This window comes from Bacillus sp. sid0103 (genome assembly GCF_019219025.1).
The window spans coordinates 57,672-112,848 of the sequence record NZ_JAHUWN010000023.1 but is presented as its reverse complement, the minus strand read 5'-3'; the positions used below and the strand labels follow the sequence as shown (position 1 = coordinate 112,848).

At 38.5% G+C, this 55,177-nt stretch carries 63 protein-coding genes (1 of these 63 running past the window's edge); 9 read left to right on the top strand and 54 right to left on the bottom strand.

What is annotated here, in order from left to right; genetic code table 11:
• Nucleotides 1-223: 223 nt before the first annotated feature.
• On the bottom strand, nucleotides 224-928 hold the full coding sequence (gene deoD / locus KW850_RS23030) for a purine-nucleoside phosphorylase (protein WP_218350093.1): 705 nt from the start codon (nucleotides 926-928) through the stop codon (nucleotides 224-226).
• Between the two features lie 154 nt (nucleotides 929-1,082).
• Between deoD and KW850_RS33495 the strand changes: the two genes are divergently transcribed.
• A complete protein-coding gene (locus KW850_RS33495) occupies nucleotides 1,083-1,211 on the top strand; it encodes a hypothetical protein (protein WP_088088665.1) in 129 nt (42 codons plus the stop codon).
• A gap of 66 nt (nucleotides 1,212-1,277) precedes the next feature.
• Here the strand turns inward: KW850_RS33495 and KW850_RS23025 are convergent, their stop codons facing one another.
• The 4 genes from KW850_RS23025 to KW850_RS23010 form a co-directional block, all read right to left on the bottom strand.
• Entirely contained in the window at nucleotides 1,278-1,586 is a 309-nt protein-coding gene (locus KW850_RS23025) for a YodL domain-containing protein (RefSeq protein WP_305730545.1), read from the bottom strand.
• Between the two features lie 296 nt (nucleotides 1,587-1,882).
• Nucleotides 1,883-2,653 (bottom strand): sporulation protein, encoded by a 771-nt coding sequence (locus tag KW850_RS23020; RefSeq protein WP_218350091.1) that lies wholly within the window; start codon nucleotides 2,651-2,653, stop codon nucleotides 1,883-1,885.
• An 11-nt stretch (nucleotides 2,654-2,664) separates the two neighbouring features.
• Nucleotides 2,665-3,462: a serine/threonine protein kinase gene (locus KW850_RS23015; RefSeq protein ID WP_218350090.1), complete on the bottom strand. Its 798-nt coding sequence runs from the start codon at nucleotides 3,460-3,462 to the stop codon at nucleotides 2,665-2,667.
• 373 nt (nucleotides 3,463-3,835) lie between these two features.
• Complete coding sequence (locus tag KW850_RS23010; RefSeq protein ID WP_066256754.1) at nucleotides 3,836-4,009, bottom strand: YozD family protein; 174 nt, start codon at nucleotides 4,007-4,009, stop codon at nucleotides 3,836-3,838.
• Between the two features lie 195 nt (nucleotides 4,010-4,204).
• Here KW850_RS23010 and KW850_RS23005 point away from each other — a divergent pair, with 195 nt between their 5' ends.
• Nucleotides 4,205-4,372, top strand: a complete 168-nt coding sequence (locus KW850_RS23005) for a hypothetical protein (protein ID WP_218350089.1) — start codon at nucleotides 4,205-4,207, stop codon at nucleotides 4,370-4,372.
• Here the strand turns inward: KW850_RS23005 and KW850_RS23000 are convergent, their stop codons facing one another.
• The 11 genes from KW850_RS23000 to KW850_RS22950 all read right to left on the bottom strand — a co-directional run bounded on the left by KW850_RS23000 (nucleotide 4,373) and on the right by KW850_RS22950 (nucleotide 15,293).
• Complete coding sequence (locus tag KW850_RS23000) at nucleotides 4,373-5,068, bottom strand: hypothetical protein (protein ID WP_218350088.1); 696 nt, start codon at nucleotides 5,066-5,068, stop codon at nucleotides 4,373-4,375. It lies immediately after the preceding gene.
• A 130-nt stretch (nucleotides 5,069-5,198) separates the two neighbouring features.
• Entirely contained in the window at nucleotides 5,199-5,420 is a 222-nt protein-coding gene (locus tag KW850_RS22995) for a YozE family protein (RefSeq protein ID WP_218350100.1), read from the bottom strand.
• 132 nt (nucleotides 5,421-5,552) lie between these two features.
• Complete coding sequence (locus tag KW850_RS22990) at nucleotides 5,553-5,837, bottom strand: YokU family protein (RefSeq protein ID WP_218350087.1); 285 nt, start codon at nucleotides 5,835-5,837, stop codon at nucleotides 5,553-5,555.
• Nucleotides 5,838-5,848: 11 nt separating this feature from the next.
• The gene (gene kamA / locus KW850_RS22985) at nucleotides 5,849-7,288 is read right to left on the bottom strand and encodes a lysine 2,3-aminomutase (protein WP_218350086.1); all 1,440 of its coding nucleotides are present in this window, start codon (nucleotides 7,286-7,288) and stop codon (nucleotides 5,849-5,851) included.
• Between the two features lie 127 nt (nucleotides 7,289-7,415).
• Nucleotides 7,416-8,804 carry a sigma-54 interaction domain-containing protein gene (locus tag KW850_RS22980; RefSeq protein WP_218350085.1) on the bottom strand — a complete coding sequence of 463 codons (1,389 nt, stop codon included), beginning with the start codon at nucleotides 8,802-8,804 and terminating at the stop codon, nucleotides 7,416-7,418.
• Nucleotides 8,805-8,866: 62 nt separating this feature from the next.
• The gene (gene ablB, locus KW850_RS22975) at nucleotides 8,867-9,721 is read right to left on the bottom strand and encodes a putative beta-lysine N-acetyltransferase (RefSeq protein WP_218350084.1); all 855 of its coding nucleotides are present in this window, start codon (nucleotides 9,719-9,721) and stop codon (nucleotides 8,867-8,869) included.
• A gap of 72 nt (nucleotides 9,722-9,793) precedes the next feature.
• Complete coding sequence (locus tag KW850_RS22970) at nucleotides 9,794-11,218, bottom strand: aldehyde dehydrogenase family protein (RefSeq protein ID WP_308128839.1); 1,425 nt, start codon at nucleotides 11,216-11,218, stop codon at nucleotides 9,794-9,796.
• 77 nt (nucleotides 11,219-11,295) lie between these two features.
• Nucleotides 11,296-12,549, bottom strand: coding sequence for a peptidase (locus tag KW850_RS22965; protein ID WP_218350098.1), 1,254 nt, complete (start codon nucleotides 12,547-12,549; stop codon nucleotides 11,296-11,298).
• Between the two features lie 43 nt (nucleotides 12,550-12,592).
• A complete protein-coding gene (locus KW850_RS22960) occupies nucleotides 12,593-13,258 on the bottom strand; it encodes a 3-oxoacid CoA-transferase subunit B (RefSeq protein WP_218350083.1) in 666 nt (221 codons plus the stop codon).
• Entirely contained in the window at nucleotides 13,243-13,935 is a 693-nt protein-coding gene (locus KW850_RS22955) for a CoA transferase subunit A (RefSeq protein ID WP_218350082.1), read from the bottom strand. The genes KW850_RS22960 and KW850_RS22955 overlap by 16 nt, the downstream gene beginning before the upstream one ends.
• Nucleotides 13,936-13,958: 23 nt before the next feature.
• Complete coding sequence (locus tag KW850_RS22950) at nucleotides 13,959-15,293, bottom strand: aspartate aminotransferase family protein (protein WP_218350081.1); 1,335 nt, start codon at nucleotides 15,291-15,293, stop codon at nucleotides 13,959-13,961.
• Between the two features lie 181 nt (nucleotides 15,294-15,474).
• Between KW850_RS22950 and KW850_RS22945 the strand changes: the two genes are divergently transcribed.
• Nucleotides 15,475-16,836 (top strand): TrkH family potassium uptake protein, encoded by a 1,362-nt coding sequence (locus tag KW850_RS22945; protein ID WP_218350080.1) that lies wholly within the window; start codon nucleotides 15,475-15,477, stop codon nucleotides 16,834-16,836.
• 156 nt (nucleotides 16,837-16,992) lie between these two features.
• Here the strand turns inward: KW850_RS22945 and KW850_RS22940 are convergent, their stop codons facing one another.
• Both KW850_RS22940 and KW850_RS34325 read right to left on the bottom strand, forming a co-directional pair.
• The gene (locus tag KW850_RS22940; RefSeq protein ID WP_218350079.1) at nucleotides 16,993-18,456 is read right to left on the bottom strand and encodes an NAD(P)/FAD-dependent oxidoreductase; all 1,464 of its coding nucleotides are present in this window, start codon (nucleotides 18,454-18,456) and stop codon (nucleotides 16,993-16,995) included.
• A 191-nt stretch (nucleotides 18,457-18,647) separates the two neighbouring features.
• On the bottom strand, nucleotides 18,648-18,722 hold the full coding sequence (locus KW850_RS34325; RefSeq protein WP_142332963.1) for a YjcZ family sporulation protein: 75 nt from the start codon (nucleotides 18,720-18,722) through the stop codon (nucleotides 18,648-18,650).
• Between the two features lie 194 nt (nucleotides 18,723-18,916).
• Between KW850_RS34325 and KW850_RS22930 the strand changes: the two genes are divergently transcribed.
• The gene (locus tag KW850_RS22930) at nucleotides 18,917-19,507 is read left to right on the top strand and encodes a DUF502 domain-containing protein (protein ID WP_218350078.1); all 591 of its coding nucleotides are present in this window, start codon (nucleotides 18,917-18,919) and stop codon (nucleotides 19,505-19,507) included.
• A 22-nt stretch (nucleotides 19,508-19,529) separates the two neighbouring features.
• Here the strand turns inward: KW850_RS22930 and msrB are convergent, their stop codons facing one another.
• From msrB to rsgA, 3 genes are all read right to left on the bottom strand, one after another.
• Nucleotides 19,530-19,970: a peptide-methionine (R)-S-oxide reductase MsrB gene (gene msrB / locus KW850_RS22925; RefSeq protein WP_218350077.1), complete on the bottom strand. Its 441-nt coding sequence runs from the start codon at nucleotides 19,968-19,970 to the stop codon at nucleotides 19,530-19,532.
• On the bottom strand, nucleotides 19,967-20,452 hold the full coding sequence (gene msrA / locus KW850_RS22920; protein ID WP_374226382.1) for a peptide-methionine (S)-S-oxide reductase MsrA: 486 nt from the start codon (nucleotides 20,450-20,452) through the stop codon (nucleotides 19,967-19,969). Before msrA ends, msrB begins: the two co-directional genes overlap by 4 nt.
• A gap of 184 nt (nucleotides 20,453-20,636) precedes the next feature.
• Complete coding sequence (rsgA, locus tag KW850_RS22915; protein WP_218350075.1) at nucleotides 20,637-21,704, bottom strand: ribosome small subunit-dependent GTPase A; 1,068 nt, start codon at nucleotides 21,702-21,704, stop codon at nucleotides 20,637-20,639.
• A gap of 342 nt (nucleotides 21,705-22,046) precedes the next feature.
• Between rsgA and KW850_RS22910 the strand changes: the two genes are divergently transcribed.
• Nucleotides 22,047-22,793, top strand: a complete 747-nt coding sequence (locus KW850_RS22910; protein WP_218350074.1) for a DUF4397 domain-containing protein — start codon at nucleotides 22,047-22,049, stop codon at nucleotides 22,791-22,793.
• A 31-nt stretch (nucleotides 22,794-22,824) separates the two neighbouring features.
• Here KW850_RS22910 and KW850_RS22905 read toward each other — a convergent pair whose 3' ends face one another.
• The 6 genes from KW850_RS22905 to KW850_RS22880 form a co-directional block, all read right to left on the bottom strand.
• Nucleotides 22,825-23,403, bottom strand: a complete 579-nt coding sequence (locus KW850_RS22905; RefSeq protein WP_218350073.1) for a YpmS family protein — start codon at nucleotides 23,401-23,403, stop codon at nucleotides 22,825-22,827.
• On the bottom strand, nucleotides 23,404-24,228 hold the full coding sequence (locus KW850_RS22900) for an SGNH/GDSL hydrolase family protein (RefSeq protein WP_218350072.1): 825 nt from the start codon (nucleotides 24,226-24,228) through the stop codon (nucleotides 23,404-23,406).
• A 111-nt stretch (nucleotides 24,229-24,339) separates the two neighbouring features.
• Nucleotides 24,340-24,918: an SCO family protein gene (locus KW850_RS22895; protein ID WP_218350071.1), complete on the bottom strand. Its 579-nt coding sequence runs from the start codon at nucleotides 24,916-24,918 to the stop codon at nucleotides 24,340-24,342.
• 80 nt (nucleotides 24,919-24,998) lie between these two features.
• Nucleotides 24,999-26,165, bottom strand: coding sequence for a Ger(x)C family spore germination protein (locus tag KW850_RS22890; protein ID WP_218350070.1), 1,167 nt, complete (start codon nucleotides 26,163-26,165; stop codon nucleotides 24,999-25,001).
• Nucleotides 26,149-27,273, bottom strand: coding sequence for a GerAB/ArcD/ProY family transporter (locus KW850_RS22885; RefSeq protein ID WP_218350069.1), 1,125 nt, complete (start codon nucleotides 27,271-27,273; stop codon nucleotides 26,149-26,151). Before KW850_RS22885 ends, KW850_RS22890 begins: the two co-directional genes overlap by 17 nt.
• Nucleotides 27,274-27,284: 11 nt before the next feature.
• Nucleotides 27,285-28,802 carry a spore germination protein gene (locus tag KW850_RS22880; protein WP_218350068.1) on the bottom strand — a complete coding sequence of 506 codons (1,518 nt, stop codon included), beginning with the start codon at nucleotides 28,800-28,802 and terminating at the stop codon, nucleotides 27,285-27,287.
• 380 nt (nucleotides 28,803-29,182) lie between these two features.
• On the opposite strand from KW850_RS22880, the gene KW850_RS22875 reads away from it, so the two are divergent.
• Nucleotides 29,183-30,073: an MBL fold metallo-hydrolase gene (locus KW850_RS22875; RefSeq protein ID WP_218350067.1), complete on the top strand. Its 891-nt coding sequence runs from the start codon at nucleotides 29,183-29,185 to the stop codon at nucleotides 30,071-30,073.
• Between the two features lie 31 nt (nucleotides 30,074-30,104).
• Here KW850_RS22875 and KW850_RS22870 read toward each other — a convergent pair whose 3' ends face one another.
• The 6 genes from KW850_RS22870 to KW850_RS22845 all read right to left on the bottom strand — a co-directional run bounded on the left by KW850_RS22870 (nucleotide 30,105) and on the right by KW850_RS22845 (nucleotide 34,627).
• Complete coding sequence (locus tag KW850_RS22870) at nucleotides 30,105-30,947, bottom strand: DegV family protein (protein WP_218350066.1); 843 nt, start codon at nucleotides 30,945-30,947, stop codon at nucleotides 30,105-30,107.
• A 138-nt stretch (nucleotides 30,948-31,085) separates the two neighbouring features.
• Nucleotides 31,086-31,337 (bottom strand): DUF2535 family protein, encoded by a 252-nt coding sequence (locus KW850_RS22865; protein ID WP_218350065.1) that lies wholly within the window; start codon nucleotides 31,335-31,337, stop codon nucleotides 31,086-31,088.
• Nucleotides 31,338-31,817: 480 nt separating this feature from the next.
• Complete coding sequence (locus tag KW850_RS22860; RefSeq protein WP_218350064.1) at nucleotides 31,818-32,423, bottom strand: LPXTG cell wall anchor domain-containing protein; 606 nt, start codon at nucleotides 32,421-32,423, stop codon at nucleotides 31,818-31,820.
• A 60-nt stretch (nucleotides 32,424-32,483) separates the two neighbouring features.
• Nucleotides 32,484-33,056, bottom strand: coding sequence for a signal peptidase I SipW (gene sipW, locus KW850_RS22855; RefSeq protein WP_218350063.1), 573 nt, complete (start codon nucleotides 33,054-33,056; stop codon nucleotides 32,484-32,486).
• Complete coding sequence (gene tapA / locus KW850_RS22850; RefSeq protein ID WP_218350062.1) at nucleotides 33,037-33,846, bottom strand: amyloid fiber anchoring/assembly protein TapA; 810 nt, start codon at nucleotides 33,844-33,846, stop codon at nucleotides 33,037-33,039. Before tapA ends, sipW begins: the two co-directional genes overlap by 20 nt.
• A 148-nt stretch (nucleotides 33,847-33,994) precedes the next feature.
• Nucleotides 33,995-34,627, bottom strand: a complete 633-nt coding sequence (locus KW850_RS22845) for a CalY family protein (protein WP_218350061.1) — start codon at nucleotides 34,625-34,627, stop codon at nucleotides 33,995-33,997.
• Between the two features lie 279 nt (nucleotides 34,628-34,906).
• Here KW850_RS22845 and KW850_RS22840 point away from each other — a divergent pair, with 279 nt between their 5' ends.
• Nucleotides 34,907-35,254, top strand: coding sequence for a helix-turn-helix domain-containing protein (locus KW850_RS22840; RefSeq protein WP_218350060.1), 348 nt, complete (start codon nucleotides 34,907-34,909; stop codon nucleotides 35,252-35,254).
• A gap of 147 nt (nucleotides 35,255-35,401) precedes the next feature.
• Here KW850_RS22840 and tatC read toward each other — a convergent pair whose 3' ends face one another.
• Together tatC and KW850_RS22830 are read right to left on the bottom strand one after the other, a co-directional pair.
• On the bottom strand, nucleotides 35,402-36,142 hold the full coding sequence (tatC, locus tag KW850_RS22835; RefSeq protein ID WP_218350059.1) for a twin-arginine translocase subunit TatC: 741 nt from the start codon (nucleotides 36,140-36,142) through the stop codon (nucleotides 35,402-35,404).
• A 180-nt stretch (nucleotides 36,143-36,322) separates the two neighbouring features.
• Nucleotides 36,323-36,517, bottom strand: a complete 195-nt coding sequence (locus KW850_RS22830) for a twin-arginine translocase TatA/TatE family subunit (protein ID WP_218350058.1) — start codon at nucleotides 36,515-36,517, stop codon at nucleotides 36,323-36,325.
• A 329-nt stretch (nucleotides 36,518-36,846) separates the two neighbouring features.
• Between KW850_RS22830 and KW850_RS22825 the strand changes: the two genes are divergently transcribed.
• Nucleotides 36,847-37,086, top strand: coding sequence for a hypothetical protein (locus KW850_RS22825; protein WP_218350057.1), 240 nt, complete (start codon nucleotides 36,847-36,849; stop codon nucleotides 37,084-37,086).
• Nucleotides 37,087-37,165: 79 nt separating this feature from the next.
• Here the strand turns inward: KW850_RS22825 and KW850_RS22820 are convergent, their stop codons facing one another.
• The 7 genes from KW850_RS22820 to KW850_RS22790 form a co-directional block, all read right to left on the bottom strand.
• Nucleotides 37,166-37,660, bottom strand: a complete 495-nt coding sequence (locus KW850_RS22820) for a dihydrofolate reductase (protein ID WP_218350056.1) — start codon at nucleotides 37,658-37,660, stop codon at nucleotides 37,166-37,168.
• Nucleotides 37,657-38,451 carry a thymidylate synthase gene (locus KW850_RS22815; protein ID WP_218350055.1) on the bottom strand — a complete coding sequence of 265 codons (795 nt, stop codon included), beginning with the start codon at nucleotides 38,449-38,451 and terminating at the stop codon, nucleotides 37,657-37,659. The genes KW850_RS22820 and KW850_RS22815 overlap by 4 nt, the downstream gene beginning before the upstream one ends.
• Nucleotides 38,452-38,507: 56 nt before the next feature.
• Nucleotides 38,508-39,215 (bottom strand): anthrax toxin lethal factor-related metalloendopeptidase, encoded by a 708-nt coding sequence (locus tag KW850_RS22810; RefSeq protein WP_218350054.1) that lies wholly within the window; start codon nucleotides 39,213-39,215, stop codon nucleotides 38,508-38,510.
• A 132-nt stretch (nucleotides 39,216-39,347) separates the two neighbouring features.
• Nucleotides 39,348-39,926 carry a TerD family protein gene (locus tag KW850_RS22805; RefSeq protein ID WP_218350053.1) on the bottom strand — a complete coding sequence of 193 codons (579 nt, stop codon included), beginning with the start codon at nucleotides 39,924-39,926 and terminating at the stop codon, nucleotides 39,348-39,350.
• 33 nt (nucleotides 39,927-39,959) lie between these two features.
• Nucleotides 39,960-40,571 (bottom strand): TerD family protein, encoded by a 612-nt coding sequence (locus KW850_RS22800; RefSeq protein WP_218350052.1) that lies wholly within the window; start codon nucleotides 40,569-40,571, stop codon nucleotides 39,960-39,962.
• Between the two features lie 48 nt (nucleotides 40,572-40,619).
• Entirely contained in the window at nucleotides 40,620-41,714 is a 1,095-nt protein-coding gene (locus tag KW850_RS22795; protein ID WP_218350097.1) for a toxic anion resistance protein, read from the bottom strand.
• Nucleotides 41,715-41,726: 12 nt separating this feature from the next.
• Nucleotides 41,727-43,364, bottom strand: a complete 1,638-nt coding sequence (locus tag KW850_RS22790) for a YceG family protein (RefSeq protein ID WP_218350051.1) — start codon at nucleotides 43,362-43,364, stop codon at nucleotides 41,727-41,729.
• Between the two features lie 219 nt (nucleotides 43,365-43,583).
• On the opposite strand from KW850_RS22790, the gene KW850_RS22785 reads away from it, so the two are divergent.
• Nucleotides 43,584-43,829 (top strand): hypothetical protein, encoded by a 246-nt coding sequence (locus tag KW850_RS22785; protein WP_218350050.1) that lies wholly within the window; start codon nucleotides 43,584-43,586, stop codon nucleotides 43,827-43,829.
• Here the strand turns inward: KW850_RS22785 and KW850_RS22780 are convergent.
• The 12 genes from KW850_RS22780 to KW850_RS22725 all read right to left on the bottom strand — a co-directional run.
• The gene (locus tag KW850_RS22780; protein WP_218350049.1) at nucleotides 43,826-44,626 is read right to left on the bottom strand and encodes an HAD family hydrolase; all 801 of its coding nucleotides are present in this window, start codon (nucleotides 44,624-44,626) and stop codon (nucleotides 43,826-43,828) included. The genes KW850_RS22785 and KW850_RS22780 overlap by 4 nt on opposite strands.
• Complete coding sequence (locus KW850_RS22775) at nucleotides 44,623-45,744, bottom strand: cysteine protease StiP family protein (RefSeq protein ID WP_218350048.1); 1,122 nt, start codon at nucleotides 45,742-45,744, stop codon at nucleotides 44,623-44,625. Before KW850_RS22775 ends, KW850_RS22780 begins: the two co-directional genes overlap by 4 nt.
• Before the next feature lies 1 nt (nucleotide 45,745).
• Nucleotides 45,746-47,101, bottom strand: coding sequence for a phosphoribosyltransferase family protein (locus KW850_RS22770; protein WP_218350047.1), 1,356 nt, complete (start codon nucleotides 47,099-47,101; stop codon nucleotides 45,746-45,748).
• The gene (locus KW850_RS22765; protein ID WP_218350046.1) at nucleotides 47,052-48,239 is read right to left on the bottom strand and encodes an HpcH/HpaI aldolase/citrate lyase family protein; all 1,188 of its coding nucleotides are present in this window, start codon (nucleotides 48,237-48,239) and stop codon (nucleotides 47,052-47,054) included. The genes KW850_RS22770 and KW850_RS22765 overlap by 50 nt, the downstream gene beginning before the upstream one ends.
• 73 nt (nucleotides 48,240-48,312) lie before the next feature.
• Nucleotides 48,313-49,101: a TerC family protein gene (locus KW850_RS22760; RefSeq protein ID WP_218350045.1), complete on the bottom strand. Its 789-nt coding sequence runs from the start codon at nucleotides 49,099-49,101 to the stop codon at nucleotides 48,313-48,315.
• A 205-nt stretch (nucleotides 49,102-49,306) separates the two neighbouring features.
• Nucleotides 49,307-49,888, bottom strand: a complete 582-nt coding sequence (locus KW850_RS22755) for a TerD family protein (RefSeq protein ID WP_218350044.1) — start codon at nucleotides 49,886-49,888, stop codon at nucleotides 49,307-49,309.
• Between the two features lie 101 nt (nucleotides 49,889-49,989).
• Entirely contained in the window at nucleotides 49,990-50,583 is a 594-nt protein-coding gene (locus KW850_RS22750; RefSeq protein WP_218350043.1) for a YpjP family protein, read from the bottom strand.
• 144 nt (nucleotides 50,584-50,727) lie between these two features.
• Nucleotides 50,728-51,162, bottom strand: coding sequence for a BrxA/BrxB family bacilliredoxin (locus tag KW850_RS22745; RefSeq protein WP_218350042.1), 435 nt, complete (start codon nucleotides 51,160-51,162; stop codon nucleotides 50,728-50,730).
• A 61-nt stretch (nucleotides 51,163-51,223) separates the two neighbouring features.
• Nucleotides 51,224-52,357 carry a conserved virulence factor C family protein gene (locus KW850_RS22740; RefSeq protein WP_218350041.1) on the bottom strand — a complete coding sequence of 378 codons (1,134 nt, stop codon included), beginning with the start codon at nucleotides 52,355-52,357 and terminating at the stop codon, nucleotides 51,224-51,226.
• Nucleotides 52,358-52,467: 110 nt separating this feature from the next.
• Nucleotides 52,468-54,357: an ABC-F family ATP-binding cassette domain-containing protein gene (locus KW850_RS22735; RefSeq protein ID WP_218350040.1), complete on the bottom strand. Its 1,890-nt coding sequence runs from the start codon at nucleotides 54,355-54,357 to the stop codon at nucleotides 52,468-52,470.
• The gene (locus tag KW850_RS22730) at nucleotides 54,354-55,001 is read right to left on the bottom strand and encodes an HD domain-containing protein (RefSeq protein ID WP_218350039.1); all 648 of its coding nucleotides are present in this window, start codon (nucleotides 54,999-55,001) and stop codon (nucleotides 54,354-54,356) included. Before KW850_RS22730 ends, KW850_RS22735 begins: the two co-directional genes overlap by 4 nt.
• 75 nt (nucleotides 55,002-55,076) lie before the next feature.
• A protein-coding gene (locus KW850_RS22725; RefSeq protein WP_218350038.1) for a PIN domain-containing protein crosses the window boundary here: on the bottom strand, nucleotides 55,077-55,177 show its 3' portion. The gene runs 55 nt beyond the window's last position; the window shows 101 of its 156 coding nt (coding positions 56-156); its start codon lies off the right edge, out of view — the gene reads right to left on this strand; it ends in the stop codon at nucleotides 55,077-55,079.

Sequence of the window (55,177 nt, the reverse complement as noted above, 5' to 3'; positions counted from 1 at the left end):
TTTAAAAGAAAAAAATAGTTAGGGAAAATAGAAATAGGCAACTTCTTGCAAAAATCATACAAGAAGTTGCCTATTTTTTTTAGATAACACATAAATCATAAAAAAAGGAATGTTTTTCAGTGCCCTCGTTCAATACAGAGATCATCTTCTTAAATCTGCCTAGACTTTTTTTAAAATGTCCTTTACAAAGGGTACACTTTAGTGTGGAAGAGGCCTTTATTGTTTACTCTTTTATAGCTGCTTCTAACGCTACTTCAATCATATCGTTAAAAGTTAATTGTCTTTCTTCTGCAGTTGTTTCTTCACCTGTTAAGATGTGATCACTAACAGTTAGCACAGAAAGTGCTTTGCGATCAAATTTAGCAGCTAGAGTATAAAGTGCTGTAGTCTCCATTTCAATCGCGAGAATTTGGTACTTTGCCCATTTTTCCAACTCTGCATTATCATTATAAAACGAATCTGCTGTAAAAATATTTCCTACTTTCAGGTTAAGCCCTTTTGCCACCCCTGCATCATAAGCCTTACGGAGTAAATCAAAGTTTGCTGTAGGAGCAAAGTCCACATGACCAAAGGTAAGACGATTCATATTTGAGTCAGTAGAGCTGGTCATTGCTAAAATGACATCACGAACCTTTACATCTTTTTGAATAGCTCCACATGTCCCAACTCGAATTAGATTTTGGACATTATAACTTTGCATTAGTTCATTTATGTAAATAGAGATTGAAGGAACACCCATTCCAGTTCCCTGAACAGAAATTCGTTTTCCTTTATAGGTTCCTGTATAACCGAACATATTACGGACTTCGTTGTAACATTTAGCATCCTCTAAAAATGTTTCTGCAATATATTTTGCCCGCAGCGGGTCTCCTGGTAATAATACTGTCTCTGCTATTTCGTTTTCCTTCGCACCAATATGTACACTCATATAAAAATCCTCCAATCATATACTCCGCACAGTAATGTAAACTGTATCAATGACAATATATCATAAACATTTTCCAATGAGAAACTCTGCAACAAATTAGACATGATTTTTTTTATTTGTGGGAAGCTATTTTTAGATTGGAGGGAGATCATTCATGGGTAAAAAACATCGAAGCCGTACCAATTCGCCAAAGAAAAATAATCATATCCCTGCTGAGGCCATTGTAGCAGAACACGAAGCACATGCAAAAGAGCACAATGCAACTGGCGGACGAAAACACTAGAAAAGCAGAAGTGCCCGTCTAGCAGCGTAAAAATAACCTAAGGAATGATCCTTAGGTTTTTTAGAGTTAGAAGAGAATTATTCTGTTTATAGGAAACCATCCACCAGCTTTTAATTGGTAATAATGCTGGCCGCCGCGGCCTTCATCAATTAAAACAATATCCCCTGTTGTGAGAAATCTCCCTTTATAGTTTACAGGTATTCTATCGGTAACATTAAAGCGGCTGAAGGCTTCCTCTAAGCACTGTTTACGGCTGGATGCTGGAATCGTCGTTCGGTAAACCTCTTTATGGCCTTTACGTTCACGGTACTTTGGAGTTTGAAAGATCGTCACATCATATTGCATTCTAGCTCTTTTAGTTAATACATTGATCATCAAATGAACCTCCAATTATTAGAATTATATGCATATTCTAATAATTAGCGATGTCCGCTGTCGATTCCTTCTTAGAAATCCTTCTTTTTTTGTCGAATCGCATTTTTTTTATCCGGACAAGAATTTTCTTGTGAGAATTTAGCGAATTAAGTTTATGATTTGGTTCTTTAAACTTGGCTGTTGATTTCCTCTCCAGGCGCTTCGCTCTAATCATCTTTGCTATAAAATCAACAGTGACCTTTACACCGGCAATGATTAAAAAAAATAGGACCATTTTGGCCCTATTTTCAAGATTTTTACGAATATCGTTGAATAACACTTTGAATTTTTTGTTGTAAATAAGGAATATCTGCATTTGATACTGACAAGCGGACATTGGTTTCATCTGTCCCGAGAGCTTCCGAGAATAAGCCAGATAACCCTTTTGCCCTCCGGTCTACTTGGAACATGATATCGAGGTTTCCGTTCCCGGACGGAAAGAAGACAACTTCTAATTCATCTAATTTACCTCGAAATAATCCAGAGGTTGGAACAAATTCAAATTCTTGAACAAATGGCAGCCTTCCTCGTAATCGTCTAGGTGCTTCTTCACAATCGGCCTCACGAATTCTAAAGCCTAACTGATCAATAGCAGTAAACACAGCAGCCATTAAGGGGTTCGGAACAACTTTAAGATAATCTTTGTCACTTGGGTCGACACCACCTTTGATTTCAAGACCCGTTGTTACCCAAATTTTTGATCTTCCAATTGAAAGTGGGGTATCAAACGGAAGTTGAAAGGAAAAAGGAATGTCTTTTTTTTCATTGGCACGAATGACAAAAGGAGTCGTCAATCTGAACCTGTCAATTGCGGCAGTGACGGTATACTTTCGATCGTCAGATTCTCTTAAATAGGTGGTATTTAAGGTAAGGTAAATCTCATCAACCTGCTGCTCCACCTTACCGCCCGTAATTTCAACTACACCGTTCACTGTTTCACCTGGCATGTAAGTATCCTTTTCAAGCTTCGTGTCCACAGATGCAGACCCTATTCCTACACTGGCAAATACTTTGTTAAAAAAAGACATCGTTCTTCCTCCTAGATTAAGTATGAATTTATTATTTCAGCTCTTATTTGGGCACAATTCTCATATGGTGGGTCGATTTGCAAGAGCCTTCTAATTATGTGTTTAGCATGGTTCGAAATGTTGAGTTCATCTTCCCAGCTTTTTTCATGGCCTTCTTTTGTAACTGTAAAATTAGAGTACAGTAAAAACAAAAGGAAATGCCCAAGGCCGTAAAAATCGGCTTGGAAATTCACCTCTTTACGCAAATGCTTTTCTCTTGTTGACAAAACTACCTTGTCTAAATTGAAATGTCTTCCTAACCCTAAATCAATCAGCCTAATATTTGAACCATCTGTTATGACATTGGGAATCCGAATATCTCGATGAACGATTTTAAGGTTGTGCAAATATTCTAGTGGTGTTAGTAATTTAATTACAATTTGGAATGCTTCTTTTTCTGGGATTTTTCTTCCTTCTGAAAAAATAAGCTGTTCGAAATTCATGCCTTCAATAAATTCCATGGTGTAAAAGGGAATGTTTTTATAGTTCCCCCCGTCAAAATATATTGGAAAGCCTGGATGATCAATCGAATCTAACAGTTCTTTTTCTAATTCAAAGTTTCTTCGCCCAGATTGCGTCAACCGTTTATGGAGACGCAAGGCTTTTAAAACCTTTTTCTGTTTACATTCCAAATCATTTACTAAATAACTATGACCATAACTTCCTGCTCCGAGATGAGATATCACCTGGTAACGCTCAGCAATCAGTTCATCTTTTGGAAAGGGTTTTTCAAATACATTTGACAAGAGTAATGCAAATTTTTTCATCATAAAGAAAACACCTGGCTTCGTCTAACTGCTAAAAAAACTACTACTTTTGTATTTCTTTTTATAATAATGATGTCCTAGGTTATTGTGCTTATAATGATTCCTTTTCTTCCAGGCATCACTTGATGAACTATATTTGTGATAGGATTTGCTTCCGAAAATCAATTTAAGGATTTTTTTTAACAACTTAATCCCCTCCTCTGCTTCGTAACTAATTATACGTATACCAAAAATAAAGGTTTCATGATTTCCAAAATTTATTTAAAGATTAAATCTCTCTGCACAAAACAAAAAGCGAGCATTGAATGCTCGTCTTTCGTATTAATCTATGATAAAGGAAAAGATTTATTTTCCTCTTCTTGACTAATTAGCTTTTTTATTCATCCTCTTCTTCTTCGTCGATAATACTTTTTTCAATTAAATATTCGAAGGTTATGTCTGCAATTTCTTCCAATTCTTCTTCACTAGGAACGTATCCCCTTTTCACAAGCTCATGAAAGAAAAATTCGGCAATCTCCTCAGTATCAATAAATACTTCAATTTCTCTCATAGCATCGCCCCCTTTTTAGAGAATGTATGATGTACATGGCTTTTTCATGCTATTAACTTTGAGAAGTAATCACAATATCGATTGAATGTAAACAAATAGCTACTTTGAACTTGGATATTTTAATAAAGAAAGGAAGTCTTTTTGAGATTGGACAAGCATAGGATGAAAACATAAGACTTTCCAAGGGGTGATACGATGTCAAATTTACAAGTAAAATTAGAGGCATGGATAGATGATGTTAATCGTGAGGATGGTTTCACCCTCCAATTATTTGCGAAGTTTTTAGATGGAATGTTTTTTCTTATTAAATGGGCAGGTATCCCGTTTGTTGTTTATTTATTATTTGAAATTTCAAAGTGGTAATTAGACATGGCTTTTGCCATCGTTACTGACAAGACTTTCTAATTTCCGGAGAATCACACGCATAACTTGATAATATTCCTGATCCTGAAACATTTCATATAAAATTCGGTAATCATTAAAAATGTCCAATAAATGATCAATTAATTCCTTTTTTTCTTTTTTTCGTTCGATTTCTTCAAATTCTGCTTTTCTGATCATGTTCTGAACTTTTGGATTATCGACTACCTTTTCTTGCTTATTTACTAAGTATAGGAGACCTAGTTTTTGAATGAATGTATCAGCATTTTCAGCATCGGCTACAAGTGTCAATTCTTCTTCGCCTGCTTCAAGCCATTCACCATCACTAACCCTTGATAGCTCATAAATGACATCTTCCCAGGCATCTTCCTTATAACGCCAAATTTCTGTCCGGAAGCCTACGACTTTAAACAAGTCTGCGCCATAACCGCTTACTTGAACTAGATCACCGAAGAAAAAATTATATTCGATGTCAATTTGTTCTTTCTCCATCACAACGCCATCAAATTCTGAGAGTAATTGTAAGGCGGATTCAATGAATAATCCGTCACTTTTATTTACTTCATATACATACTTCCCGTCTAACCACTTTACATCTGTTACCTTGCCAACTGTTCCATAAATGGTAATCACGACCGTATCACCGATCTTATACTTCGGTTTTTTTCTATTTGCCATTTCCTCCCATCCTCTCAATTAATAAGTCGTGAATTTTGATTACAATAGTATATGCACCGATTGAATAAAAGCGCATGGGATTTGTAAAATGAAAAAATCGCCTCATTTATGAGGCGATTCCATATTCTTATTATTTACGTTCGGTTAACTGATATATCTGCCATGCTTCATCAAAGATGGACATGGATTCCAAATAATGACCGTTCAGTTCTAGATAAGAGCTGATTTCATCGTAGTCCTCCGAAACTTTAGGAAAACTATGATCTAAATAGGCATTGTTTGCAAAGTCACCAATAGCATCCTTAGGAGCAGGATGTCTATATTTCATCAAAAAATGGTAAAATGATTTAATCATATAAGAACGCCTTTCTCATCCCAGATTCACTCGTAAATATTCTTTAGAAATACTATAACGGATTAGATGGTAAGCGTCCAGCGTTTCGAAAGAAGGGCAAAAGCAGCTTAAATTTAAGCTGCTTTTTTATTACGATGTAAAATCAAAATAATTTTTCTTTAGTAATCTTGGAATGACCATTAATTCTTCGTAACTTACTGCTTTTCCAAGTTGTTTACAATCAATTAAATACAACTGATTTTCTATCTCTTTTACGATTGGTTCACTTTGATAAATCATCATACAATCAGGGCAGGAATAGGTTGGAGTTTCTGTTATTTCAATCGCTCGTGTCCCATCTGGCAATTCCCAAAACACAGAATCGGTCATTCTCACCACATTTGTACGATTACACCACTCACATTCAGTTTTCAATTACAGCCCTCCTAGTCCTTCATCGTTTTGGCTGATGTGTCTTTATTTGAAGGTTTCTTGACTTCCAATTCTTTCTGTGTCAATGCTTTAAATTTCTTATCTTTTAGTTCATCCCGCTTGCCGCGCTTATCCTTTAACGTGGTATGGGCAGGGTCTTGGTTGTAATCTTTACGACGATTTAGCCTTGATAACCCTTCTGGAACGAGGTTAAAGTGGTGGTCATTCATAATCCCTGCGATGCCTGTAAGTGAACGCTTCTCATCCATGTCAGGGTAGAGCTCTTGGAAATACTTTTCTGCCCTTCCAGGGACATAGTTCTCCGGTTCAGGGTAGGAGGTAATCACCCCTTCAAAGTTCCGGAGGACCACTTTCTCCGGACTTTGGGAAATCAGATAATTCGGCTGAAGGGCAATTTTACCTCCTCCCCCAGGCGCGTCAACGACAAAGGTTGGTACTGCATATCCCGAAGTATGTCCGCGAAGACCTTCAATTATTTCCAGTCCTTTTGACACAGGAGCACGGAAATGACCAATGCCTTCTGATAAATCACATTGATAAATGTAATAAGGACGGACGCGAATTTTGACTAGATCATGCATGAGTTTTTTCATGATTGGCACACTGTCGTTGATCCCTGCTAAGATAACAGACTGATTACCAACCGGGACACCGGCATTAGCAAGCATTTCGCACGCCTTTTTTGAATCCTCCGTAATTTCGATGGATGTATTAAAATGGGTATTTAGCCAGATTGGATGGTATTTTTTCAAGATATTACAGAGGTTTTCGGTAATTCGTTGCGGAAACACAACAGGCGCACGTGTTCCGATTCGGATAATTTCAACATGGTCAATTTCTCGCAGGTTTTTAAGGATGTATTCCAAGATATTATCATTAATCAGCAGGCCATCCCCCCCTGAAATTAAGACATCACGCACTTGCGGGTTATTTCTGATGTAGGAAATGGCCGCATCTAGCTGCTTCTTAGGAACACCCATGCCAATTTGACCAGAGAAACGTCTCCTTGTACAGTAGCGGCAATACATCGAACATTGATTGGTTACTAAAAAGAGAACCCGGTCCGGATAGCGATGTGTTAACCCTGGTACTGGTGAATCCTCATCTTCATATAATGGATCTTCCAAGTCATATTTCGTTTTATAAATTTCCTTTGAGATCGGTACTGATTGCATTCTGATTGGACAGCGCGGGTCATCAGGATTCATTAAGGAGGCATAATAGGGTGTGATATTTAAGGGAATTGTTTTTGTTGAAATTCTTACACCTTCTTCTTCATCCGGTGTTAAATTAATGACCTTTTTTAAATCGTCTAACGTTCGAATGGTGTTGGTGAGCTGCCAAAGCCAATCGTTCCACTGCTCTTCTGTTACATCTTTCCACAACTCTATATCTTTCCAATGCCTATTAGGTTTATATAAAAATTGTTTCATTGTATGTTCCTCCCATCTCGCTTCACTAAAACAATATGCAAGATTTGTGCCAATGTCATAAAAGGCGTGGAACTTACTCTATTTGTTTTTTGAACAAAAAAAAATGCCGAAAACTCGGCAGTTTAGTCTACGATTTTTTTAGTTTGTATTGTAAGGTTTGTCTAGGAATCTCTAATAGCTTTGCGGCTTGGTTAATGTTCCCTTCAGATAATTCAAGCGCATTCCTAATAAGTTCCTTCTCTAATTTTCCGATATTTTTCCTTAAAGAGAGATTTTCTACTTCACCCTTATTGCTTGTAGCTGTGAATGGAAGATGTTTTAACAAACTAGGTAAATCTTCATATCTTAACTGCTTTGCTTCACAAATATTCATCATATATTCAATCGAATGTTTTAATTCCCGCACATTCCCTGGCCATTGATAATTCATAAAAAAGAGCTCAAGCTTTTTCTCCAATCCGTTAATGTTTTTTTGAAGTTTTTGGTTAAATTCCTCGATAAAATGTTCTGATAAAAAAAGAATATCTTCTGTTCGATTTCTTAACGGTATAAGTGAGAAGGTAAATACATTCAAGCGGTAGTAAAGGTCTGCACGGAGGGTTTGCTCTTGAAGGGCTTTGCTTGGGGAAACATTCATGGCGGCGATCACCCGTACATTGACAGAAATGCTTTGTGAACTTCCGACCCTTCGTATCATCCCATCCTCCAAAACTCTTAATAGTTTGGCTTGGAGTACAATCGGCATCGTATGTAATTCATCAAGAAAAAGCGTACCGCCATCTGCCAGTTCAAATAACCCTTTCCGGTCAACAGCACCTGTATAACTTCCTTTTGCCGTGCCAAAAAGGATACTTTCTAAAAGTGTTTCTGGAATGGCCGCACAGTTTTGAGCAATAAAGGCCGCATCTGAGCGATGGGATTCATGATGCACACCTTGAACAAATAATTCTTTCCCTGTACCTGACTCTCCGTAGACGAGAATGGGAGCATCTGATTTTGCAAGTTTCTTAGCTTCGTCTTTCAAATTTTGAAATGCTGGATTCACGGTCAATAGTTCGTTAAATGTATAGGTAACTTGCTTCACTGCCTTTTTCTTATTGCCTTTATTTAACCCTTTTTGTAAATCTAATAGTCGTTCCGCAAGCAGTTTCATTCGTGAATAATCTTTGGCAATTTCAACTGCGCCAATGATTTTATCCTCGAGAAAGATTGGCAGGGTCGTGTTCATAGTATCAATTCTTGTCCCATGTAAATTCATATAAACCTGTGTTTGGTTGTAAATTGGCTTTCCAGATTTGATTACTTTTAGCAGAGTACTTGACTCTTCGGTGAGGGAAGGAAATGCGTCAAGTAAATGCTTTCCCTGCACTTCTTTAATATCCATGCCATCGTGAATGGCCGCAACTTCATTATAAAAAATCGTTACTCCCTCTGTATTTACCACATGAATCCCTTCATCAATGCCCTTAAGAATGGCGGTTAGAACTTCTTGCGTTAAAGCGGTTAACAAAACCATTCTATCACCACCCTTCTGCTATCCATCATAGTGCCAAGAAATTGGCACAATAAGCCGAAATTTTAGCAGTTTGCCAGATTTTTTACCCACATATTCATATTTTCAAGCTTGTCATAGATATAGCAATTATTCATAAACCTTCCCCGGTACGAATAGCCTAACTGAAAAAGAACTGCATTCATCCCAAAAGATAAAGACCTGGCAATGGAATAGGCACAAAAAATTCCATTTCTTTTTAATTCCCCTTCCAGTTCTTGGAGAATCATTTTCATGAGCCCGTACTTCCGATGTTCTGTTAAAGTTGCACAATCCGTCAATTCTGCATTTTTATAGAAAGAATTGACTTCGGCAGAAGCAACACTAACTATTTTTCCTGCGTAAAAGTAAGCGTAATAAATGGTCCCATCCTTGATCGTTTTTTTTATATATTCAGGATCATGCAATGGAGTTGGATAAATTTGAAACACCTGCCGGTACAATGCTGAAAGTTCTACGGCACAACTCTCATCAGCCTTCCGTAATCCATATTCTTTTGGCGGCAATGCTTTTTGCAGGGTAGTGTCTAATTGATAAATCGTGTGGATCATCCCGTCCTCCGTGATCCAATGGTCATTTTTTTTGCGCTCTGGTGTGTAAAACTTTGAAAAAAAATGGGCATCTGAACCAAGGAAATAACGGTCAACTAAGGCTTCTGGCTGGAGACCTTTTTCCAAGAAGGTGAAATAATCTTCACTGCGGACTTTAACTATTAATTTTTCAGCTTTGTGGACGATGACGAGTTCTTCAACTTTCTCGATTAGCGATGTTGTATTGCCACGATAATCATCCACACGAATCCGTTTGTTGAATGGATCTAGATAAATTTCGAGGAAAAAGCTGTCCTCCTCTAGAATAATAGTGGAAGCGGTTTGATTCATCGAATTCACCCCATTATGATGATTTCTCTAGCAATCTGAAGAATGTCTGGTCTAAGATAAGCCAGACATTCTTCATAAGTCCATCTTAAAACTAATTAACTTAAGCTCTGTCATTTCCTCCACCGCATATTTAACTCCTTCACGGCCCATCCCGCTAAGTTTTACACCGCCATAGGGCATTTGATCGACACGGAAGGTGGGGATTTCATTAATCATGACCCCGCCCACTTCGAGTCTTTTGGCCGCCTGCAGTCCATGGTGAATATCATTTGTAAAAATTCCTGCTTGAAGACCATATTTTGAATCATTTACAAGCTCGATCGCTTCTTCCATCGTTTTGTAACGGTTAATATGAACCACTGGCGCAAAAATTTCCTCACATGAAACCTTCTCTGTTGGAGGGACATCCACGAGAACAGTGGGTTGAAAAATACCATTGGACGAGTGTCCGCCAAATTTCAGGTTTGCTCCCCGTGCGACCGCTTCATCTACCCATTCCTTCGTTCGCCCGACATCTCCCCTTGTGATCATGGCAGAGATGTCAGTTGTTTCATCTAAAGGATTGCCTGCCTTTAGCTTTTTCACTTCGTTGATAAATTGGTCGATAAAAGTATCAGCTATCGTCTCATGGACAAATACACGCTGAATACTGATGCAAACCTGCCCTTGGTAGGAAAATGCCCCGGTGACGATTCTAGGAATGACTTTATCCAAGTTTATCCCTTCGTCGACGATGACCGCAGAGTTCGAACCTAATTCAAGTGTTACTCTTTTTAGACCCGAATTTCCACGAATATATTTGCCCACCCCAGGACTACCTGTAAAGGTAATCATTTTAATTCTTTCATCCTCCATTAACAGTTCTCCAATACGGCTGCCGCTTCCTGTGATCACATTGAGTGCACCAGCCGGCAAACCGGCCCTGTGAAAAAACTCAGCAATTTTGTAAGCGGATAATGGCGTTTGACTAGCAGGTTTTAACACCAGGGTATTACCCGCAGCAAGCGCAGGTCCCACCTTATGGGCAACAAGATTCAACGGGAAATTAAAGGGCGTAATCGCCGCAATCACACCCAGCGGTTCTCTAACGGTAAAGGCAAGACGGCCTTCACCGCCTGGCGCTGCATCCATGGGAACCGTTTCCCCATGAATTCTTCTGGCTTCATGTGATGCAAACTTGTAAGTCATAATAGTCCGCTCTACCTCAGCCCGGGCAGCCTTTAATGGTTTAGCAGCCTCCTTTGAAATCAACCTAGCACATTCTTCTTTCTCTTCCGCCAGATACCCTGCTACTTTTTCTAAAATTTCAGCTCTTTGGTATGCAGGCATTGATGCCATTTTAGACGAAGCTTGATGAGCTGCCGTTACGGCATCATGGACATCGTCTTGTTCAGCATTAGCAATCTCGGCAAGTACTTCTAAATTATATGGATTTTTCAATTCAAAATAAGTAGATGGGGCACGGTATTCACCGCCAATCCACAATGGTTGCTTCACAATAAGTCCTCCAATCCCAATCCTTTTACCTCAATTATAGCAATTTTTGGATAATAGAATAGGGGAATTTCTGTAGCTCATTCAGCCACTTCACACCATTTTAATAGAGTCAACGCAATAATCTCACTGGCGGCAAACATATCCTCGAGGACTATATGCTCATTGGCATCATGTGCGGTTTCTGTTATTCCAGGTCCGAAGACAACGACGGGTGTATTTCCAATCGTGGAAAGGATGCCGCCATCTGTCCCCCATGGGCTTGCCTCGATGATGGGGCAATCACCCTTGACTTCGATAAAACTCTTCGTCAGTTCTGTAATCAAAGGATGGTCATTTTCAAGACTTCCTGGCAGCCACCTTCCGCCAAACCATTCTAACTTTAATGAATTTTCATGGAGCCACTCGTCTTGTTCACTTAAATCACTCAAACACTTTTCCATTTCCATCTGTGCTGATCCAATCGTTTCTTCCGGAGAAACACCCATTCTTCCTTCGATAACTGCGGTGTCAGGCACCGAAGAAGGCCATTCGCCACTTGAAAGTTTGCCGATATTAATTGGGATTGGGATGGGGATTTTTTCAAAGAGAGGATCTGTTATTCTGGCATTTCTATCTTTCTCTAATTGTTGTAATCTTTGAATAACCAAGAGTGCTTTTTCGATTGCGCTGACTCCTTTGTACCGTGTCCCACCGTGTGCTGCCTTGCCTTTGACGGTAATTCTGAACCACATTGATCCCTGTTGTTTCGGGAATATTTTCAAATTTGTCGGTTCTGGAATAATTGCCCCATCTGCATGATAACCTCTAAGTACTGCCGCAAGTGTGCCAGCTCCGCCGCTTTCTTCTTCGATCACACTTTGAAAAATGACATCCCCTTTTAGTTTTATACCGCTAGCAATTAATGACTCTATCGCCATTAACATAGCCGCGTTCCCACCCTTCATATCTGTAGCGCCACGCCCATAAAGTTTGCCACATTCAATGGTTCCGCTATATGGGTCATGTGTCCAACTCGATTCATCCCCCACTGGGACCACATCGATATGACCATTTAATATCATCGATTTGCCTCCACCAGTCCCTTTTAACACAGCTACCAAATTAGGATTCCCTTCGAAACTCTGACGATCACAACAGTAAGCGGGGTGGGTTTTTAAGCCCTCACCGCCGATTTCCCATATATCAAGGGTTAAGCCTAATTGTCTGCATTTCTCAATGACAATCGCTTGTGTACTACTTTCATTTCCCCGGGTACTATTTTCCCGAACCAGGATTTGTAACAGTCTTGCTCCACGGGCTCGATTCTCTTTTATCCACTGTTTTATGCGCATTTCATAGTTGGCCAAACGATTCACTCCTTTCAGAATGAGTCTGCTAGTATGGAATCATACGAACAGTTTCTCGTATTTTGAAATCGCAGCCTGTTTTATTAACAACTTTTTCTAAACTGTAGGGTGCAAACAACTCTGTTAATAAAAGCCCTTCTTCCGTTACCATGAAGACAGCCAATTCAGTGATAATTAAGTCGACGCAGGCCGATGAAGTTAATGGCAATGTGCAGAAATTTACAATTTTGGGATTCCCTTGTTTATCACAATGATTCATAACCACAATGACCTTTTTAGCTTTTTGCGCAAGTTCCATTGCCCCGCCCATTCCTGGAACCTTTTTCCCCGGGACGATCCAGTTAGCCAGGTCTCCCATTTTACTAACCTGCAGCGAACCTAAAATCGTAACATTCACTTTTCCACGTCGAATCATCCCAAATGAAATCGCACTATCACAATAGGACCCGCCCTTATTCAGCGTGACTGGAAATCCCCCTGCATTACATAAATTTTCATCTTCTTCACCCTTACTCGGGCTTGATCCCATGCCGGTAATCCCGTTTTCCGCATGAAACATCACTCTTGTCTCACTTGATAGATGGTTCGGAACAAGCGATGGGATTCCAATTCCAAGGTTGACAACCATTCCCGAATGAATTTCCTCTGCGGCACGTTTGGCCATTCGATTTCTAATGTCTACTCCCATGCCCATTTCCAATTGACCCCTTTCGATAAAATAACATAATCCACAAACACTCCAGGAGTAATGATGGCATCGGGGTCAAGACTACCGAGCGGGACAATTTCTTCAACTTCCGCAATCGTAATATCCCCTGCCATAGCAACGAGCGGATTCGTATTGCGGGCACTCTTGTCATAAATTAAATTCCCATACTCATCTGCCTTTTTAGCATAAACAATCGAAACCTCAGCCGTTAGGGCGGTTTCAAGTAAATACCTCTTATCCGCCAGCGAAATATACGGTTTGTCTTTTACAACCAATTCATTATCCATGCCGATATCAGACAGTATTGCTGGAAGGCCGACACCGCCGGCACGGATTCTTTCCGCTAATATTCCCTGCGGTGAAAACTCTACCTCTAGATTCCCCTCGTGCATCAACTGTCCTGCAATTGGATTGGAACCGATGTGAGAGGCAATGACCTTCGATGCTCTTTGTTGACTTACTAATTTCCCGATCCCAATATGTGGGAAACCAGTATCATTTCCAATTAAAGTAATGTCACGAACTCCTTTTTCCAGAATGCCGTCAATTAAGTCAGGAGGGGAGCCGACCCCGCCAAATCCGCCAAACATCAATGTCATTCCATCATGAAAATACTTCATTACAGCCTCTAATGTGGTCACTTTTCTAAAAGCATTTTCCACTTACCTAACCCCCTTCCCATCATTCATTGTGTTAGTCCCGAGAAGTCTTGAAATGTTTCTTTCAGTAACTGGACCAGTTCATCCATTTCTTTTTTGGTAATAGTTAATGGCGGCGAAATAATAACCGAGTCACCATTTATCCCATCAAGGCCTGCACTTGCCGGATAAACGAGCAGCCCTTTTCCCTTGGCAATGTCTACCATTTTTTGTGTGACATGCGCGTTTCGCTTGAATGGTGATTTGGTGGAAACATCCTGGACAAACTCTATTCCAAGCAATAACCCTTTACCGCGGACGTCACCAATAAATGAGAAGTCCGCTTTTAATTTTTCAAGTTGGTCACGTAAATAGATTCCTTTATTTTCAACCTCTTGGATGATATTGTTTTCTTCTAAATATTGCAGGACCGCTAAAGCAGCCGCACATGCTTGTGGATTGGCACTCAAGGTATGACCGCTCATGACAGATTTTGTTCCTGCCAATATCGGTTCGATGACTTTGTCACTGGCGATAGCCGCTGCAATCGGTGCATATCCTGCACCCATCCCTTTACCTAATGCAACAATATCAGGGGTAACACCCCATTGTTCAAAAGCCAGCATTGTGCCAGTCCGGCCACAGCCAGTCATAACTTCATCTGCGATAAAAAGGATGTCATGCTCCTCACAAATTTTCTTTAAAACCTTGTAATAATCTCGTGGTGGGGCAATTGCTCCTCCTGCCGCTCCAATGACTGGTTCCGCAATAAAAGCGGCGATTTGATTGGGACCAATTCGTTTGATTGCAGTTTCTAACTCTTGGGCACATAAGTAATTACAGCTTGATGACTCGAGGTTATATGGACATCGGTAGCAATAGGGGGGATTAATGACTGGAAAATCCTCTAAGAGTGGGACAAATCTTGCTCTCCTTCCAGGATGCCCTGACATGGAAAGTGCTCCTAGGGTAATTCCGTGGTAGCTTACCCAGCGTGATAACACCTTGGACTTTGTCTGTACCCCTTTTTCCTGCCAATATTGAATCGCCATTTTCATCGCGGTTTCCGTTGCTTCAGAACCGCTGTTAACGAAGAAACACCAATTTAGATCCCCAGGTAGCAGCTTTGCTACCTTTCTCGCTAAATTTTCGGCTGCATCGCTCGTAAATTGGGAGCGATAGACAAACGAAACCTTTTTCGCTTGTTCATTCATTGCTTCAATGATCTCAGGGACACCATGACCAATATTGGCAGTAACTGCCCCCGAAGCAGCGTCTAGATACTTTTTTCCATCCATATCAAATAAATAAACTCCTTGGCCGTAGTCAATGACGGGGTAGTTTTCATCGAGCATGGGCTTAATGAGAGAAGAATGATCCAAAGGGATTCACTTCCTTTTTAAATTAGGCAGGCCTTATAGAAATTGTATGAATGGTTTTAATGTTTCTTTCGTGTTATTTATAAAGAAAAGTGGAAGCCATGTGGGTTAAAAGAAAGCTATCTTTTACATTTCATAATGATTCATATAAAATTACTTTTAGAATACAGAAGGAATGGATCCGATGAGCGCAATCAAAAAAATACAGTTAAAAACAAAAGAGTTTTCAACCATCCAATTAATCGTAATTTTTTATTTTTCTGCTTTGGTTATCTCTACACTGTTATTAAAAATCCCGATGGCCCACCGTGAGAATGTTTCGCTAAGCTTTATCGAAGCCATGTTCACCTCAGCTAGCGCCATAAGCGTTACTGGGTTAAGTGTGATTTCCATTAAAGATACATTTAACAACTTTGGAATCTTTCTCTTATGCTTAATTCTCCAATTGGGTGGATTAGGGGTCATGTCGTTAAGTACATTTCTTTGGATAATGCTTGGAAAAAAAGTAGGCTTAAAAGAAAGACAATTGATAATGATTGATCAAAATCAATCGAATTTGTCTGGATTAGTCCAATTGGCAAAACGAATATTAATTATTTTTATCTCGTTTGAATTTGTGGGTGGAATCATTTTAGGAATTCGCTTTTTGAACTATTATGAAGGTACATTATCTGCATTTAAACATGGATTTTTTGCATCAATCAGTGCCACGACCAATGCGGGATTTGATCTGACAGATGAGTCACTCAGTCCATTTAGCGGAGACTATTTTGTTCAAACCATTATTATTTTGTTAATGATTGTGGGGGCGATTGGTTTTCCAGTGATGGTGGAGGTTTATGAATTTTTATTAAACCTAAATAGCCGGAAGAAATTTCATTTCACCTTATTTACTAAGTTAACTACATTAACGTTTGTCCTTCTCACCGTTCTCGGTGCCTTATTCATTTATATTTTTGATAGTCAACACTTTTTTACCAATAAGAGTTGGCATGAATCCTTTTTCTATTCGTTATTTAATTCGGTTACAACAAAAAGTGCTGGTTTAGCAACAATGGATATCAATGACTTTACACCAAGCAACCAACTGTTCCTATCCATTTTAATGTTCATCGGCGGGTCTCCTAGCAGTGCAAGTGGCGGTATTCGGACAACAACATTTGCCATCATTTTATTATCCATCTTTTTTTATGCTCAAGGAAAAAGCTCGATCAAAATCTTTAGACGCGAATTGCAAAGTGAGGATGTTCTGAAATCATTTATAGTGATCACGACTGGTGCGTTATTATGTTTGTTTTCTATTTTAGTATTATCGATTACCGAAAAAGGCACTGTTCTTGAAGTAATCTTCGAGGTTTCATCTGCTTTCGGGACAAATGGATTGTCATTGGGGTTAACACCACGACTTTCTACGTTTGGACAAATTCTTATCATTATTCTTATGTTTATTGGGAGAGTTGGCATTGTCACCTGTTTACTCATTTTACGAGGTAAAGGCAGTAAGGAAAAGATTAAATATCCAAAGGAAAAAGTACCGATTGGGTAATAGTTAGAGGAATGGAGGGGCTGATTCCCCTCCTATATTTTATTAAAATGCTCTCTTAAACTAGTCTGTTGATTTCCGCTCCAATCAACATTGTGGCATATCTATAATGAGCTTTTTACATAGCTTACAAAAAAATAACCCACAAAAATATGTGGGTTAGACTAGAACGGTTTCTTGTTTTTGTTCAGTTGTTTTTTGAATAATGTCTCGCGCAATCCAGACACCGCATGCACTTGCTTGTGCAAGCCCACGTGTAATCCCTGCTCCATCGCCGCCAACATAAAGTCCGCTGATTTCCGTCTCGAATCGGTCATTTAAGCGTGGGCGCGCCGAATAGAACTTCGCCTCCACACCGTAGAACAAGGTATGTTCTGAAGCAAGACCCGGGGACACTTTGTTTAAGGCTTCAGTCATTTCTATTAAACTTTTTAACGTATTATATGGAAGAACCAATCCAAGATCACCTGGAACCGCTTCTTTTAATGTTGGCTCAAGGAATCCTTCTTTAATCCTTTTTGCTGTCGATCTTCTGCCTTTTAAAATATCTCCATATTTTTGAACAATGAGACCGCCGTTCGATAAGCTATTGGCAAGGCGGGAAATTTCATGTGCATACTCATTCGGTTTATCAAACGGATCGGAAAAGGTATGCGAAACAAGTAAGGCAAAATTCGTATTCGGACTGCCAAGCTTTGGATCCTTATAAGCATGACCATTGGCAAGCATGATGCCTGAATGATTCTCAACGACCACATGACCTGATGGATTGCTGCAAAAAGTTCGGACCGTAGTCCCAACGGAAGTATTGAAAATAAATTTACCTTCGTACAAATGTTCATTGATTTCCTGCATGACAATGTTCGAGGTCTCCACGCGAACCCCAATATCTACTTGATTACTAATCATCCGTAATCTGCGGGATTTTAAGATATCAGAAAGCCATTTTGAACCGTCACGACCCGGCGTAATGACAACCTTATCGGCATAAACATGTTGGTCACCTTTAAGATTGATCCCTTTTACTAAAAGACCATCCGATGTTTTTTCTGTGATTAAATCCAAAACTTCCGTTTTAAATGACATTTCAACCTTTGTTTTTAAATATTCGAAAATACTTTTTAAGATTTCAAGATTTTGTTCTGTCCCAAGGTGGCGTACCTGAGCACGCAGCAACTTTAGTCCAGCCGCATAGCCGCGTCGTTCAATATCTCTGACCTGATCTGTTAATGGATCTGTAATGCTATCGGTCGCACCATGCTTTAAATTGATTTCATCGACATAGCGAATTAACTCCACTACCTGTGAATCTGAAAGATAGTCGGTCATCCAACCGCCAAATTCACTTGTGATATTAAATTTCCCGTCGGAGTAAGCACCCGCCCCACCAAAACCATTTGTGATCGAACAGGCCGGCAGACACCCAGCAAATTCTTTTTTCCCTGTAGCAGGTGGACATTTTTCAATTTTCTTTTGTAATATTGGGCAATTTCTCCGGTAAATATCATGTCCTTTATCCACTAAGAGAACCTTTGCGTTTGGCATTTTTAGTGTCAGTTCATAGCAGGCAAATATCCCTGCAGGGCCAGCACCCACTACTATCACATCATATCTCGTATCCATTGTCCAATTACCTCCAAAGTCGTTTTACTCAACATTGGTAAATATATCAGACTATTTTTGTTTCGTCAACACTAAATACGAACTATGAATTAAAATTATATGTAATCGTTCGGATTTTATCCCTATATCAGAAAATTTTCTTTTAAAAGAAAATGGCCAACTCGTTTAGAGTCAGCCTTTATTTCGTCAAATTAACAGCCCCAGCTCGCCCCGATAATGATCAATAGAATAAACAGAACGACAATTAACGCAAACCCACCGCCGATTCCGCAACATCCTGCAGGATATGCAGGGTATGCAGGGTATGCAGGGTAACCACAACCACCATGTCCGTAATACATGCACAATCACTCCTCACAAAATTGTTTCTTAACAATGATACATTATGTAGTAGGTACTTGACCTGTATGTGCATTCGCCTATATTATGAAATACAATGATAAAAATTGTAGGTGAATCGATGAAATCCATTGTAAAAAATTTTATTAACGGTATTTTAACCATTGTCCCTATCATCCTTGTGATCTATGTCATTTACAAAACCTTTCTATTTTTAGATGGTTTATTGGGTAATACGCTGAAGCCCTATTTACAGGAGGATTACATACCTGGGATTGGCTTATTGTCGACCCTGATATTAATTACTGTTTTAGGCTGGCTTTCAACGAAATATATTTCGGGGAAAATCATCAGATTGATTGATATTCTTCTCGATAAGATTCCTGTTGTAAAAACGATCTATTCCGTTATTAAGGACACCGTTCAATCCTTTCTTGGCGAGAAAAAATCCTTTTCCAAGGTGGCCCTAGTTGTGGTTCCAGGAACAGAGATGCGAAGCCTCGGTTTTATTACTTCAGATCAATTGGAGGATTTCTATTCTCCCTTAAAAGACCATGTGGCCGTTTATATTCCGCAAACATTCCAGGTTGCAGGGTTTACTTTTTTAATTCCAAAGGAACAAGTAGAAATTATTGACGTCAAACCAGAGGAAGCGATGAAATTTATCCTTTCAGGCGGGATGACTTCAACCACAAAACAAAAGACGAAATAAAAAAAGCCGCAATCGCGGCTTTTTATTTTGCTTCAAATAGCTTCGTGAATTCTCCGTAACCTTCCTCTTCTAGTTTATCACTCGGAATAAACCGTAATGCGGCAGAGTTAATGCAATAACGCAAGCCTGTCGGGGCTGGACCGTCATTAAATACATGTCCTAAATGAGAATCGGCCGATTTGCTTCTTACTTCGGTCCGAATCATAAAGTGACTATGATCCGCTTTCTCGATCACTTCTTCATCTTGAATCGGTTTGGTGAAACTCGGCCAACCGCAGCCGGCATCGAATTTATCCAACGAACTAAACAGCGGCTTTCCTGAGACAAGGTCTACATAGATCCCCTCACTCGTTTCATTCCAATATTCATTTCGAAACGGTGGTTCTGTGCCATTATTTTGCGTGACTTCATATTGAATCGGTGTTAATGTCTTTTTCAATTGTTCTAGATCCTTGTTTTTCACTTTTTCTCCCCCCAATGACTTTGAATAAAGCCAGCACGTCCTGAGCCTACATGATAAGACTCGTAATGAGCCTGATTTTTCTTATAGTAATGCTGATGATAGTCTTCAGCTGGATAAAAAGTCTTGGCAGGTAAGATTGGTGTAACAATTGGTTTGTTAAACCGTCCGCTTTCCTGGAGTGCTTGCCTTGACTGTTCAGCTAGCATTTTTTGTGTCTCATCATGGTAGAAAATCGCCGTTTGATACGATTGCCCGCGATCATAAAATTGCCCGCCTGGATCGGTTGGGTCAATTTGCTGCCAAAATAAATCCAATAATTTTTCATAGGGAAAAACATCAGGTTCATACGTAATTTGGACGGCTTCATAATGGCCGGTTGTATCTGAACATACTTGTTGGTACGTCGGGTTTTCTACTGTTCCCCCTGTGTAGCCGGAAATTACACTTTTAATACCTGGCTGTTCATCAAACGGTTTCACCATACACCAGAAACAGCCTCCGGCAAACGTTGCCACTACATTTTGCTTTTCCAAAGTCCCACCCCTTTAACATTCTTTCACTTGAATATGAGTATACAGAAAGTTTAAGTAAAAATAAAATCTAAAGACCATAAAAAAAGCTGACCAAGTATGGTTGATATTCCAAACTTGGTCAACTTTCATAGTGTTAATAGCTTTTTCGCTGTTTCATTTGTTTATTGATATTTTTCCACTGTTTTTTGACTTCTGCTTGGGCACGTTTATCAGCTTTTCTTTCGATAAAGGCTAGTTCCTTTTGCAGTTTATTGTAACTTGCTAACCGCTCAGCTGCCAACAATCCTTCCTCAATCGCCCTCACTACTGCACAGCCAGGTTCATTCTTATGCTGACAATCTCGATAGCGGCAAGAGGATGCTAATTCTTCAATTTCTGAAAAGGTCTCCGTTAAACCATCTGTACTTTCCCATAGGTGCAGTTCCCTCATTCCAGGTGTATCAATCAAGACACTGCCATTGGGAAGGAGGATCAGTTCACGGTGCGTCGTAGTATGTCGCCCCTTATCATCTGCCATTCGAATATCCTGAACTACCTGTTTTTCCTCACCTAAGAGACGATTGGTCAAAGTCGATTTACCAACCCCTGAGGATCCAAGCAAGGCAATCGTTTTTCCAGACTGCAAGAATGGTGCTAATTTCTCAAATCCACTCATCGTCGCAGCACTTATCGCAATGACAGGTACGCCTCCCATCGTGATCGATTCAACCTCAGCTAATTTACTCTCGAGGTTCTGACAAAGGTCTGCCTTACTTAAAACAATAACAGGATTGGCCCCACTTTCCCAAGCAAGCAGCAGATAGCGTTCCATCCTTCGTAAATTCAAATCCTCGTTCAGTGAATTGACGAGAAACACCGTATCGACATTAGTGGCAACAATTTGTTCCTCCGCGGTAAGCCCTGCAGATTTTCGTGAAAACTTACTTTTTCGAGGCAGAATGGCCAAAATGGTCCCTTTTCCTTCATCAAATCTCGGCTTTAGGGCAACCCAATCACCGACCGCAGGAAAGTCCTCTCGATTGAGGGCATTAAAACTAAATCTGCCTGAAACCTCACATAATAATTCTCCTTGCTCCGTCCACACCCGGTACATTCGTTTATGTTCGAGGGCTACACGACCAAGAATCATTTCTTCATTTGTATTTAAAGTTTGAAAATTACTTTCTATCGTTTTCGTTAATCCCATAGTTACTAAATTCATGTTTATTCCTCCAGCGATTAATTATTTTTACATAATAAAAAACCATAGGCACACACAGCCCATGGTTTTATTCGCCTATTGGAATAAACGTACAATGGAACCCTAATAAGTAAAACTTTGGGCTGTGCAAACAACAATATTCAAATTACGGATTGCTCTCATCGTTTCAATTAACATTGCACGTCACCCACTTTCAAACATATTTGTTATAAGTATATGTGTAATATATCCATTTGTAAATAAAAAATGTAAAAATTCCAAATTTGTGCTTACGAAGTTAGACACCTACCTATTTAAGCTTGAATAAATTATGGTGTAATCCATTAGATAGGAGTTGATAATATGTCCGAGAAAAGAACACATTCCGATTATCTGCAAAAAGCGGCTATGTATGATTTGTTAGCTCAATTTTATAAATTCTCCTTTCCCAACTTACACATGCACTATTACCTTAAACATATAAAATACATGAATAAAGCATTGACCTCCCTGAGAACAAATCCCCAACCGTTACAAGGAGAAGCATATGTCCGCGTCCTTCACACCTCCCCTGATTCCCCAAATGTAGATTTTTATATTAATGGGAAACGAGTGATACGGGACTTACCATTTAAAAACCTAAGTAGTTATCTACCATTAAAACCTGGAAAACATCATATTGATATTTACCCAGCGGGAAATATGGTCGACAGTGTTTTAAATAAAAAGATAACCGTTGAACCTGGAAAATCGTACACACTTGCAGCGATTGACTCTGTAAAGAAAATGCGACTGCTAGTTTTTCAGAATAAACCAAAGGTACCGGTCAATGAATCAAAGGTTCGCTTTATCCACTTATCACCAGATACCCCGCCACTAGATATCGCAGTTAAAGACAGAGATGTAGTTTTCCCAAAGGTTTCCTATAAGCAGTCCACTGAATATCTAGGATTAACACCCATGACCGTTGATTTGGAGGCAAGGGAAGCTGACACGAAGAATGTACTATTGCCAATGCCCAGGATTCAATTTTTACCAAATGAAACCTATACGATCGTCTTTGTTGATCATTCAAATCATGGTTTCCAATATATCAAAATTAAGGATTAAAAAAATAGGTGCCTCCGAAATAACGAGGCACCTAATTCACTGGGACTAATATCGTAAAGGCAATGTCATCCTTTTTCAAATCAAATTTGTCCGCCTTAAGTTTAATATCACTTTTTAATTTTAATTGCTGCATGTTGACATAGATCAGTTTATCCTTAGGTCTTATCTCGACCCCTTTAGGAAGCTTATAATTTTCGCTAATAAAATTGAGAACGTATGATATAGGAAGGTGTAAACTCCCAATCGTCATTGATCTCTGTTTTAAAACTAAATCACCATTTTCTAAAGCACTTGGCCTAAATGTTAACTTCATATTTAGTTCCTCACTAAAGAACGGCAAGGTGCCATACAGTTCAACCTCATCCTCTAAAAGGACCCGATAATCGATCGAAGAATCTGCAGCCTCTTCTTTTAGATAATGATTAATCAGCATATTTAAATCATTCTTGTTTGATTTAACATGAAAGGAAACATGTTCTTGGGTTGGCACCTTGGATTTACTTGTTTGAGGGCCTTCCGATGGAAACATAACTAGGGACAACATAATAATAGCGAACAAAAGGTTGATTCCCAGCAAGATCAGGAATCCTATTTTCCATTTGTTTTTCATCTAATTCTCCTCTGTATTGACCATATACGGTGTCTTATCCAATTCAGGTAATACTTGTTCTTCTAAGGTTTGGTTTAACCTTTGTGCAATCAATTCATAGCCTTTGTCATTTGGATGAAAATTATCAGTATATAAAAGATTCTCATTTGCATTTAAAAACATATCTTCAATTTCAACAAAATAGGCATGAGGGTAATTTGCAGTGACCGCATGGCCAGCCTTATTCCAATCCGCTACAATTTCATCCAATTCTTTAATCTCTGAAAACCATTTAGAAAATGGATTGTATAACCCCACTAATACAACCTGAGCATGGGGATTTTCCTGGTGAATCAGATCAAAAATTTGCGTTAAATGCTTTTGGTACGATTCTTTTTCAGCGGTAAACGTTGATAGTTGGAGGTTTTCAATATTGTCCTTAACTACCTTCATAATATCATTTCCACCGATCGTTAATATGACCAAATCTGCCTCTTGAAGTGCACCTTTCATTTCTGCTGTTTTCAGTCTTTTTAATAATTGAGTAGTCCTATTACCTTTAACTCCATAATTATAGAAATCAACTTCTTTGATTCCCTTTTCTTTTTCAAGCATAGTTTCTAAATATGGCAAGTAGCCGCCACTTTTATTACTATCTCCTACCCCTTGAGTTAGTGAATCGCCAGCTGATAATACAGTTAATTTTCGAGGTACAAAGTCAGCGGGAACCTGTGAAAAGGCTTGTGCAGCCGTTTTCTTTTCAGGATGTAACGACCATTGATCAATTTGATTACACGAACATAGGAATACCACGGGGAGAACTAGAAAGGTGAAAAGCTTTTTCATCTTTATTTCACCTGCCTTCTAAATTATTTCTATTATAGCACGGCATGAATCATTCAAAACAATTTGTACTACATCCTATTCCTGCCAAAAAAAATAGACCCGTCCAAAGGTCTATTGCAAGGCTTTCATATCATGAATAATTTCATCAAAGGGAACATCTTTGTACCCATCGTAGGATTTTCTAATATGACCTTCTTGGTCTACTAAATAAAGGGACGTCCCATGAATTACTTGGTTACCCTCTTGCGGCTTTTTAACTAGAGCTTTGTAATTTTTCAGAGCGAAGTTTTCGATATATTCCTGAGAGTAGCCAGTTAGAAAGGTCCAATTTTTAAAATCGACTTGGAATTGTTCCGCATAACGAGTCAGGACTTCCGGTTTATCGACGGTTGGGTCGACACTGAAAGAAACGAATTCAACATTTTTCAACCCTTCATCCTTGACCATTTTTTGTAATTTCGTCAAATTGGATGTCATCGGCGGACATACATCTACACAGCTGGTAAAAATAAAGTCTGAAATCCATACCTTCCCCTTTAAATCCTTTAATCCAAAGGACTTATTTTCTTGATTTGTCGCTGTAAACTCCTTAACAGGCCAATCAACGGCATTTTCTATTTTTTTCTGTCCACATGCCGTCATCATAAGAATGGATAAAACTAAGATAAATAATAAAAACCGAGCTTTCATTCAATCACCTGCAACCTTTTTTCTTTTCATTCCGTGAATAGTTTAACAAAGATTTAAAAAAGAAGAAAGGAAATGGCTTGTTAATCGATTACTCCGGTTCGTTCTATCGTATTTTTAACATGCACATCAAAGGTAGCTTTCTTATATTGCCTGTCCCACTCCTCCTTCGTAATGGTTCTACCTCTTAAATGCGCTTCGTATTCATTCCCAAATCCGATTGGATCAATTCCTAAATCCTGAAAATGAAGAAGTAACTCTTCTAGTTTCTTTTGCATCCTCTGATCGAATTTTTTTTGAAGTAATTTTATGGCAGCAGGTTTACCCAAGTCTAAGGCTTGGGTCATCTCTTGTACCCTTGAATCTAAAATAACATTCACTCTAAAGCGAAGGTTTTTTTTATCGACCAATTTAATTTTCGTCTTGCTCCGAATATTATCAACGGTGACATATATTTTACTGAATATTGGTTTCTTCGTATAATTTTCATTTTTTAAGATGATTTTTTTTAATTGCTCTGGCTTAAATCCCAATTCTTTTGTTCCCGCATTATATTTATCAACTAGTACTTTTAAATAAAAAAGATCTCCTTGCTTTAATTCATCTACTAACCGGTCATCTTTAAATAGACCAACCCCAGAAATTATCACATCTTTCCCTTTAACCTTTAGAATCGGGAGCACAGGATCCTTGCCAATATCATAATAATTATGGTTAAACTCATGCAGGGTCGGGGAGATAATTTGTTCCCCTTCGACATTTTGTTTAATTAAATTGTACATATATGTGCCAAGGTTTAATTGTCCTTTATTATCATTTTCAATTTGCATAATTTCTGAAGCAGTGCGGTCAGCAATGGTTAAATAGACCATATTCCCAATGGCAGCATCACGATTCAATGTGTCGACCAACTGGATAATTCCTTTTTCGGCTAACTCGCGACTGTAAACAACCGAACGAAGCTGTCCTGAAACAAGCTTTTGGTTGGATTGAAGATTTTCTTCTTGTCTTAATCCTTTACTTGTTTTTGCCAAGGAAGTGATGACTTTCGTTGACGCTTTTGTCATGGGATCAAATTTTTGAACGATTGCCGTTCCTTTTATTTGATTTTTCCCTTCCATATCAAATCCTGATACTGTAATTAGTCCTAATTTTTCGAGAGGCTTTTGCTGAACACATCCAGCACTGAGAACCATCGTCATCGAACAAACTGTCAAAAGAATTAGTTTGCTATTATGAGGCTTGCGCACTTGATTTCTTCCTCCTTAAGAACCATTTTTTCACTATTACCAGCACTGAAAGGAGTATAGGATAACAAAAGGCAGTATAAAAGCCCAGATGTCCAACAAAATCAGTTAATTCATTCATTTGATACCTTGCTTTAATTAAAAACGATCCGCCCCAAACAAGAATGCCAAGGATCCAAATCCCCTTTTTTTGTTTCCAATTAATAATCCGATTAAACCCCTTAGATGCAGCCCATAAATAACTACACATGTTTGGTAAGATGACTAACATCCAAAATGAAACGGCAATAAACTCAAACCGTTCTAAGTTTGGTAACCTAACAATTTTAAACATTGATAATACAGGCCAAATGGTCCGAGCTAGCCCATTTTCAGCAAAGAATGTAATACACACCATTGTAATGGCAGTGAAAAGAAAAGTTGTATAGAAATTTCCTATTTGCGAGTAGAGAAAAACCTTTTTTTTATCTTTCACATATGGATATAAGAACATCAAAAGTTCAAATCCCATAAGCGACAGGGATGTTTTAAAAACACCCTTAAAAAAAATATCCTTCAAATCTGTATTAAAAAGTGGAAGCAGGTTTTTTGGATCTGAATATCGCATTGGTACGAACAGGATAAAAATCATCCAAATAGTCCCTAGGACTGAAATAAAAGCCACTCCGACGATAATTCGAATGCCTCCATTAACCGCATAGATGGTTAAGAGAATAAGCGCAAGAGAGATTTGCCAAGTGGGTAAGTCTGGGAAAATCCATACTTGAACAATTTCAATATAATTCATTAGAATGACAAAAAAACTAATGGTCATATAGAGCATATAAAAAATGTTCAACATATTTCCAAACCATTTTCCAAACACATCTACCTGAATTCCATATAAGTCTGCACTATCATATTTTTTAAGCATGATAACCATCATGGCTAAGACAACAGCAGATAACATTCCTCCGAAAAAGACGGAGATCCATGCATCATGTTTTGCTGCTAGGAAGACAATCCTTGGTAATCCGACTATTCCTACGCCTGTTTGGGTAGCATGTATAAAAAACATGACCAGGAAGGCATTAACCATTAATCCTTCTTTTGGATGCAAATCCACTTTCATCCTGACCGCTCCTATTCATCTACATCCTTTTTTTCAACACCTTTATGTTTTGGAAAACGTTCTTTGTCTACTGGACGGTTTGTTACTGGCCTGTGGGATAAATATTGAGACGGAAATTTAAGAATACTGTATCCTAGGTCCTTCCACCTAAAGGGATAGACAGGCATAAGGTATGGCCTCCCAATGGTGGTTAATCTTAGGAGGTGAATTGCAATAAAACAAAAGGATAACATAATGCCAATTCCCCCCCAAATACCAGCTAAAATAATAATTGGAAAGCGAATCATCCGAATGGCAGTACCCATTAAATAGCTTGGTGAGGTAAAGGAACCAAGGGCACTTAATGCGATAATGATAATTAAGATATTACTTGTAAATCCCGCTTGAACAGCTGCCTGTCCAATAACAATACCGCCGACGATACCCATTGTTTGACCTACTTTTGTTGGCAGTCGTGCGCCTGCCTCTCTTAATAGTTCGATCACAAATTCTAAGAGAAGGGCTTCAAGAACTGGAGGAAACGGAACATTTGCCCTGGATTGACCTAGTGAAATGAGTAAAGCTGATGGAATGACCTCATAATGGTAGGTCAAAACAGAGACATAGGCCGGAGTCAATAAGACCGATAAAAAAATGGAAATAATTCGCAGCATCCGTAAGAAAAAGCCCATATTCCAACGCATATATACATCTTCAGTTGATTCAAAGAAACTAAGAAAAGGTGTTGGGCCATATATAGCAGAAGGAGACCGGTCCATCATTACGGCTACCCTTCCCCTCATCAAGGAAAGAGTAACCCTGTCTGGCAATTCGGTTGACATAATTTGCGGGAAAATGGTCCACGAATTATCCTCGATTAACTGCCCCAAAACCGTTGTGTCCGGTATGTAATCGTATTCTAAATCAGTGATTCTTTGCCGAAAAGTATTCACATTATCTTTATCCGCGATATCCTTGACATAGACAAGTTTTCCGGGTGTTTTTACCCTTTTTCCGATTGTGATATCTTCCATACACAGGTTGGGATCTTTCAAATTACTCCTGATAATATTTAAATTACCGATTAGTGATTCTGTAAAAGAGATCTTTGGGCCATATACTAGCGACTCGGTTTCGGCCTTTTCTAGCGATCTTTCAACGGTTGAACCGACATTGGCAAGGATTCCATATGGTTCACCATCGATATAAATGTACGCTTTTCCTTCTATTAAAGATGAAATTATTTCTTTTAATTGATTGGCCACAGAAACTTCGCCAATCGGCAAGATCTGAGCAAGACTTTCGGTTGTCCATTCGTTTTGTGTATTTTGTTGAACTGGTAACAGGACAAATTCATCAAAGCTTGTTTTATCAATCAGGCTGCTTAAAAAGCAAAATACAATCTTCTTGCCATTCTTTTTTATAGTTCGAAAATTCAGGTCGGTACAATCGCCTATCTCTGCTTGCAATTCTGATTTTAGATCATCCACATTTAAACTATGCGGCTTCTTATCTTCTGACTGTTTTTTTTCTGATTTCCGCTTAAACATCGGCAACACCTTAATCGTTCAATTTTTTTTATCTTTACCAAAAAATCTAATTTTAACCAAAAGAAAATGAATGGGTATCAGGCACCAGAAATGTTTCTTTTATGAGAGATTTGTGATATTATGAATGAACATTCATTCATAATATAATTTGTATGCTTAACTAATAGGCTCTGTTACACTTGCCTGTTGATTTCCGCTCCAGGCGCTTCGCTTTCCGCGGGCGGTCCGGGGAGCCTCCTCGTCGCTACGCTCCTGCGGGGTCTCCCCTGCCCCGTCCTCCCGCAGGAGTCTTCGCGCCTTCCTCTCCAATCAACAGGGTGCCAAAATCAACAATAAGTTTTAACATAGCCTACTAATAAAAACGCTTTGAGGTGATAATGATGAATCGAATTGGTCCGATTATGATTTTGGAAGGTCCTAACTATAGTAAAGTTCCCTTTTCCCGCAGTCTATTCATTGATTGTTCGGAAAAAGTGTTAATCGATAGCGGGGCGGACGCTCACTTACTGTTAGAGGTGGACCGGGAATATGGGATAGAGTTAATCATTAATACTCATTACCATCCCGATCATACTCTTCACAACCATTTGTTTACCGATGCAACAAAATTAATCAACCCGATCGAATTTGAAACATCACTTAAGATCGAAGGTGTTGCACAGGCCAATGGTGTCTATCAAGAATGGGGAGACGATGGTGTTGAAAAGTGGAAAAAGTCGCTTCCGCAGGAATTGGTGAAAAATCTAGGGGAAATTTCAGGCACGTTTGAGTATGAAATCAACTATACCTTTGGTGATGTGAACGTCCTATTTTTACATACTCCTGGACATACCAGCGGCCTTTCTTGCCCCTATTTTCCTGATTTAGGTGTGGTCTATGTTGGGGATTATGACATGACATCCTTTGGCCCTTGGTATAATGGGACAGATGGAAACATCGATGATTTCATTACTTCAGGCAAACGTCTGCTTAGCCTTGATGCGGATACTTATATTACAGGGCATCAGAAAGGGATATTTACTAAGCAAGAATTTAAACAGGCAATGGATCAATTCCTTGCCATTATTGAGAAGCGCGATGAAACCATTGATCAATACGTCCGCCAAGGGCTAACATTTGAGGAACTGACAAAGATCGGCATCTTTTATCCGAAAAAAAGTTTGGAAAAAAACCTCCTCTTAACATGGGAAAGAAGTGGTATTCGTAAGCATCTTCACAGGCTCGGGCTTTCAATACCTGAATCAAAAACAGAGCTTGTAATGAGTAAATAAAAAGGATGGTGTCAGGCACCATCCTTTTTTGCTATTCAAAATAATACATTAAGGCTATTGTACCAGGACCTGTGTGTGTGCTGATCGTTGGACCCGTAAAGTCAATGGAAATATCCTGGTAGCCTGTTAATTCAGTAATCGCTTCTTTTACTTTAGATGATAATTCGTAGGCATCAGCATGAACCAAGCCAGCTCCAAGAATCGTTTTCCCTTTTACATCTTCCGCAAATTGCTTGGCCATGAATTTGACCACCTGTGAATGACTGCGGACCTTGGTAACTGGTGTGTATTCAGCCCCTTCAAGAGAGGCTATTGGCTTGATATTTAATAACGAGCCAATAAACGCCTTCCCTTTACCGATTCGGCCGCCCTTGACCAAGTTATCAAGTGTATCTACCATTATATATAACTTGGTATGTTCACGGACCTTGTCAAGACGAGTAAGGATTTCCTCGATACTCTTACCCTGCTTCGCCATTGCTGCTGCTTCTTTCACCTGGAACTGGAGCGCTAACGAAATAAACATGGAGTCAACCACAGTCACTTTCGTTTTCGTCATCTGGGCAGCACTCTCAGCAGAGCGAACAGTACCACTCATTTTGCCTGTCATATGGATCGATAATACCTCATATCCTTCTTCCCCGAGCCGGTCATACACTTCAAGAAAGGTTCCAGCTGGAGGTTGAGAACTTTTCGGCAATTCAGCCGCATTTTTCATCACGTCAAGATATTCAACTACATCTATGTCCACTCGATCTAAGTATGATTCTCCATTTATTGTTACAGATAAAGGTACAACAACGATCCCCAGTTGTTCCGCCATTTCTAATGGCATGTCCAATGTGGAATCGGTTACGATTTTAATTTTACTCAAAACAGTCACTTCCCTAGCTATACTGTTTTGTATTATACATCTAACAGGTTTGGAAAGGAATAACATCGATTACTTTTCATGTTTTTTCTAAAATAAAAGAGCACCGCTAAGGTAATCTCCAGCGGTGCTCTGAATGCATTAAGCGTTATTCTTTAATTCTCCTAATTTAAACAAGTGTTCATATTCTGGCCACTTCATGACCTTTTTCAAATAATCTTTAAAGGAGTAGCATTTCTTCAAGCTTTCTTCCTTGTAGAGCGACGCAACAAGCGTCTGTAAACGGACTTGGATCATAAATTTATAAGTGCTATCTTCCTCCAATACAGGAATGTCTACAACTTTAACCTTCTGTCCAACATCATTTTTGAACTCTAGGCTTTTGAATAACAAAATATCAATCCTCTTTTTCACCCGTTTGTCTATATTATACACCTTTAACATCTCGAAATGTGTCTATATATGCCCAGGATTAAAAATATTTATGAACATTTTTTGGAAAATTATTATTTGGGGGACAAAAAACAGGCCACTGATGAATGACTTGTTTAGTTAGTCAAAAGATGGGAATGTGTATGGTTTAATTTGTGGGTTATCTTGAGCAAATTGTTTTTTTTTATGTATAATTGGGGTCTTTTAGATCTGCATTTTTCAGCATCTTGGAGGTTTACAAAAGTAAGATCGTTGTTGCATGTTGGACATAACCATTTTCCAGAATCACAGCTGCTGAAGGATGGCTGGTGGCATTTGGGGCAGAGTTTTTTTAACATATTGTCAGCTCCATCACTAATTTCTCGTGTTCTTTTTATATGTATTTCTTAATCATTTTAGATATGAATTAAGCCTTGATAAAATATACCTATCAAGGCTAGTTTAACCATGTTTTGCAATTTTTCTACGCCATGCTAGAACGAACTGTAAGATAGTACCAGTTAAGATTAATAATGCTCCTGCTACAAGAATATTAAACATATCAGTTCCAGTGTTAGGTAGTTTAGGTCCGTCTACTGGCAATACTCCACCTAATGTACCTTCTACATAAAACTTAAATTCTACTTCAGTTGTCAGTCTTTGATATTCATTTCCTAAATGTTCAGGGAAGTCGACTCTTAAAGTTAGTCTCTCTTCAGCACCACTTTTTAGTGATCTTGTATCAAGCTTTGAAAACCCGCCAAGTTTACCTTTATAAAGTTCAGTATCCCCACGAGTAACAGTTAAAAATAACTCATTATACAATTGGGTTGATCCTGATTTTTTATTGCTCGAGAATAAATAATCAAAGTCTTGTTTTCCACTATTTTTAATTTTCAAATCTCTAATTGCCCAATCCCCTGGCTTCATGTTTGTTATATCAAACAAAACCTTTTCTGGAGTTGTGACTATATCAATCTCTTGAACTTCTGCAGAAACTGGATTACTTAAAATTATAATAAGTAGAAAAGCGATTAATGAGCATGTAATTAACCTCAATCGATTCATAAAATAATTATCCTCCTATGGAGAGATTGGTAGCTGACTTGTTCTATCAGTTACCTATTCCTATGCAGACTTTTCTTCTCCTCCCTTACCTTTTATCTCCATCTGAGAAATCGTTCTCCAGATAGTGAATACAGAGTAACCTAACAGCAATAAACCAGGTAATACTAATAACAATAAGTTACCATTCTTTGATTGAGTAAAATTCATAAAGTAACCCAAGTATGGAATAGTAAAGCCTTTGTACTCAGCTACCACATTTTGTGAAAGAACTGGATCTAAATCTTCTGACTTGTTGTTATCTCCCTTTGTTCTATACATGATCTGATCCCCTGATTTTATTGCTTCAACTATTCTATGCGTAACTAAATCTTTTTCATCTTTTTTAAAAGTAATTACATCACCTTTTTTAAACTTATTTGTTTCACCGGCAATTTTAACTGCGATAATAGATCCCGTTTTAATGCCTGGTTCCATTGATCCTGAAAGGACTGTTTTAAGTTGATACCCAAATACTTGTGGCTCTCCTCCTGCTGCTTTTGAGGAAATTACAATGAATAGCATAAATATTAGTAGGACTGTTAATAGTGTTGTAGTAATATTACTAACCCATTTCTTAATTGTTTTGGCTTTCATTATCTTTCTGTTCCTCCTTTGTTACCGTTGAAGTATTATTATTTTCACTCACGGTATTATTTTGATTGCTACTATTTGGATCTGAATTCACTGTTCCAGATTCTGGTTCAGTTTTAGACTCTTCTTTAGCTTTTTCTTCTTTTGGTTCTTCTACTTTAGGTTTATCATCTTTTTCAGAGGATTCGGATGATTCGACTGATTCTTTTTCAGTTGTACCTTTTTCACCCTCTACCTTATCTTCTTTTTCAGGTGAATTAGACGCTTTACATTTTACCTTTATTTTTTCACTCCATATTACTTTTTCTTCTTTTTGCCCAGAATTTTCAGATGTTTTAAACATATAAAAGCCTTCGCTAGTAACTTTTTGTGTTAAAACAAGCTCTTGCCCTTCTAGTAGTTTAGAAATTTTACCCTCTGCTACCTTACTACCGTTTACACTTGGTTGCCCATTTTCAACATAATAAACTTCATAAGTACCATCCCTAAACATATCTGTTTTTCCAACATTCTTAATTACTGTAGATATTTCAAATTCATTTGCCGGACAAATAAACTCATTTAAGTTATCATTGCCCTTTTTTATGAACTTCAATTTACTCTCATCCCAGTATCCAGCTTGAATTTCAGTAGATTCTATATCATTAGAAGTGAAATATGCACCAGTACTAGAAGTTAAATAACCAATTGTTATAAACGCTATGTACCAGATTGCTACAATTTGTATTGCGAGTATTAACTTTTGATTTTTCTTTCTAAATTTAGCTAACCTGGGGTATCTAATTTTAATCATGCCTCCCACCACTCAAGGAATTCAAAAGTTTTTTAAAAGCACTATGATTTAATACTCTTCTCCTAACATAAATATATTTATATTAGGAGAAGAGTATTAAAAGAATTTATAAGAAAGGTGAGAATTCCTCACCTTCCCATTTATCAAATTATCTAAATTCTCCTGCTTCTTGGTGTGCATTAAATGTCCACTTAAGATTTAAAGAGTCACCTTGGAATTGGTTTTGATCAGCATTATTGTCTACAAATTGAAATGCCACATACATTTGGTCGCTAGATCCTGCTGGTAATCCGCTACCTTCGCCATTCAATCCTAACCAGTATGACCAGAAACTTTGTACATTTTTAACAGCATCTGGAGTCTGATGTTGTAGGTCATATAATGTTGTTTGAGAAATTACATCATTATAGTCACCAATTATCCAACCATTACCAGTTTTATCGGCGTTTTCAAGGAAAAGAACCTTGATATGTTTACCGAAATCATCGGTGTTGTTGCCTTTCGCATCAGCAACAGTATATTGAGTTAAAAGATCAATTGTAGAAATATCCAAGCTACCACCATTGATTAATTTGAATGGACGAACGATTGTATCTCCTGGTTTTATATTGCTAACATCAACGATAGTTGAAGGATCAACAGATAAATCCAAAGTACCTGCTGTAAACGTGTTGTTTGTCACTTCCTTATCATTAAAGTAGGCATATGTACCTCCACCGATTAATGAAAGACCTAATGCAGCTGATGCAACTCCCAAACCTAATTTCTTTTTAATACTCATTTACTTTTCCTCCTCTTAAACCCTTTTTTTTTTATAAGTTCGTTCCAATCACCATTTCGTTCTTATTATCGAACTTATAAGTTGAGTATATGCCAAAATAACGAACTTGAAAAACCTTAAAAATAGCCAAATTTTCTTAATAACGAACATTTTATAAGGAATATCTCCTATTTTCTCTAGTTTTCTCACTATTTTGTATTTTATAAAAAACTTTTTGTTCTTTATAATGTATGTTGTAAGTAGTATTTTTGGTTATTTATATTAGGAGATGAAGGTGATATGATCGGACAAAAGATAAAACGGTTGAGACAGGCAAAGGGGTATTCGATTACGGAATTGGGCAGGTTGGCTGATGTATCAAAGTCCTATTTAAGCCAGCTGGAAAGAGGCTTACAGACTAATCCATCTCTTCAGTTTTTGGTCAAAGTCGCTGGACCATTAGATACTAGCGTTCAATATCTGCTAGAGGAATCTAAACAAAAGAAATTTGAGGAAAGCGAACTAGATGAAGAATGGAAGATTTTGATTCGGCAGGCAATTGAGGACGGTTTAAAAAAAGAAGACTTTCACGAGTATCTTAACTACATACGATTCCAGTCATGGATGAAAGAACAGAACAAAGACTAAATAAGTTGCCCCCATTCTTTATAGAATGAGGGCTTATTTATTGTCATAATCACGGGAATTATCTCCAATATTTTACAGTTTATAAATTGAGAACAACCAAAAAAGACCTTAAGGGAATGATATCCTAAAGGCCTTTTAAATGCTATTCTATGCATCGATCGTCTCTTCTTTTTCCTCTTCTTGCTGCTTCTTCAACCGTTTGCGATAAACAAATTTCGATAAATTTATACTGATTTCGTAAAGAAGTAATAGTGGTACAGTTACAACAAAATCGGACATAAAGTCTGGTGGTGTGATAACAACCGCGATAATAATCAATACAAAATAAGCGTATTTTCGAATTTTCGAGAGAACAAACGGATTGATGATCCCAAGTGATGTTAAAAACATAACAACAACAGGAAGTTCAAACAATACCCCGAATGGCAGGGTCATATTCATAATAAAGCTAAAATACCTTTCGGCTGTGAAGTTTGTGACAAACATATCTTTTCCCATGTTCACTAAAAACTCCAGCACCATAGGGAAAATAACAAAATATCCAAAAGCTAGTCCTATGATAAATAAGAAAAATAATGCTGGAACATATGAAAGGGTGATTCTTCTTTCAACTGGTCTCAATGCTGGTCTAACAAATAGCCAAATTTGCAATGCGAGAACTGGAATCGTGCCTGCAACAGCCACAACGGTTGCCAGCATGAAATAAATCCACATAATATCACTAGGTCCAAGAACCATTAGCTTGGTATTACCAACAAACCATCTATAGATATCGTCCACATAGATAAAACCTACAATAAAAAAAACTATGAATGCAAGTGCAGTAATAATAATTCGTTTGCGTAGTTCCTCTAAATGATCCACTAAATTTAATTCTTTATCATCCATTTACTTCCCCTGCCAATTTCAATAGGTTTAAGATGAGCACGTGTAGGTTGCTCTTTGACATCAACATTCCCATTTTACTCTAACAGAAATGTGCAATCACGTTGTTAAGTTGAACAAGTTTTCACGTGTTCTAATAGGTTAAACCCGAAGAAGAAAAGGTGTAAGAAAAAATCTCACACCTTATTTAGTCAGGTTTTTCTTGTCTTCATCAATGTCTTTCATAACATCATCTGTAAGTTCACGTGTCGACTTTTTAAACTCCTTCAAGGTTTGTCCGAATGCACGACCGATTTCTGGAAGTTTCTTAGGTCCAAATATAATTAACGCAAGTGTTAAAATCAAAATCAATCCAGGTACTCCGATATTTGAAAACATGGATGTACATCCCCTTTAATTGTAATATTATTGCTACTATGATTATATTACTTAAAATTTATTTTAGGTAATTTATCATCAAAAATTCATAGTAATTTCACAATACCTATTAAAAATAACAGCATTGTGATATTTAGTATTTCTTATCACATTATAAATTACTACTGACAATTTAACAATTACCACTAATGAAGTCAATGATAATTTATGTTTAATGAATTTATAAAACATTTTGATAACTATTTATTTTTTTGAATATAATTTGAGCATGAAGGACATATATTTTTTGAAAATGATAAATCAAATCGTTACGTTAGGATGTGAGGAGGATGGAATTTTCACTTTGCAGTTATGATGGAGCTCTTCCGGTGGAGATAACAATTGATGATGATAACGGAAGATATACCATTCGCAAGAGCGATCGAAGTGGTGAATATTTTAATAGCCCGCTTGAATTAATTGCCTGGATTAAAACACATTTTAACGAGGATGAATTTTGCCATCCACAGGAATTCAGGGGAATGCTGGCTAAATTAGCAGAATACGAAGTAAATGGAACATATTTTTAATCGTAAACATAGTGAAGCACCAGCTAATAGCTGATGCTTATTTTTATGCGTGAATTGGTCTGTATACATGTGTGCCTATTTATACTTTAGACTTTTTTTCGTATAGTCTAAACTCATAGTCATAGGGATTTTTATCATCCCTAATTCCTTTTTCATTAGACACTAATTCCCATTCGCTAGGATCAAATTCAGGAAAGAATGTATCTCCTGCAAATTCATGATGGATAAGTGTTATGTAGAGACGATCTACAAATGGAAATGTCTCTTTGAATATTTCTGCTCCGCCAATCACAAAGATCTCATCATTTTTCCTTTGGCTATACTTAACAAAATCCTCAACCGTGTAAAACATCGTACAATCTTCACTCCGATAATCAGCCTGGCGGGTAATGACGATATTCTCTCTGCCAGGAAGAACGCGTCCAATGGATTTATGCGTTTTTCTTCCCATCGCAATCGGGTGTCCCATCGTAATCCTCTTAAAAAATTTTAAATCCTCTGGTAAATGCCACGGCAATTGATTATCTTTTCCAATCACCCTATTTTCATCCATTGCGACAATAAAGGAAATCATACACTGACCACTCCTTTTATGTGGGGATGTGGGTCATATCCTACAAGAGTAAAGTCTTCATACTCAAACGAGTAGATATCTTTGACATGCGGATTAATTTTGAGGGTTGGCAATGCACGAGGCTCTCTACCCAATTGTAATCTTACTTGTTCGAGATGATTTTGATAAATATGAACATCCCCAAATGTATGGATAAACTCACCTGGCTCGAGGTCGCAAACCTGAGCGATCATCATGGTTAAAAGCGCATAAGAAGCGATGTTAAACGGGACGCCGAGAAAGACATCGGCAGAGCGTTGGTAGAGCTGACAGGACAACTTCCCGTCTGCCACATAAAATTGGAACATACAGTGGCACGGCGGCAGTGCCATGTTGTCAATTTCTGCTACGTTCCATGCATTTACTAGCAGCCTTCTAGAATTGGGATTCGTTTTGATTTGATGAATAAGATCGGTAATTTGATCAACGGTTTTACCATCTGCACCCGTCCATGAACGCCATTGATGACCATAGACAGGACCCAGCTCACCGTTTTCATCGGACCATTCATTCCAGATACGGACGCCATTCTCTTGCAAATACCGAACATTCGTGTCGCCTTTTAAAAACCAGAGCAATTCATAAACAATGGATTTTAAATGCAACTTTTTCGTGGTCATCATCGGAAATCCTTCCGCTAAATTAAATCTCATTTGATACCCGAAGGTGCTAATGGTTCCCGTACCTGTTCGGTCGCCCTTCACGTTTCCATTTTCAAGGACATGCTGACATAATTCTAAATATTGCTTCACCTCGGACAACTCCCTTTTCTGCACATATTTAATCTATTTTAACAATCAAGGGCAAATTAGTGAAGTGAGAGCTGTTTTAAAAATTCAAATGTTTTCGGTGCTTTCGTCCGTAATAGTTCTTTCGTATCATTATTTAAATAATACATAGCGAAGGTCTCTGCAAAATATTCTTCCGGATATAGAAAATAACTGTTTCCCGGAAACAATTGTTCATGTTCCTTTTCCCAAATGCCGGTAACGTCATTGGAACTACTGATCTCTTCAAACACATAACGATCAATTGAATGTGCCAGTTCATGTAATTCTAAATTTACAGAGCTATGCCCTTGCCCTTTTTCACTAGCACCAATTTTAACCAATACCAGTTTAGAACCGCCAATCCCTGGGACATTATCCCAGGTTACATTATTTGTGTATCCTCTCGGGATCTTCCCTGCCAATTGACTTGCTGTGGGATTATCTGTAAGTTTCCCCGTAAAAAGTTTCACCCTGATTCCGTGGTTTTTGATTTTTTCTAAAATCGAATAGGGTATCGAATCAATTCTGTTTATAATGTCCGCAGCTTCTTTCTGATCAAATGCCTGTTTAGGTAAAACAATGATTTGATTTAGCAGTGGTAACGAATGATCCACTTTAAGGGATTGGTAGAGTACAGAATTCCTAGAATAATCTCTTAGCAAAATATCATCAGAAGATGCTTGTGACGTAGTGATCGATGAAAGAAACAAAACAGCTATGAAAAATGCCGCGACTGATTTACGCATCGAATCTTCCCCTAATAATTCAATATATTAATAGAATTATAACATGGGAACGAGTATGCTTGATTGGAATTTAAAAGGGAAAAGTGGGGAATAAAGGGAAAAAGCTACCAACAGGCAGCTTTCATCGTAATTTTATACTTCTAAACCATAGTTTCGACAAAGGGCTGCTAACCCACCTGCAAAACCACTGCCGATTGCATTAAATTTCCAATCACCATTATGGCGGTAGAGTTCACAGATAACAACCGCTGTTTCTACTGAAAAGTCTTCTCCAAGATCAAAACGTAAGACCTCATTATTTGTTTCTTCGTTAACCAAGCGAACAAAGGCGTTGGAAACTTGGCCGAAATTCTGAAACCTTGCATCCGCATCATGAATCGTCACTGTAATAGCGATTCGATGGACATGAGATGGAACTTTACTAAAGTCAATTTTGATTTGCTCATCGTCGCCGTCACCTTCACCAGTTCGATTATCCCCTGTATGTTCGACTGAACTTGAAGGGTGAACGAGATTATTGTAAAAAATAAAGTCCGAATCGTTTATGACTCTGCCATTAGCGTCAGCTAAAAAAGCAGATGCATCTAAGTCAAAGTCATTTCCGCCATGATAACGATTCGTATCCCAGCCGAGGCCAACAATTACTTTTGTTAACCCAGGATTTGTTTTGGTTAAATCAATCCTTTGCCCCTTTGCTAAGTTAATACCCAAACTGATCACCTCTATTTGAACTTTATTCTATTCTTAACTAAAGGAACGAACAACTTCACTCAGGCTCGCAGCATTGGTACCGCTGCCGATTGCGGCAAACTTCCATTCATTTCCATGTCGATAAATTTCTCCGGTCACCAGACATGTTAGCCCACTGTAATTGTCTGTAAGGTTATAGTGGAGTAACTCTTGATTATTTCCAGGATTTACGACCCTGATAAAAGCATTTTTAATCATCCCAAAATGCTGCTTTCTCTTGACGCAGTCATAAATATTTACAACGAAAACAAGTTTCTGGATATTGGACGGAACTCTGCTTAAATCAATCATTACCTGCTCGTCATCGCCGTCTCCATCGCCCGTTAAATTATCTCCTGAGTGCTGTACACTGCCATCATTGCTTCGTAGGTTTCCAAAATAAATGACATCCTTATTGTTTTGAAGTTTGTCGTTTGCACCAAGCATAATAACAGAGGCATCACAGTCAACATTAGCAGCACTGGCGCCGCCGAATAAACCGCCAAATAAGCCGCCGCCGCCGCCGCTTTGGACTGGATCCCATCCTAACCCTACCATGATTTTAGTTAATCCTGGATTACTCTTTGTTAAATCTACTCGTTGACCTTTTTGTAAATTAATAGCCAATTCAATCACTCCCATATGAAATTTAATATAAATCAAAACAATATTTGTTTAAGATTGTTTTAACTTTTTAAAGTTATCCTGCAACTGTTCTAAACGTTTTGTGCCTTCTACCCGCATCCGTTTATTTTCCTCTTCAATGGCCTTTGTTTCCTGCATACCTTTAATGATAATATTCCATGATTCTTCGATCGTCTCGATTTTAATACTTGGACCGCCGGCAAGCCTAGCAATATCCGTGCTTTGCTGTGAAATGTTTTGTGCATTTTTAAGGAGCATTTCGTTTGTCCTGCGGTCTAGTTCACTCATCGAATCAGCAACCAACTTTTGTCTTTTCGCTGCCATCGCTTGGATCAAACCGTTTTTAAAAATCGGAATGGTCGTCACAAAGGCGGAATTAATTTTTCCAATCAGTTTCGTATTTCCTCTTTGCAAAAGACGAATTTGCGGAGCAGTCTGTAGGGAGACCATTTTCGCCATTTCTAGATCATAGATGCGCTGTTCCAATAATTCGATGACATTTTTCAGCGAATCTAATTGCATAGAGGCCATTTGGTCACCAGCAGCAGTCCGGGCTTCAAGCTGTGGAAGTTGATTATTTTTTAAATCCTCCACTTTTAGTTCACCCGCAACAATATATTTTTCAAGCGTTAGATAGTATTGATAGTTTTGCTCATACATTTGTTCGAGCATATTGGTTGAATCAACCATTTCATGCTGATATTTTGATATTTCTATGTATACCTTATCAATTTCGGAGCCCATCGTTTGATACTTGCCAAACAACTTTTCAACCATCTTTTCACCCTTTTTAAAGAGCTTTCCGAAAAGTCCGCCTGAAGTTTTCTGGAAGTCCTTGGCATCAAATTTATCCATAATGCGGCCCAGTTGTTTAAGCAATTCACCTGAATCCTCTACTTTTGTTGTCCTCATATTATTTAAGATCTGGTCAGAAAAACGGGAAATTTGAACGGCAGGTTCCTTTCCAAACTCTAAAACTTGAATTTGGTCACGTTCATCAATTGTTCGGGCCAAATTTTGAATTTCTGGTTCCTTCCGTAGCGCAAGTTTAATGTCAGAGACTTTAGTTTCTGTCAGGATGTCATCTGCACCTGCTGGCGTTAAGCCGCTTGATGGATTTGGCATAAGAGTCACTTATTAATCTCCCCTTAAATTTTTTAAGATTCCTTGAAAAAGCCCTTTTTTAAAAATGGACGGTTCTTTAAATTCTAAATCAAACACAACGTCTTCGAGCCAATGCATATCAAATAATCGTTCATCAAGAAAATTTTCAATATCATTATGACCAGGAGGATTATACACGATGATATCGATTCCAAATTGATTTAACAGTAACAAAAGTGCTGCATCTGATCTTGTGAGGATACCGGCTAATTCATTATTGAAAATGATTAATTTCGGTACATGCTGGGAATAGTCAAATCTCTCAATCAACTGAATAATCGGCTTTGGCATAAAAAATGCCTGAGTAAATAAATACATTTTTACGTCTTCTATCGTTTCCGTTGGTAAAGGCTTTAAACCAGGTTTTTCACATATTCTTCTTACCGCAGAGGCAATTCCTTTTTGCAAGCCAGAGGATAAAAAAGAATAAGGCCAATAATGTGCCTTCATTATGATTTCAGGGTTTACTAAGCCATCCTTCCCCAAAGCATTGCGATAGTGAAAGCGGAAATCACTCGTACTTCCCATCGTAATTGGCAAACGCCTAATTAGTAAACTATGCTCAAATTCACTCAGCGATTGTAAACGATCCCAGTACTCTTTGCGATTCTTACTCACACCCTGAACTTTAGCAAAGATCGAAGGAATTTTGACTTGTCCATTCCCTACTTCAAAATCCGGCCGAACCATTGCAATTTCTTTCCCAAGAATAAAAAGTTCATCATAGGTGGTTTTTAAAGTAATGGAGGATGGCGTGTAATCCCGCAATTGCCATGGTTTATATAGGCCAGAACCCTCTTGGTTTAAAATGGTCTCTATTTCTTTTGAAGCTCTGTAGGCAACTGTTGCTTTACGAGTGCGCTTTGCCTTAGGAAACGGTTCTGCAGGCATCCTATTGGGGAATTCATGAGAGAAAGTTTTTTCAAGACTTATCCCCTCAAAAATATCCTTACCTTCTGGGTGAAAAATGACAATATCACAACCAAGTTTCATTAAATAAAATAAAAAATATTGATGACTTTTCTTAAAGTCGCCGTACCATAAAAATTTGGGCATTTCTTTTAGTGGATCAGCCTTTTCCAATACCGGCTCTAAATGATTAACGGACCATTTAACAATGTCTACAAGAACGCGCCTTAAATCTTGGTTTCCTAAGCCGTCTTTTTCAACCTTTGCAAACAACTCTAGTGTTGCGATCATTGCCTCTCGCAGTTTTCGATGGATAACAGGCACCTTTGATTTCAACAATAACTGTTCCCCTTCAAGGAAAGCTGTGAATCGGTTGATGGACAGTTTTTGTTCACGATTAATATTTATGACTTTTTGAATGGATTGAAAGTGATGGTTGTTAATCGTCTTATCAAGTGACTCTTCACTTATCAAATGAAGATTCCATTCTGGATTGTTCACATAATCAAAAAGTTGATTATAATAATCATCGTGGTCAATTGGTATTCCAAGGAACTTCCCAATTACTTGCCCAATCTGAATAGTTCCATTTTCTTTTGAAAAATTTGGCCGCTCTGGTAATGGCTTTTTTAGCAAAGTCTGCCAATTTTCATAAGATAAGGAAACAGGTTGGGCGGTCAATTGATTATATGATGGATTCATTCATAATCCCTTCCCTCTAAAAGCGAAAGCTTATTTTTGAAGCGTTTAGAAAATTATGTAAGGTTTCCATAATATCATATCACAGTTAGGTAATCGGTTCATTTGTTTATACGAATCTCCGTTAAAAATGTTTCATAGGAATGTCCTTCCCCTCATTTTTCACCTTTTCCCTTGTCCTTACATACTATTTGAGTACTCACACTAAAGTAGGTGACTCAAATGCGTTTTTTATATAAGCGGCCGCGGTTGGAACAAATAGATGAGGAATTAAATACCGTTATGGATGTAATGGTTTCCGATGTCTTTGTTTACCTAGATTTATTTGTGTTCAGTTTAATCTTTACATTTCTATTGTCTTCCGTCTGGCATTCATTAGCCTTGTCGATTCTCTTCTTTTTAGGAACATATAGTTTATTTTCTTGTGTTTACTTTTTCATCTTTACTCCGAAAAATGAAAGGGGTTAAACACTAAGATGAAGCAGTTGTAGAAAATGATGGATAATCTCCTCCCCTGCACCAACACCCTTATTTTTGGTAAGAGTATAGTTGCTGGTGCCTGACACCCTTGCAAGTTCACCATGGGCCGGGACAAAACGATAATGGCAGTTTTTCAGAAAGTCCCAATCTAGTACGGAGTCCCCCGCACCTGCCATTAGCTCCATTCCTTCTCGTTTTGAGATAAATTCAAGTGCGTCCCCTTTACTAATCGCCCGCGGGATAAAGTAGAGTTTTCTCCCTTGAATGGAGATCCTCCATCCATTAAGAGCAGCCACATCATGAATCGCTCTGCAATCAGACGCAGGTGGAAGACTGTTTAAAATGAAATAGAAAAATAAATTTTCCGCCTGCTTAATGTGCCCATCAAATTGTAAACCTTCCTTATTTAGCTTAATAAGCAGTTCCTCTTGGCTAACTGATTCTTCTTTCAAACGATAGATAATATGTGATGACCAATCTTCCATCAAATTACCTTGATAAATAATATTGGCCCCATTTGAGGTGATCGCATATTTGATTGGTATATCTTCCTTAAAAATGGAAAATCGGTTAAATTGTTCGGTTGTCCTTGTGGTAACGGGAATAAATAAACTAGTCAAGGCTAATTCTTTTAATGCAAAATAGGATGATTCGGTCATATAGGCAACCCAGTTCTGTTCTCTTTTTTCAATCGGTTTAAGGACGAACTGAGCATCGATGCCCAGCTCATCTATCGCCCTTTTCGAATAAACCAATGTACGGTCCAGGTCAGATGCAAAAATCATGCGTTACTCCCCTTAACCGATTTAATCAAGCCGCAGCACAAATACTTTAAATCCGGATACGGTACGACTTCTACACCCTTCTCTTCTGCCAGCATAAGAATATGTTTGCCAAATGGACTTGAAGGGTCGCGCATCAGTATCTTCCACGGAACCCTGCGAAGGAGAACTCTTGTTGTTTCGCCGACACCTGGTTTAATAAAATGGGTACTTTCAATTCCAAATTCAGTTTGAATTCGCTTGACGTCTTCCATTCCTAGGAATCCCGTTTCCAATCTTTCGTGAACCATTTTTCGGGCTCTTTCTGCTGCTATTTGGTTAATGTTTTCAAATTCCTTACTAATCAAATCAATATATTCATTAGAAACATCCATTGGAATTAATTCCTTATAAAACTTCGCTCCATGGAAATCATCCTTCCCGATATATTGAGCATTTAAAACCGTCCTGCTCACCAATCCAGAAACTGTTGAGTTAAGACAAGCACTAGGGATTAAGAAATCTTCCCTTGTTCCAAACAAAGTAGTACAGTAGCCGGGATCTGCAAGCACTGCCAAGGTATCATCAAGCAAAATTCCATATTTTTTTTGATAGTCTTGGCAGGCTCTTGTTAATTCGAGCGAAATAGCCCCTTTACCGGTCCAGCCATCCACAAATTGAATTTGAGCATTTGGGTGCTGACTTACTATATATTGAAGTGCATTTTCATCAATCCCTTTGTCCCGGATGATAGAAACACTGTAATGCGGCAATAAAACTTGGTATTTCAGGTGAATATATCGTTTAATTAAAATCCCGACTGGTGTCCCCGCTCGTGCAAGAGATACGAGCACCGTCTTTTCACCTTTAGCTTGATAGATTTGTTCTGCCACGATCCCAATACATAAAGCCACTTTTTGTTTGTATTCCTGGAGGGTCGACCAGAATAAATCAACATACGCTTTTGGAGGCTGATACTCGATGGGTAAGGATTCACTGTAATGAGCACCTGATTGAACCTTCATTTCTCGATTTTCGGTAGTATCCTCTAACACAATATCACTTAAATCCTTCAATAAAAATTGAACATCCTCCGCTTTATAGCTTCCGATTCTTGCAGGTTTATTGATTGTAAATGTCATCTTATTCACCTCGATTTTCAGAAAAAAAGACGAGCCTAATCATCTCTATTTGTAATTTTTCTAGTTCTTTCATGAGTGGTTCCAGATTCTCTAATTCTACTTTTCTTTCCAAGAAAATAAAGATTTCATCGTAAAAGCCTGACGGGATGTTGTATACAAAGTGTGTAATGGATACGTCTTCCGGATTTGGAAAAGTCAAACCGAACCTTGCCCCGTATCCCTCTTTGTTTTTGATGAAGATCGGGCTGCGAGTCGTTGATTGATAATAAACATCTCTGCCCATTTCGGCAGCGAGTTTCATTGGAAGATACATAAACTCTCCCGTTCCAAGGCAAAGAGTCCTTTTTCCCGTTCTTTTCTGATTTAATATCGCTGCGGCAGTAGAGGCTTTCTGGTGAAGACAATCGTTCTCAAAACTATTTAGGCCAAATCGACCTGTTTCTTTAATAAATGCGTTCCTATTAATCAAGTTATTTACTAAAAAGGGAGTACTAGAAAAGAATGTTGATAAGTCTATCCATTCTACAGATGCTTCGACGCTCTCTTTCCTTTCACTGATTGCTGACCTATTCTCTATTTCTCGAATCTGCTTCACCTGAACTGTTCCAGTTACCAGGCTGACTACATTGATTTTGATACAAAGCTCCTGTTCTAGCTGTTGAAAACTCTTTTGATCCTCTTCTGAACGCCAATCCAAAATGGAGACAATGGTATAAACACGTCTTGGGAATTTACTTTGAATAGATTTGATAATATTTAAGGCCGTTTTTCCAGTGGTTAATTCATCATCAACAAGGATAATTTCTCGGTCATTTTGAATCATCTCCAACGGAATGTAACAGCGATGTGATGTTGCATGTGAATGCTCTTCTTCAAAGGTAATTTCCGGTCTTACCTGGATGAGTTCTTCCCTAGTGGTGTGAAAGTATTCGGCCGATTGAAAGCAATCAAAGAAGGCATGCCCAAGGGCTGTTGCCGTTTCAGCAAAGCCAATCACGACTGGACTAACAGATTCAGGAATAAAGGCCATACTTTGGTAAGAATCTTCTCTTCTAAATGAGGTTAATAGTTTCTCCGTTTCTAAACAAGAGATTCCCTTAACCATTTCTAAATATCTCGCTCCTAGTAGGGCCGCCGTCAATAGACCTTTATTTGGATCAATGGGTAAGTGTTTACCGAGCACTTTACTAACGAATAGAAACGAGCGCTTCTTATTTATTCTGGCTGCCATCGTAAACAAATCTTCCAGCGGCAAATCAAACGGATCTTCAGTTACTGCTATCTCTGTTTTTATCGCGTCTAGGATATTATACGTATACTTCTTTTTTGATAAGGTCAATGGTAGTGAATTCTTCATGCAGCACCCCGTACAACTGTGATTTTAAGATGGTTTTCTTCGCCCAATAATAATGAGGTTTTATTTCGTTCATTTTATTTGCAAACTTACTCTTCATGACGCCAATTTCCCCAGTTGCTGCTTTTATGATAGTACTTGCATCGACGAACTCTTCGTAGGAAACCACATTGAGGGCTTGAACAACTTTGATATGTGAAGGATGGATAATTGTTTTTCCCGTTAATCCGTTTGCGATATCCATGAGGATTTCTTGGATTAAACCATCCATATGTTCACCGATTAATTTTGCACGCATTTTCAGCCCTTCGTCACCGTACCGCTCACGAAACGGAGTTTGCCTTAGTTGTGGCTTCAGCATTCTTTTCTTCGTAGAAAAATACTCCCAAACTGGTCCAGAAACAACGTAAGGTCTATCAAACCGTTGAAAGACATTAATAATATCAGAAATACAATCTCTCAAAACTGCTATATCATATACTGTGGTATCCGCACTGCGGCGTATTCCATATAATCCACAAAAATCAGTAGCCCCGACCCTCACATTTAGAATATAATCCCTGTAGCGATCTAAAAGAGCTTTTATATTCATTAATTCTTCCATTCTCGTTTCTTTTTGAATGACCTTCGCTGTCTCCAAGATGGGCATTGCATAAAAGGGATGCTGCTCAGTATGGATCCGGCGCACCTCCATTAAAAGTTCTTCACCTGTTTCGGCGCTGAATTTAGGAAGGACCACTCCGGTAAGCAATTTTATCGCATCCGCTAATTGTTCTGTTACCCGTTTAAACTGCTCTAGGTTCCGAATGCGGATAAACATAAGAGGGAGATCCGTATAGCTTAGAAACCCCTTATTCAATTCACCATTTAACTTTACCAATTCATTGATGAGCTTTGCTTCCGCATCCGTTACCTCGTTATCACCAACCGCATCTTCTAGGTCGATGACAATAGAAGTTAATCCTTCATGCTTCTTGGAGAGAATTTCTTGATGAATATTCGGGCGTGTCGCTGGCATATAAAGGGTAGCGCCTAAACCATAAGATAAAAGTTCACGGTTTGAATATTTCGAAAATGTCTGCGGTTTTTGAAAGAAGAAGCGTTTAATTTCATCTTGGTAAAAATATGTAAAAAACTCCATAACCAATTTCACCTCTTTTAAAGCTAAAAAATAGAGGAGACGGACTCTCGTCAGCTCCCCTTTTAGTCTGCAATTATGATTGGTTTCCTTTGCTGGCTTCCTTTTTCTTATTCATAAAGTGAACAATAAAGGTAGCTCCAAATGTTACGGCTAGAATGATAAAGAAATGTAATGATTCAATATGAATGTTGAATAACGGTAAGGTTAGAGCCATCTTAATAGAAATGATCAGGATTAAGATATAAGCAGTAGTTTCTAGTTCTGGAATTCTGTCAATTAATGTTAAGAATACGCCAGCAACGCCTCGCATCATTAACACCCCTAGGATTCCACCTACAAACAATATCCAAACTTGATTGCTGACTCCAAATGCAGCAAGAACGCTATCGACTGAGAAAGCAATATCCATTAACTCAACGGCAGCTACTGTTCCCCAGAAGGTACCAAATAAGCGAATTAGCAAGCCGCCTTGGTTAATTCCTTCTGATTCCTCATCCTCGTCGTGACCAGTATCTCCTTTACGCTTATCGATGAAATACTTAATCGCTAACCAAGCAAGATACGCGGCCCCAAGGGCTTTAATGACCCAGAACTTGATTAAGTATACTCCGATTCCAATCGCAATAAAACGGAAAATATATGCCCCTAATAAACCGTAGAACAAAGCCCTTTTCCTCTTGGCAGGTGGCAAGTGTTTAACCATTACAGCTAAAACTAGTGCATTATCTGCAGAAAGCAGACCTTCTAAAATAATAAGAGTCCCAATTAATCCCCAGCTGACTGGGTCGGATAATATCTTACCCCACATATCTAAATCAAAAAATTGTGCATATGTGTCCAAGATATGATTCAAAACTGACATTAACGTAATTCCTCCTAGAATAGAAAAGCGGAAGCGCCTTGCTTAGGGGCTCAATCATAAAACGAACCGGCTGGAAGGTTGTTCTATAACCCTCGAGACGGTTTGGCTGTAGACCATTGGCCCCTAGGCGCTGTTGCTAGACATAATGTAAACAAAGTTTTTGTAAAAAGACCCAGCATTTGACTGGATCTTTCGCATTTAACAATTAACCGATTTGTAAGCCAAAGTCAGTAGCAAGTGCAGCTAAACCGCCTTGATATCCGCTGCCAATCGCACTGAATTTCCATTCACCATTGTGGCGATACAATTCACCGACAACGATAGCCGTCTCAATCGAGAAGTCTTCCCCTAAATCATAGCGAATTAATTCTTCACCGTTCGCCTCATTGTAAATTCGGGCGTAGGCATTTGAAACCTGACCAAAGTTTTGATTTCTGCTACCTGCATCATGAATCGTAATCGTAAAAGCAATCCGCTGAATATTAGCAGGGATTGTTGTAAGATTTACTTTCACACCTTCGTCATCACCATCGCCAGCTCCTGTGCGATTATCACCAGTATGTACAACAGCACCATTTGCCCCTTGAGGATTATTATAGAAAATAAAGTCAGTTTCATTCGTTACTTTGCCATTTTCTCCTAATAAGAAAACAGATGAATCTAAATCAAAATCATTACCGCCATCATACTTGTTCGTATCCCATCCAAGTCCAACTACAACATTTGTTAATCCTGGATTTGTTTTTGTTAAATCCACTTTTTGACCTTTTGATAAACTTACTGCCATTTTTCATTCCTCCATTTTAGGTAATAGTCTATTTACGAGTTTGTCATAAAAAGGTTTCATTTATTATAATAAATTTTTTTTATGTTCATTAGCAAATTACATTAACTCATCCATTTGGGTGGTGTATTCTTCGCCCAATAAATGGTCCCTAATTCATGATGACTCTGGAAATCATCATGATAGGTATGATAATGAAAATTAAACCAAAAGCCTGCTTGCGGTGGATTATCTCGTCTCACATGAAAACGAAGGACATCTTGCCCGGTACCCTGATTGGTAATATTAAATATTTTTTCAGAAAGCCCAGCGCTAGGATGTTCCGAAATAGTGAGATTTTTTAAATCATCTTCCGGAAATTGAACAGACATTTCCGCAAGTGCTTTTTCGATATTCGGCAAAATAACTTCCCTGAATTCATTTTCAATGACAGGTTTGATTTTAGTCCCAAATTTCTGATAGGACTGAAATTCTGCCTGTATCAATAGTTCTTCTATAAACTTGTCTTTATCAAACTCCAGTTCTTCCTTAATGGTGTTTGATTGTCCAAAGGCGATTTCTTTCGATGGCGCTTCAAACGCATCACGATCAGTGCGATTATCTGCGTTTACTTGGTCTATTAAATGTGTTGGCGTAACGAGACCAAAAGTTAGGACAGAAACTAGTACAAATAACGTTTTACGAAGCCAATTGTTCATTTTTACGTCACCTATTCTTTTTCTATTTTCTATTATTTTCTGAAATTAGTTATTATAAAAAATATTATACTTCTTTTTTCATGATATTGGAAAATTTTTCGAATTACGAACCAATAAAAAAAAGGATGTCAGCTGACATCCTAATTAACAATGGGCTTCGAAAGCCCCTAGTAAATTATGCATTACGGATTCCATTGGCATTCCTTCAATATCATGTCTTGGAATGAAATGAACTACTTTTTTATCCTTTAATAATGCCATTGATGGTGATGATGGTTCAATTCCTTCAAAATACTCCCGCATTTTTGCGGTTGCTTCTTTATCCTGCCCAGCAAAAACAGTTACGATTTGGTCTGGCTTTTTCTCACTATTGAGTACAGCTTGCGTTGCAGCAGGACGAGCTAAACCAGCTGCGCATCCACACACGGAATTGACGACTACAAGAGTTGTTCCACTTACATTTTCCATAAATTGTTCTACTTCATGTGCAGTTGAGAGCTCTTCAAAGCCTGCTCGTGTTAATTCTTCACGCATCGGTAAAACCATTTGTCTCATATATTCTTCATATGCATTTGACAATTTAAATCACTCCGTTTCGATTCATCCACTTTAGAATACCTAATCTAATACCTATTTGCAATTAATCCGTCGTCTTCCTGGCTTCGGTCATTTGCTTCCAAACAGAACCTTTTGCTTCAGTGCCGCCTTCAATTCTTTCAATGGCCATTTTTATTTGCAAACTAACCTCAAATTCCGAATCATTTTCAGCAGCTTTTAACGCAGGAAGGGCCTTTTCATCGCCAGCCTCGTATAAAAACATAGCTGCCCGCCATCGAACTAACTTGCTCTTATCCTGTAATGCGTTCATCATTTCGTCAGCTGCTTCTGGAAACCCTAAATCTGATAGACAATCTCCTGCTGTCCTTCTAACGGTCACCGTTTTATCCTTCAAAGCCTTATATAGTAAGGGCAGAACTTCCTTCTCCTTGATCATTCCGAGGTACACAGTGGCAAGCCTCCGAATCGAAGCCCTTTCATCTGATAATGCTTTTTCAAGGACAGGTATATCAGATAGTTCTGGGTCATCCATTTGTTCAAGGACCTGATAGCGAATCTGCCAATCGGGATTCTGTAAATCTTCCATTGACACTTTTTTTCGAGTCTGACTAAATTTTTGTTCGGGTACTATATCCGCAGATTGAGCTTTTCTAACCAATTCTTCGAGTCGTTCCTGTGGATAGGCAGCGATCAGTTCATCAACAACTTCCTGGCCAATCTGATCAAAATCCCCGTAACGGACGCCTTGATTTTGCCATTTTCTGAGTAAAAGGTAGTGATCATCAGGAAGCTGTGACCGTTCTCGCGCCTTTAAGAAGTATTCGGGCATTCCGTACCGTTTTTCAGTAGTACCATCAGTAAGTTTTACTTGGAGAGGTATATCTTTAAACATCTGGATTTCAACCTTAATCTCACCAAAATGCTCATCCATGGGCTTGACTGGGGAAGCCTCGTCCGTTTTTTCTCCAAATGCCTGGCGTACTTGCGGCAGCAATTCCTTCCAATCATATTTTGCATTCCGTTCAACAGCAAGAAAATCTGCAACATGATAGACACCTTTAATGCCTTCAATTTGAAGGATTGCTTGAATAACAGACGGTGCATCAGCAGATGTTTCTTTCTTATAATTATGGCTTCTCCCCATTGGAAGTTCTTCATCTAGATTAATTTTCATTGTATTTGGGCTTGGCGTTGGTTCAATTGCCTTAATTCTCAACAAACTCACCTTATTCTTATGGTTTTTTTCAAGCTTATCATATTGGATAGGTTACTATCATCGGATTTGCTTTATGCATAAAAAGAGTACGTCCATAAGACGCACTCCATTTATTCCTTTTCCGCAAGTTCGGCTAAATATGACCAGCGTTCAATTAAATACTCAAGCTTTTCATTTAATTCTGTTTCCTGGTTCATCAAGTCCTGTGCCTTTGTAAAATCACTGCCTGTCTTCGCCAATTCGCTAGCTATTTCTTCAAGGCGGGTTTCCGTTTTCTCGATGTCCTCATCAATTGATTCCCATTCTTTTTTCTCACCATAGGTCATTCTTTTCTTTTTTTCTTTCTCAATTGTTTTCACTGGCTTGGATGGAGCCGTGAAGGTTCTTTGGGTTTCTAGAGCAGATTCCTTTTCTAGATACTCTGAATAATTCCCAAAGAAAGTATCAATGGTCCCTTCTCCTTGTAGAACGAGAAGCTGTTCAGCCACTTTATCTAAGAAATAACGGTCATGGGAAACCGTAATGACTACGCCAGGGAATTCTTCTAAATAATCTTCAAGAACAGTCAGTGTCTGTGTATCAAGATCATTGGTTGGTTCGTCCAACAAGAGTACATTAGGTGCAGTCATCAAAATTTTCAACAAGTATAAACGTCGTTTTTCTCCGCCTGATAGCTTTCGAATTGGTGTACCGTGCGTAAATGGCGGAAATAAAAAGCGTTCGAGCATTTGCGCTGCTGAAATCGTTTTTCCATCAGATGTGTTTACAACCTCAGCAGTCTCCTTAATGTATTCAATCATCCGCTTATTTTCATCCATATCTTCGCTTTCCTGGGTATAATAAGCGATTTTTACTGTTTGTCCCATGATGAACTCACCCTCATCAAGCGGGATTTGTTTGGCAAGGATATTTAACAGGGTCGATTTCCCTGTCCCATTTTTCCCAATAATCCCAATTCGATCACCGGGCTTCACAAGCAGATCAAAGTGATTTAAGATCGTTTTTGCTCCGAATCGCTTGGAAGCATCCTTCAGTTCAAATACCTGCTTGCCAAGCCGACTCCCATTTAAGGTAATATCCAGTTTTTCAGAGGTTAGTTTCCCAGTAGAGACCTTGTCATCAAGCTCTTCAAATCGTTGAATTCTAGCCTTTTGTTTGGTTGTTCTTGCTTTCGCACCGCGCCTTATCCACTCCAGTTCTCTTCTGAAAAGATTTTTCCTTTTTTCAAAAGTGGCAGCTTCATTCTCTTCACGAATGGCTTTTGCTTCTAGGAAGGCCGCATAATTGCCTTTGTAGCTGTATATCTGCCCACCATCGAGTTCAAACATTCGATTAGCTACTCGATCAAGAAAGTAACGGTCATGGGTCACAAGCAAAATCGAGCCACTGTATCTGCTTAAGTAATCTTCCAACCATTTGACGGAATCGAAATCAAGATGATTGGTTGGTTCATCTAAAATAAGTAAATCTGGTTCGGCGATCAACACTTGTGCTAAAGCGACACGCTTCTTCTGCCCACCGGACATCTCACCAATTCTTTTTGTAAAATCTTCTATACCTAATTTCATTAAAATTGATTTGGCATTTGTGCTTGCATCCCAAGCATTTAGTGCATCCATTTGCTTTTGCAAACGAAAAAGCTCATCTTGGACTTTTGTGTCATCAGGAGACATTGAAAGATCCAATAAAGTTTTTTCGTAGGAACGCATTAGTTTTAAAATGGGCGCGTCGCCATGAAAGACTTGTTCTAAGACTGTTTTATCCCCATCTAATTCTGGCTGCTGGTTTAAAAATGCGATTGAATAGTCTTTACTCGTGATAATTTTCCCTTCGTCCGGTGTGTCGAGACCAGCAATTATTTTTAATAGGGATGATTTCCCGGTCCCATTGATGCCGATTAACCCGACACGCTCTTTTTCTCCAATCGTGAAGGAAATGGAATCAAAGAGTTGTTTTTCCCCATATGTTTTCGAAACATTTTCAACTGTGAGCATTTTCATACTTGTCCATCCCATTCTTGGTAAAATTGTTCTAGAAATGTCTCCATCATTAGCTGACGGCTTTCTGCCATTTTTCGAGCAGTCTCTGTATTTAGCAAGTCTTTCAATTTAAGGAGTTTTTCATAGAAATGATGAATGCTTGTTGATTTACCCTTTCGATACTCTTCTACTGACATTTCATTTCTTACTTCAATGCTTGGGTCGTAGATTGGCTGCCCTTTTTTGCCGCCATAAGCAAATGCCCTCGCAATTCCGATTGCACCAATTGCATCTAAACGGTCTGCATCCTGAACAATTTTCGCTTCTATCGTTGCAAGACTCGTCTGTTGTCCACCTTTAAAGGAAATCGTTGCGATAATTTGTTTAATATGTTTTTTATCGTTATCTGTCAGCGGTATGGTTCTTAGAAACGATTCTAGCTTTTCTTCCCCTTTTTCGCTGCTTTCATTAAGCTTTTCATCTGATATGTCATGGAGAAGTGCCGCCATTTCGATAATGAACGGATCTCCCGCATTTTCTTTCTTGCATATATGTAAGGCATTTAATCGGACACGATCAACATGGAACCAATCATGGCCAGTAGCATCTTCCCCTAATTCGTTACGGACATATATTTTCGTTTGTTCTATTATATGATTTTTCATTTTTCCCGACACCCACTTTCACTTTTGCTATTTTATCATGAAAAACCAATAAAAAATAACCCCGAATTCTCGGGATTATTTTTTATTGGCTTGACGTCCGCTTTTTTTCTGGCTTTGTGACTTGCTATTACCAAATTGAAACTCGCTGCCGAGTTCAATATCATTTCTTTTGTCTT

What these genes read in the sequence shown, in the direction of transcription:
- deoD (WP_218350093.1), bottom strand. Translation starts at nt 928, where the DNA reads ATGAGTGTACATATTGGTGCGAAGGAAAACGAAATAGCAGAGACAGTA.
- KW850_RS33495 (WP_088088665.1), top strand. Translation starts at nt 1,083, where the DNA reads ATGGGTAAAAAACATCGAAGCCGTACCAATTCGCCAAAGAAAAATAAT.
- KW850_RS23025 (WP_305730545.1), bottom strand. Translation starts at nt 1,586, where the DNA reads ATGATCAATGTATTAACTAAAAGAGCTAGAATGCAATATGATGTGACG.
- KW850_RS23020 (WP_218350091.1), bottom strand. Translation starts at nt 2,653, where the DNA reads ATGTCTTTTTTTAACAAAGTATTTGCCAGTGTAGGAATAGGGTCTGCA.
- KW850_RS23015 (WP_218350090.1), bottom strand. Translation starts at nt 3,462, where the DNA reads ATGATGAAAAAATTTGCATTACTCTTGTCAAATGTATTTGAAAAACCC.
- KW850_RS23010 (WP_066256754.1), bottom strand. Translation starts at nt 4,009, where the DNA reads ATGAGAGAAATTGAAGTATTTATTGATACTGAGGAGATTGCCGAATTT.
- KW850_RS23005 (WP_218350089.1), top strand. Translation starts at nt 4,205, where the DNA reads ATGTCAAATTTACAAGTAAAATTAGAGGCATGGATAGATGATGTTAAT.
- KW850_RS23000 (WP_218350088.1), bottom strand. Translation starts at nt 5,068, where the DNA reads ATGGCAAATAGAAAAAAACCGAAGTATAAGATCGGTGATACGGTCGTG.
- kamA (WP_218350086.1), bottom strand. Translation starts at nt 7,288, where the DNA reads ATGAAACAATTTTTATATAAACCTAATAGGCATTGGAAAGATATAGAG.
- KW850_RS22980 (WP_218350085.1), bottom strand. Translation starts at nt 8,804, where the DNA reads ATGGTTTTGTTAACCGCTTTAACGCAAGAAGTTCTAACCGCCATTCTT.
- ablB (WP_218350084.1), bottom strand. Translation starts at nt 9,721, where the DNA reads ATGAATCAAACCGCTTCCACTATTATTCTAGAGGAGGACAGCTTTTTC.
- KW850_RS22965 (WP_218350098.1), bottom strand. Translation starts at nt 12,549, where the DNA reads ATGCGCATAAAACAGTGGATAAAAGAGAATCGAGCCCGTGGAGCAAGA.
- KW850_RS22960 (WP_218350083.1), bottom strand. Translation starts at nt 13,258, where the DNA reads ATGGGCATGGGAGTAGACATTAGAAATCGAATGGCCAAACGTGCCGCA.
- KW850_RS22945 (WP_218350080.1), top strand. Translation starts at nt 15,475, where the DNA reads ATGAGCGCAATCAAAAAAATACAGTTAAAAACAAAAGAGTTTTCAACC.
- KW850_RS22940 (WP_218350079.1), bottom strand. Translation starts at nt 18,456, where the DNA reads ATGGATACGAGATATGATGTGATAGTAGTGGGTGCTGGCCCTGCAGGG.
- KW850_RS22930 (WP_218350078.1), top strand. Translation starts at nt 18,917, where the DNA reads ATGAAATCCATTGTAAAAAATTTTATTAACGGTATTTTAACCATTGTC.
- msrA (WP_374226382.1), bottom strand. Translation starts at nt 20,452, where the DNA reads ATGGTGAAACCGTTTGATGAACAGCCAGGTATTAAAAGTGTAATTTCC.
- rsgA (WP_218350075.1), bottom strand. Translation starts at nt 21,704, where the DNA reads ATGAATTTAGTAACTATGGGATTAACGAAAACGATAGAAAGTAATTTT.
- KW850_RS22910 (WP_218350074.1), top strand. Translation starts at nt 22,047, where the DNA reads ATGTCCGAGAAAAGAACACATTCCGATTATCTGCAAAAAGCGGCTATG.
- KW850_RS22905 (WP_218350073.1), bottom strand. Translation starts at nt 23,403, where the DNA reads ATGAAAAACAAATGGAAAATAGGATTCCTGATCTTGCTGGGAATCAAC.
- KW850_RS22900 (WP_218350072.1), bottom strand. Translation starts at nt 24,228, where the DNA reads ATGAAAAAGCTTTTCACCTTTCTAGTTCTCCCCGTGGTATTCCTATGT.
- KW850_RS22895 (WP_218350071.1), bottom strand. Translation starts at nt 24,918, where the DNA reads ATGAAAGCTCGGTTTTTATTATTTATCTTAGTTTTATCCATTCTTATG.
- KW850_RS22885 (WP_218350069.1), bottom strand. Translation starts at nt 27,273, where the DNA reads ATGAAAGTGGATTTGCATCCAAAAGAAGGATTAATGGTTAATGCCTTC.
- KW850_RS22880 (WP_218350068.1), bottom strand. Translation starts at nt 28,802, where the DNA reads ATGTTTAAGCGGAAATCAGAAAAAAAACAGTCAGAAGATAAGAAGCCG.
- KW850_RS22875 (WP_218350067.1), top strand. Translation starts at nt 29,183, where the DNA reads ATGAATCGAATTGGTCCGATTATGATTTTGGAAGGTCCTAACTATAGT.
- KW850_RS22860 (WP_218350064.1), bottom strand. Translation starts at nt 32,423, where the DNA reads ATGAATCGATTGAGGTTAATTACATGCTCATTAATCGCTTTTCTACTT.
- sipW (WP_218350063.1), bottom strand. Translation starts at nt 33,056, where the DNA reads ATGAAAGCCAAAACAATTAAGAAATGGGTTAGTAATATTACTACAACA.
- tapA (WP_218350062.1), bottom strand. Translation starts at nt 33,846, where the DNA reads ATGATTAAAATTAGATACCCCAGGTTAGCTAAATTTAGAAAGAAAAAT.
- KW850_RS22845 (WP_218350061.1), bottom strand. Translation starts at nt 34,627, where the DNA reads ATGAGTATTAAAAAGAAATTAGGTTTGGGAGTTGCATCAGCTGCATTA.
- KW850_RS22840 (WP_218350060.1), top strand. Translation starts at nt 34,907, where the DNA reads ATGATCGGACAAAAGATAAAACGGTTGAGACAGGCAAAGGGGTATTCG.
- tatC (WP_218350059.1), bottom strand. Translation starts at nt 36,142, where the DNA reads ATGGATGATAAAGAATTAAATTTAGTGGATCATTTAGAGGAACTACGC.
- KW850_RS22830 (WP_218350058.1), bottom strand. Translation starts at nt 36,517, where the DNA reads ATGTTTTCAAATATCGGAGTACCTGGATTGATTTTGATTTTAACACTT.
- KW850_RS22825 (WP_218350057.1), top strand. Translation starts at nt 36,847, where the DNA reads ATGGAATTTTCACTTTGCAGTTATGATGGAGCTCTTCCGGTGGAGATA.
- KW850_RS22820 (WP_218350056.1), bottom strand. Translation starts at nt 37,660, where the DNA reads ATGATTTCCTTTATTGTCGCAATGGATGAAAATAGGGTGATTGGAAAA.
- KW850_RS22810 (WP_218350054.1), bottom strand. Translation starts at nt 39,215, where the DNA reads ATGCGTAAATCAGTCGCGGCATTTTTCATAGCTGTTTTGTTTCTTTCA.
- KW850_RS22795 (WP_218350097.1), bottom strand. Translation starts at nt 41,714, where the DNA reads ATGCCAAATCCATCAAGCGGCTTAACGCCAGCAGGTGCAGATGACATC.
- KW850_RS22790 (WP_218350051.1), bottom strand. Translation starts at nt 43,364, where the DNA reads ATGAATCCATCATATAATCAATTGACCGCCCAACCTGTTTCCTTATCT.
- KW850_RS22785 (WP_218350050.1), top strand. Translation starts at nt 43,584, where the DNA reads ATGCGTTTTTTATATAAGCGGCCGCGGTTGGAACAAATAGATGAGGAA.
- KW850_RS22780 (WP_218350049.1), bottom strand. Translation starts at nt 44,626, where the DNA reads ATGATTTTTGCATCTGACCTGGACCGTACATTGGTTTATTCGAAAAGG.
- KW850_RS22775 (WP_218350048.1), bottom strand. Translation starts at nt 45,744, where the DNA reads ATGACATTTACAATCAATAAACCTGCAAGAATCGGAAGCTATAAAGCG.
- KW850_RS22770 (WP_218350047.1), bottom strand. Translation starts at nt 47,101, where the DNA reads ATGAAGAATTCACTACCATTGACCTTATCAAAAAAGAAGTATACGTAT.
- KW850_RS22765 (WP_218350046.1), bottom strand. Translation starts at nt 48,239, where the DNA reads ATGGAGTTTTTTACATATTTTTACCAAGATGAAATTAAACGCTTCTTC.
- KW850_RS22760 (WP_218350045.1), bottom strand. Translation starts at nt 49,101, where the DNA reads ATGTCAGTTTTGAATCATATCTTGGACACATATGCACAATTTTTTGAT.
- KW850_RS22755 (WP_218350044.1), bottom strand. Translation starts at nt 49,888, where the DNA reads ATGGCAGTAAGTTTATCAAAAGGTCAAAAAGTGGATTTAACAAAAACA.
- KW850_RS22750 (WP_218350043.1), bottom strand. Translation starts at nt 50,583, where the DNA reads ATGAACAATTGGCTTCGTAAAACGTTATTTGTACTAGTTTCTGTCCTA.
- KW850_RS22735 (WP_218350040.1), bottom strand. Translation starts at nt 54,357, where the DNA reads ATGAAAATGCTCACAGTTGAAAATGTTTCGAAAACATATGGGGAAAAA.
- KW850_RS22730 (WP_218350039.1), bottom strand. Translation starts at nt 55,001, where the DNA reads ATGAAAAATCATATAATAGAACAAACGAAAATATATGTCCGTAACGAA.